The sequence below is a fragment of the Agromyces sp. 3263 genome (assembly GCF_031456545.1).
GTDB lineage: Bacteria > Actinomycetota > Actinomycetes > Actinomycetales > Microbacteriaceae > Agromyces.
In genome coordinates this window covers 2,618,695-2,673,268 of record NZ_JAVDUV010000001.1, presented here as the reverse complement: position 1 = coordinate 2,673,268, position 54,574 = coordinate 2,618,695, and the positions used below count along the sequence as shown (strand labels likewise).

Genomic DNA, 54,574 nt, shown 5'->3' with positions numbered 1-54,574 from the left:
GAACGGCCAGGCTCGCGACGCTGGGCAGCACGTCGCGCGCGACGCGGGTGACGACGGCCGAGTAGGCGTCGAGGGGGTCCTCTTCGTGGTCCACACCGGAATCATCGCCCCGCGGCGGCGACGCGGACCCCGAGTTCGCCGCTGGCGGAACGGTCAGTCGCTGGTGTCGCCGCCGGCGGGCCCGGCGCCCGCTGCGGCCCCGGGTTCGCCGCTGCGGGCCGCCTCCGCGGCGTCGGTGGCCTCCTCGGCCTCTGCCGCCTCGTCGCGCTCGCGCTCCACCGCGTCGCGGACCAGGCGGTACCAGAGGAAGATCGCGAACCCCGCGAACACCGCCCACTCGACGGCATAAAAGATGTTGAGCCAGTTGAGCTCGACCGACTCCTCGGGCGGCGGCGACGAGATGGCATCGAGCCCGGCGATGGGCTCGGCCGCCGTGACGTAGGCGAAGTACACGGGCCGGTCGTCGTAGTCGGTCCAGACATTGATGAGCTGCGCCACCGCGACGCTGCGGATCGCCAGCGGATCCTGGTCGTCCTCGGGCGCGATCGGGGCCTCGCTCGGGAGGAAGCGTCCGACCACCGTCACCTCATCGCCGGCGGCGACGTCCGCGTCGAAGCGCGCGGCCGCCTCGCGGGCGGTGTCGAGGTCGTCGGTCCAGCCGAGGGCGACGGGAAGGCCGCCCGGCGTGGCATCCGTCACCTCGAGGTGCGCCACCGGCCAGTACCCCATGACGCCGTCGTTCAGGCGCCCCTCTACGACCACGGTGTCGCCGGGAACGAACGTGCCCGACACCTCGACGCGCTGGCCGGTCGACGCCTGCAGGGTGGGGCCGTCGGGCTGGGCCACGTCGGCGAGGGGCCGCACTTCCTCGGTCGGCCGCTCCACCACCACGGCCTGCTCGACGGCGCGCTCGAGCTGCCACTGGCCGAGCAGCGCGAACGCCGCGGCGATGCCGAGGGCGAGCAGGAGCGCGAGCACCCAACGCGGGCGCAACATCATCTGGAGCATCAGGCCTCGGTGTCTCCGCCCGCGCCCTCACGGACGGCCCGGAAGACGACCTCGATGCCGTCGGTCGGCCCGACCGCGACGAGGGTGTCCCCGGCGAGCAGGACGAAGTCCGCCGGGGGCGACGGGTGCGCGTGGTCGTCGCGCACCACCGCCACGAGGACGACTCCGGATGCCGCGGGCAGGTCGCCGATGGTGCGCCCGGCGATCGCGTCGTCGGCCTCGATCGTGACCCAGTCGATCGGCACTCCGGGCAGCTCGTCGAGCTCGGCGATGGACTCCACGATGCGCGTGCCGCCGAGCAACTCGGCCACGGTGCGCGCCTCGTCCTCGTCGAGCCGCACGGTGATCGCCTCATCGTCGTCGCGTGCGCCGGCGGGCCTGCTCACGAGGTCGCTGGAACCGGTGCGGTGCGCCACGACCGCGATCTCGGCCCCTTCGGTCGTGGTGATGGAGTGCAGCACGCCGACCCCGGGGAGCGTGACCCGGCGGACATCAACCATGGCGCGGACTCTCCTCGGTCGGGGGTGGTTCGCGCCCAGTCTAATCTCGCCCGCTCAGTCGACCTTCACGATGTCGGGCGCCTCGAGCCGCACCCGGTCAGCCGACTCGTCGTCGGGCTGCAGCTGCGACTCGCGCTCGGCGGCGACGCGCTGCAGGTAGCGCTCGACCTCGAGCGCTTCGCGCGCCTCGTCCCAGCCGAGCACGCCGCCCATGAGCCGCGCGGCGACCGGCGCGGCCGACACCCCGCGGTCCCACGCCTCGATCGAGATGCGCGTGCGGCGCGCGAGCACGTCGTCGAGGTGCAGGGCGCCCTCGTGCGAGGCCGCGTACACGACCTCGGCGCCGAGGTAGTCGTCGGCTCCCGGCAGCGGCTCGCCCAGCGACGCATCCGCCCGGATCAGGTCGAGCAGCTCGTCGGTCATCGTGCCGTAGCGGTTCAGCAGGTGCTCGATGCGCACCTTGTGCACCCCGAACGCGCGGGCGATCTTGCCGCGCTTGTTCCACGCGGCCTGGTAGCCCTCCGCCCCGAGCAGCGGGATCTCCTGGGTGGTCGACGGCGGCACGCGGCCGTCCATCGCGTCGGCCGCGGCGTCGATGGCGTCCTTCGCCATCACGCGGTAGGTCGTCCACTTGCCGCCGGCCACGACGACGAGGCCCGGCACGGTGTGCGCGACGATGTGCTCGCGGGACAGCTTCGAGGTCTGGTCGCTCTCGCCTGCCAGCAGCGGCCGCAGCCCGGCGTAGACGCCTTCGACATCCTCACGGGTGAGCGGCACCGCGAGCAGGGCATTCACGTGCTCGAGCAGGTAGTCGATGTCGGCGGCGGTCGCGGCGGGGTGCGCCTTGTCGAGGTTCCAGTCGGTGTCGGTCGTGCCGATGAGCCAGTGCCGGCCCCACGGGATCACGAACAGCACGCTCTTCTCGGTGCGGAAGATCATGCCCATGGCCGACTGGATGCGATCGCGCGGCACCACGAGGTGGATGCCCTTCGATGCGCGCACCTTGAACGTGCCGCGCTCCCCGACCATGCGCTGCGTGTCGTCGGTCCACACTCCGGTGGCGTTGACGACCTGCTTCGCGCGGATCTCGAAGTGCTCGTCGGTCTGCAGGTCGTGCGCCTTGACGCCGACGACTCGCTCGCCGACCTTGACGAAGCCCTCGACCTTGACGCGGCTCGCGACGTGCGCGCCGTAGAACGAGGCCGTGCGGGCGAGGCTGGCGACGTAGCGGGCGTCGTCGACCTGTGCGTCGTAGTACGTGAGGCCGCCGACCAGCGCGTCGTTCGACAGCGACGGGATGGCGCGCATGACCTGCCGCTTCGACAGGTGGCGGTGGTGGGGCACGCCCGGCGGGCGCCCTCCGGTGTAGCTGAAGACGTCGTAGAGCAGCATGCCGGCGCCCACGTAGATGCGCTCGAACACCCGCCGCTTCAGCGGGTAGAGGAAGCGCACCGGCTTCACGAGGTGCGGCGCGATGCGCTGCAGCAGCAGCCCGCGCTCGATGAGCGCCTCGCGGACGAGGCGGAAGTCGAGCTGCTCGAGATACCGGATGCCGCCGTGCACGAGCTTCGACGAACGGCTCGAGGTGCCCGACGCCCAGTCACGGGCCTCGAGCAGGCCGGTGGAGAGCCCGCGCGTCACCGCGTCGAGCGCCGCGCCCGTGCCGACGATGCCGCCGCCGACGACGACGATGTCGAGTTCCTTCTCCTTCAGCCGTCGGATCGCGGCCTCGCGCTCCTCTGGCCCGAGCTTGGTCGAACGCGTCACCGACTTCTGCGTCGTCAGCCTCTGTGTCGCCATCGTCGCTCTCCGTCCCCGCGGCCGCACGACGCCGCCGCGTGATCCCGTTCCACGCTACCCGTTGGGTACGACGGATGCCACGGACGCGCAGGGGCTTGCGGCGAGGACTCAGGCGCCCTGGTAGGGCGCGACGACGACCTCGACGCGCTGGAACTCCTTGAGGTCGGAGTAGCCCGTGGTCGCCATGGAGCGGCGGAGCGCCCCGACGAGGTTCGCGGTGCCGTCGGCGGCGGGGGCCGGCCCGTAGAGGATCTCCTCGAGCGCGGCGACCTGGCCGACGTGCACGCGCTGGCCGCGCGGGAGCTTGGAGTGGTGAGCCTCGGCGCCCCAGTGGTACCCGCCTCCGGGGGCATCGGTCGCCCGCGCCAGGGCCGCGCCGAGCATCACGGCGTCGGCGCCGCAGGCGATGGCCTTCACGATGTCGCCCGACTTGCCGACACCGCCGTCGGCGATGACGTGCACGTAGCGGCCGCCCGACTCGTCGAGGTAGTCGCGACGCGCGCCCGCGACATCCGCCACCGCCGTGGCCATGGGCGCGTGGATGCCGAGCGTGGCCCGCGTGGTCGACGCCGCACCGCCGCCGAAGCCGACGAGGACGCCGGCCGCGCCCGTGCGCATGAGGTGGAGCGCCGCGGTGTACGTCGCGGCGCCGCCCACGATGACCGGCACGTCGAGCTCGTAGATGAACTTCTTGAGGTTCAGCGGCTCCTGGTTCTTCGAGACATGCTCGGCCGAGACGGTGGTGCCCCGGATCACGAACAGGTCGACGCCCGCCGCCACGACGGTCTCGTAGAGCTCCTGCGTGCGCTGCGGGGAGAGCGCTCCCGCGACCGTGACCCCCGCCGCGCGGATCTCCGCGAGCCGGGCGGTGACGAGGTCGGGCTTGATGGGCTCGGCGTAGAGCTGCTGCATCCGCTCGGTCGCCTGCTCGGGCGTGAGGTTGCGGATCTCGGCGAGCACGGGCTCGGGGTCCTCGTAGCGGGTCCAGAGGCCCTCGAGGTCGAGCACGCCCAGTCCGCCGAGCTCTCCCATCATGATCGCCGTGCGGGGCGACACGACCGAGTCCATCGGCGCGGCCAGGAACGGGAGGTCGAACTGGTACGCGTCGATCGACCAACCCACCGAGACATCCTCGGGGTCGCGCGTGCGGCGGCTGGGAACGATGGCGATGTCGTCGAACGCGTAGACGCGGCGGCCCCGCTTTGAGCGGCCGATCTCGATCTCCTGGGTCACCCCTCAACCCTAGCGAACGGGTCCGGCGCGGCCCGCAGGCGGCTCAGCGCTCGCGCACCACGCGCCCCTCGTCCCACACCGGGACATCCGCCTCGACGACCTCGCCGTCGGAGCGGAACACCACGAACCGGTCGAAGCTGCGCGTGAACCACCGATCGTGGGTCACCGCGAGCACCGTGCCGTCGAATCGCGACAGCGCGTCCTCGAGCGCCTGCGCCGAGACGAGGTCGAGGTTGTCGGTGGGCTCGTCGAGCAGCAGCAGGGTGGCGCCCGAAAGCTCGAGCAGCAGGATCTGCAGGCGCGCCTGCTGCCCGCCCGAGAGCGACTCGAAGCGCTGCTGGGCGGATGCCGCGAGCCCGTACCGGTCGAGCGCCGAGCTCGCCGCCTCCCTCGCCATGCCGTCGCGGTTCGCGTCGCCGCGATGCAGGATGTCGAGGAGGGTGCGCCCGCGGAACTCGGGGTGCTCGTGGTTCTGCGCGAACCACCCGGGCACCACGCGAGCGCCGAGCACCGCCCGGCCGGCGTGCGGCACCCGCGCGAGCGTCTCCCCCACGGTCGTGACGTGGCCGAGCGTGCGGTCGGGTTCCGTGCCGCCGCCGGCGAGCAGCCGCAGGAAGTGCGACTTGCCCGACCCGTTCGAGCCGAGCACCGCGACGCGGTCGCCGTACCAGACCTCGAGGTCGAACGGCCGCATGAGGCCGGACAGCTCGAGCGCTTCGCACACGACGGCCCGCTTGCCGGTGCGGGCGCCCCGCAGCCGCATCGACACCTCGTGCGCCGGCGGCCGCTCCTCGGGCGGCCCGGCCTCCTCGAACTTCCGCAGGCGGGTCACGGCAGCCTGGTACCGCGACGCCATCCCGTCGTTGTACGTCGCCTTCACCTTGAGCGTCGCCACGAGCTGCCTCAGCGCCGCGTGCTGCTCGTCCCACCGTCGTCGCAGCTCGTCGAGCCGTTCGAAGCGCTCCTCACGGGCGCGGTGGTACCCCTCGAAGCTCCCGCCGTGCACCCACGCGGTGTTGCCCGCCGCGCCGAGCTCGAGCGTCACGATGCGGTCGGCGGCGCGGGCCAGCAGCTCCCGGTCGTGCGAGACGAGCAGCACCGTCTTCTGCGTCGCGCGCAGCTCGCCCTCGAGCCAGCGCTTGCCGGGCACGTCGAGCGAGTTGTCGGGCTCGTCGAGCAGCAGCACCCGCTCCGGCCCGCGCAGCAGCGCCTCCAGGGCGAGACGCTTCTGCTCCCCGCCCGACAGGGTCGAGAGGTCGCGCCACTTCGCCCGCTCGAACGGCAGGCCGAGTGCGGCGCTCGTGCAGTGGTCCCACACGACCTCCTGCTCGTACCCGCCGGCCTCCGCGTACTCGGCGAGCGCGGTGGCGTAACGCATCTGCGCGGCGGTGTCGTCACGTTCGATGAGGGCGTCCTCGGATGCCTCGAGCTCGAGCGCCGCGTCGCGCACCCGCTTCGGGGCCACCGAGACGAGCAGCCCCGCGACCGTGTGCGCGGCGCCCGGCGCCGTCCGGCCGGTGCCGACGAACTGGTCCATCACGCCGAGGCCGCCGTCGACCTGCACGCTGCCCTCGTCGGGTCGCAGTTCACCGCGGATGATGCGCAGCAGGGTCGACTTGCCCGCGCCGTTGGCCCCGATGAGCGCGGTCGTGCGCCCCTCGGTGACGCGGAAGGCGAGGTCGGCAAGGAGCGGCCGGCCGTCGGGCAGCGAGAAGGAGACGCCGTTGACGTCGATGAAGCCCATGTGAGTGATCCGTTCGGTTCGCGGCATCCGCCACGGCGCCCGAGGGCAGCCGATCAGACTATCGCCACGCGGCATCCGTCGCCACCTCGCCCGTGTCGTGCGGCAAGCTGGACGCATGCAACGCGTCGCCGCCGAACCCCTCGATGTCCTTCGCACCCGCACGAGCGCGAAGTGGCGCTCCTACCCCGACGACGTGCTGCCGCTGCCGGTCGCCGAGATGGACTACCCGCTCGCCGAGCCGATCGCCAGGGCCCTGCACGCCGCCGTCGATCGGTCGGACACGGGGTACGTCGCGAGCAGTCGCCCCGTCGCCGAGGCCTTCCAGGGCTTCGCCGCCGCACGGCTCGGCTGGGACGTCGACCCCGCCCGCGTGACCTGCACCGCCGACGTGAGCCTCGGCAACGTCGAGGTGCTCCGCCGCGTCACGCGACCCGGCGACGGCGTCATCATCACGCCGCCGGTCTACCACCCGTTCTTCGACCTGCTGCCCGAAGCCGGGGCCGCCGTGGTCGAGGTGCCGCTCCTCGGCGGCATCGACGAGGGCTGGTCGCTCGACCTCGACGGGATCGACGCGGCGTTCGCGGCCGGCGCGCGGGCGATGCTGCTCTGCAATCCGCACAATCCGACGGGCACGATTCCGGATGCCGCCGAGCTGGCCGCACTGGCCGAGATCGCCGCCCACCACGACGCGACCATCGTGTCCGACGAGGTGCATGGTCCGCTCGCCCAGCCGGGCACGCCCTACACGCCGTTCCTCACGGTGTCGGATGCCGCCCGCGAGCACGGGATCGCGGTCACCGCCGCCACGAAGGCCTTCAACCTCGCCGGCCTCAAGACTGCACTCATCGTCACGGCGAGCGAGCGGGGCGACCGCGTGCGGGGTTCGCTGCCGTACGAAGTGGAGTGGCGCACGAGCCAGTTCGGCGCGATCGCGACGATCGCGGCATTCCGCGAGGGCGGGCCGTGGCTGGACGGGGTGCTCGCGAGCCTCGACGACAACCGCAGGCTGCTCGCCGACCTCGTCGCCGACGAGCTGCCCGGCGTGCGCTACCGGATGCCGGACGCCACGTACCTCGCCTGGCTCGACCTCACGGCGCTCGGCTGGGGCGACGACCCGGCCGCGTACGCGCTCGAGCACGCCCGGGTCGCTCTCGCGAACGGACCGATGTTCGGTGCCGTCGCCGGTCGCGGGTATGCCCGCCTCAACTTCGCGTGCACGCCCGAGGTGCTCGACGAGGCGGTGCAGCGGCTCGCCGAGGCCCGGCGCTGACCGTCAGCGCGTGTAGTTCGGCGCCTCCACGACGATCTGCACGTCGTGGGGGTGCGACTCCTTGAGCCCGGCGGGCGTGATGCGGACGAAGCGGCCCTTCGCCTTGAGCTCCTCGACCGTGCGCGCCCCGACGTAGAACATCGACTGGCGGAGCCCGCCGATGAGCTGGTAGGCCACGGCGGAGAGCGGACCACGGAACGGCACCTGGCCCTCGATCCCCTCGGGGATGAGCTTGTCGTCGGAGGGGACATCCGCTTGGAAGTAGCGGTCCTTGGAGTACGAGGTCTTCTTGCCGCGGGTCTGCAGCGCGCCGAGCGAGCCCATGCCGCGGTACGTCTTGAACTGCTTGCCGTTCTGGAAGACGAGCTCACCGGGGCTCTCGGCGGTGCCCGCGAGGAGCGAACCGAGCATGACGGTGTCGGCGCCGGCGACGAGGGCCTTCGCGATGTCGCCCGAGTACTGCAGCCCGCCGTCGGCGATGAGCGGCACGCCCGCGGGCCTCGTGGCCTTGGAGGCCTCGTACACGGCGGTCACCTGCGGCACGCCGACCCCCGCGACGACGCGCGTCGTGCAGATCGAACCGGGGCCGACCCCGACCTTGACCGCGTCGGCGCCCGCGTCGACGAGCGCCTGCGCGCCCTCGCGGGTCGCGACGTTGCCGCCGATCACGTCGATGTGCGCGAACGACGGGTCGGACTTGAGGCGCCGGATGATGTCGAGCACGCCCGCGCTCTCGCCGTTGGCCGTGTCGACGACGAGCACGTCGACGCCCGCGTCGCGGAGCGCCTCGGCACGCTCCCACGCGTCGCCGAAGAAGCCCATGGCCGCGCCGACCCGGAGACGGCCCTCTGCGTCCTTCGTGGCGTCGGGGTACTGCTCCGACTTGTCGAAGTCCTTCACCGTGATGAGGCCGGTGAGCCGTCCGGCGCCGTCGACGAGCGGCAGCTTCTCCACCTTGTGCTGCGCGAAGATCGCGATCGCCTCGTCGGGGTCCATGCCCACGCGACCGGTGATCAGCGGCATCTTCGTCATGACGTCGCGCACGAGCGTCGACGGCTTCTCGAAGTCGGAGACGAAGCGCATGTCGCGGTTCGTGATGATGCCGACGAGCACGCCGTCGCCGTCGATGACCGGCAGGCCGCTCACCCGGTAGGTCGCGCACAGGTGGTCGACCTCGGCGACGGTGGCATCGGGGGTGGTGGTCACCGGGTTGGAGACCATGCCCGACTCGCTGCGCTTGACCCGGTCGACCATGTCGGCCTGCTCGGCGATCGAGAGATTGCGATGCAGGATGCCGATGCCGCCCTGTCGCGCCATGGCGATCGCCATGCGCGCCTCGGTGACGGTGTCCATCGCGGCCGACAGCAGGGGGGTCGAGACCTGGATGCGACGGGTGAGCCGCGACGTGGTGTCGGCCTCGCTGGGGATCACGTCGGTGTGACCTGGCAGGAGCAGGACGTCGTCGTAGGTCAGCCCTGTGAATCCGAACGGATCTGCCTGATCCATGTCTCCCCTTCGTTCCGAGTCTGGGTGCGCGCCCGCACGGCGAGGGTCGCGCGACGGGATGCATCAATGTTAAGCGAGTTTGCACGGCGGGCATTCCCCGGATAACAATCGAGGGCCATTGTCTCCGTGCATGAAACACATGGGACATAATCGGCACGTACTGTCGACGACGACGTCGACGGGGAAGACCCGGACCCGAGACGGCCAACAGCCGGCCGGGACCCTTGGAGGTGCAGTGGAACCCACGCAAACAGTCGCACGACGTTCACGCGGGAGGTGGCTCATCCTCCTCGGAATCCTTCTTTCCGCACTCACTCTGTCCGGCATCGCAGCGTCCCCTGCGATGGCGGAGGCCGGGAGTGCGGCGACGACGGAAGCCGAGGAGTTCGAGTACTTCTTCGTGGGCAACGTCACGTTCGACGACAAGCCGCTGCGCGGCGTGCAGATCAGCGTCGAAGGCAACGGCTACGACGCTGAGACGAAGACCGACGCCGACGGCAAGTGGCGCCTCGGCGTGCCCGAGAAGGGCGAGTACAAGCTGACCCTCGACGAGGAGACCCTGCCCAAGGGCGTCGTCGTCAAGGCGGGCCAGAACACGGTCACCGCCGAGTTCGGGCTCACGAAGCTGAAGGCGGTGAACTTCTTCCTCGGCGAAGGCCAGCGCACCACGACCGACCTCGGCGCCCAGGTGCTGATCCGCGTGATCAACGGCCTGAACTTCGGGCTCCTCCTGGCGCTCGCGGCGATCGGCCTGTCGCTGATCTTCGGCACCACCGGCCTCTCGAACTTCGCGCACGCGGAGATGATCACGTTCGGCGGCCTCATGGTGCTCACCTTCGGCGTCGACCTGGCGCTCCCGATCTGGCTTGCCATCATCATCGCCATCGTGCTGAGCGCCGCGCTCGGCTGGACGCTCGACGCCACGATCTGGAAACCGCTCCGGCGGCGCGGGGTGGGCCTCATCCCGCTCATGATCGTGAGCATCGGCCTCTCGCTCGCGCTGCGGTACACCTACCAGTTCTTCTACGGCGGAGCGACGAGGCAGTTGCCCGGTGCGACCATCCCGTCCGACATCCACCTCGGACCGGTGACGCTGTCGTGGATCGACGTCGCGAGCATGGCGACCTCGATCGTGGTGCTGCTGGCCTTCGCGTTCTTCCTGCTGCGCACGCGCATCGGCAAGGCGACACGGGCGGTCTCCGACAACCCGAGCCTCGCCGCGGCGAGCGGCATCGACGTCGACCGGGTCATCCGCATCGTGTGGATCGCGGGCGGCGCGCTGGCGGGCCTCTCCGGCATCCTGTGGGCCTACTTCCGGCCCGGCGTCAGCTGGGACATGGGCTTCCAGATCCTGCTGCTCGTGTTCGCCGCGGTCACCCTCGGTGGCCTGGGCACCGCGTTCGGCGCGCTCGTCGGGTCGATCATCGTCGGCCTCTTCATCGAGCTGTCGACGCTGTGGCTGCCTTCCGACATGAAGTACGTGGGCGCACTGATCGTGCTGATCCTCGTGCTGCTGTTCCGACCGCAGGGGATCCTCGGTCGCCGCGAGAGAATCGGCTAAGGAGGACCGACCATGATCGACTGGATTGCGATCTTCTCCAACGCGGCGCAGGAGCTCATCAGCCCCACGACCGCCGCCTACGCCCTCGCCGCCCTCGGCCTGGCGATCCACTTCGGGTACACGGGCCTCCTGAACTTCGGTCAGGCGGGCTTCATGGCCCTCGGTGCCTACGGGTTCGCCATCTCGACGCTGTCGTTCGGATTCCCCGTGTGGGCGTCCGTGCTCGTCGGCGTCGGGGCATCCGTGATCTTCGCGCTGATCCTCGGCATCCCGACCCTTCGGCTCCGCGCCGACTACCTCGCGATCGTCACGATCGCGGCGGCCGAGATCCTGCGGCTCATCTTCACGACGAACACGTTCGACTCGCTCACCGGCTCGGCGAGCGGCCTGCAGGGCTACAAGGGCGGCTTCGCCGACCTGAACCCGATCCCCCCGGGCACCTACGGCTTCGGTCCATTCACGTACAACGCGTACGACTGGTGGATCCGGATCGTGGGGTGGACGCTCGTGATCGTGTTCGCGCTGCTCACCTGGCTGATCATCCGCAGCCCGTGGGGTCGCGTCATCAAGGGCATCCGCGAGGACGAGGACGCCGTGCGCGCGCTCGGCAAGAACGTCTACTCCTACAAGATGCAGAGCCTCATCCTCGGTGGCGTCTACGGCACCCTGGCGGGCATGGTCTTCGTCCTGCCGCGCGCGGTCGTGCCGGCGAACTACCAGACGTCGCTCACGTTCTTCATCTACGCGATCCTGCTCCTCGGCGGGGCCGCCACGATCCTCGGGCCGATCGTCGGCTCGATGATCTTCTGGGTGCTGCTCTCCTTCTTCTCGGGCTTCATGGCCCGGGCGGTGGAGGCGGGCTGGTTCCCGTTCATGACGCAGGTGCAGGCCGGGCAGCTCCGGTTCATCCTCGTCGGCATCGCGATCATGCTGATCGTGGTCTTCAGGCCTCAGGGCATCTTCGGAAACAAGAAGGAGCTGGCCTTTGTCAAGTGATGTCACTCCCACGTCCAAGCCGGTGAAGACCACCGGCCTCCACGTCGGCGAGGCCGGACCGGGTGTCCGCAAGGTCGACCCGATCCTCATCGCCGACGGCGTCAAGCGCACCTTCGGCGGCCTGACGGCCGTCGACGTGGGCCACGTCGAGATCCCGCGCGGCGCGATCACCGCGCTCATCGGGCCCAACGGCGCCGGCAAGACCACGTTCTTCAACCTGCTCACGGGCTTCGACAAGCCCGACGAGGGCACGTGGGAGTTCGACGGCCGCTCGCTCGCGCACGTCCCCGCCTACCGGGTGGCGCGCATGGGCCTCATCCGCACGTTCCAGCTCACCAAGGCGCTCGGCCTCCTCACCGTCATGGACAACATGAAGCTCGGGGCCAAGGGCCAGGGCGGCGAGAACCTCTTCCGCTCGGTGCTCCCGTTCCTGTGGCGCAAGCAGGAGGACGACATCGAGGAGAAGGCGGTCGAGCTCCTCACCCGGTTCAAGCTCGACACCAAGCGGGAGGACTACGCGGCGAGCCTCTCGGGCGGCCAGCGCAAGCTCCTCGAGATGGCGCGGGCGCTCATGAGCGATCCCACGCTCGTGATGCTCGACGAGCCGATGGCGGGCGTCAACCCGGCGCTCACCCAATCGCTGCTCGAGCACATCCTCGACCTGAAGTCCCAGGGCATGACCGTGCTCTTCGTCGAGCACGACATGCACATGGTGCGGCACATCGCCGACTGGGTGATCGTGATGGCCGAGGGCAAGATCGTGGCCGAGGGCGACCCGCACACCGTCATGCAGGACCAGGCCGTGATCGACGCCTACCTCGGCGCCCACCACGACACGGACATCGGCATCGACATCGACGCGGAGCATGTCGACGTACTGAAGGAGCTCATCGATGACGAACAGTGAACCCGCCGCCGGCGCGGTCCTCGACCCCGTGGCCGAGACCGTCGTCGAGGTCGACGCCATCACGGCCGGCTACCTTCCCGGCGTGAACATCCTGAACGCGTGCTCCCTGGTCGCCCGGCAGGGCGAGCTCATCGGCATCATCGGACCGAACGGCGCCGGCAAGTCGACGCTGCTCAAGTCGATCTTCGGGCTCGTGAAGGTCCGCCAGGGCACGATCAAGCTCAACGGCGAGGAGATCACCAACCTCAAGGCGAACAGGCTCGTGGCCAAGGGCGTCGGGTTCGTGCCGCAGACGAACAACGTGTTCCCGTCGCTCACCATCCAGGAGAACCTGGAGATGGGCATGTTCCAGAAGCCCAAGGGCCTCAAGGAGCGGCTCGAGTTCGTCACGGAGATCTTCCCCGAGCTCGGCAAGCGACTCGGCCAGCGCGCCGGCTCGCTGTCGGGCGGTGAACGGCAGATGGTCGCCATGTCGCGTGCCCTGATGATGGGCCCGCACGTGATGCTCCTCGACGAGCCGTCGGCCGGCCTCTCCCCCGTACGCCAGGACGAGGCCTTCCTGCGCGTCAAGGAGATCAACCGCGCGGGCGTCACGACCATCATGGTCGAGCAGAACGCGCGTCGCTGCCTGCAGATCTGCGACCGCGGCTACGTGCTCGACCAGGGCCACGACGCCTACACCGGCACCGGCCGCGACCTGCTGAACGACCCGAAGGTCATCGGCCTCTACCTGGGCACGCTCGGGCAGGACTGAGTCACCACTCCACGAAGGGGCGGATGCTGCGGCATCCGCCCCTTCGTCGTTCGTGGGCGCTGCGCCGCGCGGCGGAAGGACCCTCAGACGTCGAGGTCGAAGCCGAGGTCCACATCCGTCGCGGGAACGCCGTGGAGGCCCCAGTCCTCGAGCGGCGGCTCGTTGAGGACGACGATCAGGTCATCGGGCGAGACGCCGAGGGCGGCGAAGCGCCGCGCGATCGACGCGAAGAGCGATCGCTTCGCGTCGGCCGAGCGTCCGGGGAAGATCGTGATCTCCACGAGCACCGTGGAGGCGCCGGGATCTGCGACCGAGAAGTGCTCCGCCGGGTACTCGAGATACCGGATGTGCCGGTCGTCGACGGGCACTCGGAGCGCCTCGCGTTGCGCCTCGTACACCGCCTCGATGAGCCCGTCTCGGACCTCGACGGAGAACGCGCCGCGGACCTCGATCTTCGCCAACGGCATCGGACGCTCCTTTCGCTCGGGGAGAGAGGGCGAGCCCCACGGGCGTGCAGGACCGCCCGCGCCTCCGCGGTCAGGCTACGGGCGCCGGCGGGCACGCGAAAGGGCCCCAGCCGAAGCCGGGGCCCTTCCGTGCGACACGCGTACTAGTTGATGCGCTCGTACTTGTTGTCGTCGCCGTACTGGTAGACGCCGATGGTCGCCTCGGTGGGGTCACCGTGCTCATCGAGCGTGATCGGGCCGGAGGGGCCGTCGTAGTTGATCTGGTTGCCCTCCTGCAGCTGGGTCGCGCCGGCCGTGAAGTCGGTCACGACCTCGCCGTCACCCGTGCCGCCCGACACCTGGCGGAGGTACTTGGCGATGTCGGCACCCTCGGTGCTGTTCGCCGCGTACGCCGCAAGGGCGATGAGCATGGTGGCGTCGTACGACTCGGGGCCGTAGCTGAAGTCGGCGAGGTCGGGGTTGACCGCGAGCATGCGGTCCCGGAAGTCGTCTTCAAGCTTCGGGCCGGGCAGCGTGCCCTTCGAGCCGGCGATGAGGCCGGGTGCGAAGTCCGCGCTGTAGTCCGACAGGTTGCCGTCGACGAAGTACAGCTGGTCGCCGGGGTAACCCGAACCGACGAGCGCGGGGACGACGACCTTGGCCTCGTCGAAGGTGATGACGGCGACGGCGTCGGGGTTCGCGGCCTTGATGGCCGAGAGCTGCGCGTCGAAGTTCGAGTCACCCGTGTTGAAGAGCTCCTCGGCGACGACCTCGCCGCCGGCTGCCTCGAACGACTCCTTGGTCGCAGCCGCGAGGCCGGTGCCGTAGGGGTCGTTCAGGACGAGCAGGCCGAGCGTGGATGCGCCGTCCTCGGCGATCTGGTTGCCGAGCACCTCACCCTGGAGCAGGTCGGACGGCGCGGTACGGAAGTACAGGCCGTTGTCCTCGTAGTCGGTGAAGTCGGGCGACGTGTTCGCCGGCGAGAACTGCACGACACCGGCCGAGGTGATCTGGTCGATGACCGTGAACGAGACACCCGACGAGGCGGCACCGACGATGGCCGAGACATCCTGCGAGAGCAGGTCGGTCACCGAGACGGTCGCGATGTCCGTCGTGGTGTCGCCGGAGTCGCGGTAGACGACCTCGATGTTGAGCCCCATGTCGGCCTCGTTGATCTCCTTGGCGGCGAGCGCGACGCCGGCCTCCTCGGGCGGGCCGAGGAACGCGAGCGTTCCACTCTGCGGAAGGATGGTGCCGATCTTGAGGGTCAGGTCGCGGTCGCCTGCCTCGATGGGCAGGGCGTCGCCGGCGGCGGCCTCGGTCGGTTCATCCGACTCGGCGGGGGCCGGGGCACCCGAACTGCACGCCGTGAGGAGGAGGGCACTGACGCCGGCGAGGGCGACCCCCGTCCATGCTGCGCGAGCCGAGCGCGAGGCCGTGGCCTTCGCGAATACGCTCATGTTGCTCCTTGGGACTGAAGGATTGGTACACAAAAGCAGCGTCTGGTGACGCCGTGTTTTGACACTATGGTGCCTCCAAGGCCGAAACAAGTCGCCGCGGTCACAACCGTGTAACACCGCAGGAATCGTTACCTCGCCGACACCTTCCCCGGCCCACGCGCAGCAAATCGTCGTGTCCGCTGGAGTTCACGCGCGGATCGCGCGTGACCCCCACCCGGGAGCGATCGGGCCGGCGGACCTTCAGATGGGCTCCTCGAGCACCTCGTCGGCGGTTCGCCGGGATGACCGGGCCCCCCGCACGAGGTCGACGGTGAGCACGATGAGGGCCACCCACACGAGCGCGAACCCGACCCATCGTTCGGGGGGCATGGGCTCCTGGAGCACGACCACGCCGACGAGGAACTGGATGAACGGGGCGAAGTACTGGATGAAGCCCATGTAGATGAGCGGGAGCCGACGGGAGGCCGCCGCGAAGAGCAGGAGCGGCACCGCGGTGACCGCGCCGAGCCCGATGAGCAGCGCGGTGTGCCACGGGCTCACCGTGCCGATGGTGAGCCCGGTGGTCAGCGCCACGAACACGAGCTGCACGATGGCGAGCGGCGCGAGCCAGACGGTCTCGAGCGTGAGGCCCGACACCGCGTCGACCTTCGGTCCCACGCGCTTCTTGATGAGGCCGTAGAACCCGAAGGAGAAGGCCAGCACGAGGGCGATCCACGGCAGTTGTCCGTACCCCACCGCGAGCACCACGACCGCGAGGATCGAGATGCCGACCGCGACCCACTGCGTGACGTTCAGTCGCTCGCGCTGCACGAGCACGCCGAGGAAGACCGTGACGATCGGATTGATGAAGTAGCCGAGGGCAGCCTCGACGACCTGGTTCGTCGTCGCGGCGAAGACGTAGGTCTGCCAGTTGATGAAGATGAGGAGCCCCGCCAGGCCCATCGTGAGCAGGATGCGCCGATCGCGGAACAGCACGCCGAGCGCACGCCAGGCCCGCGTCACCGTGATGAGCAGGGCGCAGAAGACGAGGGAGAAGAGCACTCGCCACGCCACGATCTCGACCGGCCCCGAGGGCGCCAGCGCGATGAAGTAGATCGGGAGGAAGCCCCACAGCACATAGGCGCTGACCGCGAACGCCAGCCCCGACCGGCTCACCGGAGCGTGATCGGGGGGCGTGGTGGGCGTGAGCGATCCCGAGCGTGACACTCGACCCACCCTACGCCGGGGGCGTCGCCGGGAGCTCTCGGCCGGCTGCCATCGGGCGACGACATGCCGTCAGGACGACGACCGGCGCTGCGGCATCCGGAGACGGCAGAAGCCCGGATGCCGCATGGCATCCGGGCTTCCGAGCGTGCGTGTCGACTAGCGGACGACGACGGCGAGCACGTCGCGCGCCGAGAGCACGAGGAGCTCCTCGCCGCCGAACTTGACCTCGGTGCCGCCGTACTTCGAGTAGATGACCTTGTCGCCGACGGCCACGTCGAGCGGGACGCGGTTGCCGTTGTCGTCGATGCGGCCGGGACCCACTGCCACGACCTCGCCCTCCTGGGGCTTCTCCTTGGCGGTGTCGGGGATCACGAGACCCGACGCGGTGGTCTGCTCTGCCTCGACCTGCTTGATGACGATGCGATCCTCGAGCGGCTTGATGGAAACCGACACGGTTGACCTCTTTCTTGACGGAAGACTGGTTAGCAGCCTCACAGCGAGAGTGCTAAACCGAGTCTAGGGCCGATTTGGCACTCGTGCAACGTGAGTGCCAGCGCCCGGGAACGGGGTGCTAGCGTGGCCGGGTGGAACGCGCCGAGCTCGTCGAACTGCTCTCGCCCGAGGGCCTCCGGCTGCTCGACTCGCTTCCCGATTGGGACGCCAAGGCCGACATCGTGCGCGTCGTCGCCGAGCTGCGCCGCGCTGGCCACTCCCCGGGGCTCGTGGCCACCGTGCTCAGCCAGTCGAGGCTGAGGTCACGCGCGCACGCCAAGTTCGGGGAGTTCGCCTCGCGCATGCTCTTCACCGAGCCGGGCCTCGAGCAGGCGACCCGGCTCAGGGTGGCCGCACTCCACGCCGGCAGGTTCGCCCGCGCCGGCGTCGGCCACGTCGCCGACCTCGGGTGCGGCATCGGCGGCGACGCGCTCGCCCTCGCCGCGGTCGACCTCGAGGTGACGGCCGCCGAGGCCGACGAGGTCACTGCAGCGATCGCCGCCTACAACCTCACCCCGTTCCCCAGGGCCCGCGTGCTCCACGCGCGGGCCGAGGAGGTGCCGCTCGGCGGCATCGGCGGCGCCTGGCTCGACCCCGCCCGCCGTTCGTCGGCCGGCGGCACCACCCGTCGACTCTCGGATGCCGCTGACTACTCGCCCTCGCTGGAGTTCGCCTTCGGGCTGGCCGCCCGCATGCCGGTCGGCGTCAAGCTCGGGCCCGGCACCGACCGCGACGTCATCCCCGCCGGCTCCGAGGCGCAGTGGGTCTCGGTCGACGGCGACGTGGTGGAGCTGGCGGTGTGGCAGGGAGCGGTGGCTCGGCCCGGGATCGGGCGCGCTGCGCTGGTGATCCGCGGTGACGCGGCCGCCGAGCTCACCTCCCAAGCCGACAGCGAGGACGCGCCGAGCGGCCCGCTCGGCGACTACCTCTACGAACCCGACGGCGCGGTGATCCGTGCCCGCCTCATCGGCGACCTGGCCAGGGCGAACGGGGCGTGGATGCTCAGCCCCGGCATCGCCTACCTGACCTCGGACACCGCCTTCGACTCGCCCTTCGCCCGAGGGTTCCGCGTGCTCGAACGGCTCCCGTCGGACGAGCGCCAGCTGCGCCAGGCCCTCGCGGCGCGTGGCATCGGCACGCTCGAGATCAAGAAGCGGGGTGCCGACGTCGATCCGGCGGTCCTGCGCACCAGGCTGAAGCTCCGCGGCGACCGGAGCGCCACCATCGTGCTGACGCGCGAGGAGGGACGTCGCGTCGTGCTCCTCGTGGAACGCCTCTGAGACCCTCCCACGGAGGTCCTTCCGACGGGAGACCCGACGGGTCCTCAGCGCGGCAGCGCGCCGAAGACGATCGCGTAGTAGCCGATCCACACCGACGAGAAGACCAGCCCCGCGATCCCGGTGCCGATGCCGACGAAGGCGAGCGTGCGACCCTCCTCCTCGCGCCGGAGGCCGAGCACCCCGAAGACGATCGCCGCGATGGAGAGCGGCAGCAGCCATCCGAGGAAGAGCGACGCCGCGGCGCCGATGACGCCGAGGATCGCCGAGATCCAGCTGTAGACGCGGCGCTGCTCCTCGTCCTCCTCGGCGTCGGCGACGCGGGCGAGCTCGGCGCGGTGCACGACGAGCAGCTGGCCGGTCGGCAGCGACTGCAGCTCGCCGGTGTCGAACGGCACGTCGTACTCGCGCACCGTCGGGTCCGCGCGCAGCGTGGGCTCGGCCGGCGCGACGACCGTCAGCTCGTCGTCGACCGCCGGCTGCGCGCCATCACGGTCGACTGCGGACGCGGACGCGGGACCGGACGGCGATGGATCGGGATGCTCCGGCACGGGTGCCGGCTCGGGTGAACGCGAGGGGGCCCCGCCCTCGGGCGGGACCCCTTCGCGGTCGGACATCTCCGGCCTCAGTAGCTGTAGTACGGAACGCTGGCGAACGCGACGCTCCACAGGATGATGGAGAGCAGGCCGATCGCGATGCCGACGAAGCCGAGGATCATGCCGGTGAGCCACATGCCCTTCGCCGCGGGCTCCTTCTTGCGGCCGAGGAAGCCGAGCACCACGGCCGCCGCCGGGATGAGCAGCTGCATGATGCCGCCCACGATCGGGATGAACACCACGAAGAAACCGACGAGGCCCACGATGCCGGCGATCAGCGAGATGAGGCTGAGCACGGGCGTCGACTTGGCGGGCGCCGTCGTACCGTATGCCGGGGCTGCGTAGCCGGGCTGGCCGTACGCGGTCTGCTGGGCGCTGCCGTACGGCGAGCCGCCGTCGACCGCGGCCGCCGCTGCGGCGGGAGCGCCGTACGCACCCGCGGGCGGCGGAGGCGGCGGTGTCGCCGATCCGTACACGGGCGGGACCGGGGGCGCCGGCGGGGCCGGGGGTTCCGGTGCCGAGGGCGCCGACGGCGCGCCGGGCGCCACGGGCGGCGCCTCGGGCGCGGACGGCATGCCCGGGGCGGTCGGCTCCTCGGGCGCCGGGAAGGTGGGCTCGGGCTCCGACGGAGCCGTGGGCTCCACCGGCGCCGGGGGCACCACGGGTTCGGCCGGCTCGACGGGCACCGCCGGCTCCGCCGGCACGGTCGGCTCGTCGGGGTTCCTGGGGTCACTCATGAGTACGTCCTTCTCGATCGGTGGTGCGGATGCCGCGACTGCTCAGTACTGAAGGTCGCCTGTCGTGCCGTAGTAGGTGACGAGCCACGCGCTGAGCGCGACCGCGACGATCACGCCGATGATGGCCAGGACGATGCCGGCGTAGCCGATGATGAGTCCGGCGAGCGCCATGCCGCGCCCTTGCTCGCCGGTCTTCTTGATCTGGCTCAACGAGATGTGCCCGCAGATGACTGCGGCGATCGAGCCGATGCCCCACAGGATCACGATGCCGGCGATCGACGCGACGAGCGAGACGATCGCCAGCGTGTTCGTCTTGGTGGCCGGCGGCTGGCCGTACGCCGTGGCGGGCTGCGGGTACGACGCGGCGGGCTGCGGGTACGACGCGGCGGGCGTCGCCGGCGGGACCGCACCGTAGGCCGGGGCGGGCCCCGGCGGGGGCGGCGGCGGGGGCACCGGAGCGCCCGGCTGCTCGGGAAGGTTCGGATCGGTCACGGTCGGTGTTCCCCTCGATGCTGCGGATCGGATGTTCCACACGCCGCTGCAGCGGCGCGGCGGCGCTCGCCTCCACGGCACCGCGGTCTCCGTTTCACACACTAGCGCGGTGGGCACGCGGAGCGCAGCCTTCGAAGCCGCCCGGTCAGACCTGGATGTCGGTGACCGGCAGCGTCGAGTCGGCACCGAAGCCCAGCTGCGACGGAGCATGGCCCGCCATGATGAGCTGCGCGCCCAGGGCGGCGATCATGGCGCCGTTGTCGGTGCAGAGCGACAGCGGCGGGACCCGCAGCGCGATGCCCGCCGCATCCGCCCGCTGCTCGGCCACCTCGCGGAGTCGCGCGTTCGCCACGACCCCGCCCCCGAGGAGCAGGCGCGGCACGCCCAGGTCGGTGCACGCGGCGACGGCCTTGCCGACCAGCACGTCGACGACGGCCTCCCGGAAGCTCGCGGCCACGTCGGCAACGGGCACGGGCTCACCGGCCGCCTCGCGTTGCTCGACCCAGCGGGCCACCGCCGTCTTCAGCCCCGAGAAGCTGAAGTCGTAGCGATGCGCCACGAGGTCCTTGGGCAGGGTGAGCCCACGGGGGAAGCGGATCGCCGTGGGATCGCCTCCGAGCGCCGCGCGGTCGATCTCGGGTCCGCCGGGGTACGGCAGGCCGAGCAGGCGCGCGACCTTGTCGAAGGCCTCGCCCGCGGCGTCGTCGATGGTCTCGCCGAGCAGCTCGACATCGGCGACCAGGTCGCGCACGAGGAGGAGCGACGTGTGGCCTCCCGAGACGAGCAGCGCCACGGTCGGGGTCTCGAGCGGCGCGTCGTCGTCGAGGAGGTCGGCGCCGACGTGGCCGACGAGATGGTTCACGGCGTAGATCGGCTTCTCGAGCGCCAGCGAGAGCGCCTTGGCCGCGCCGACGCCCACCATGAGCGCGCCGGCGAGCCCCGGACCGCTCGTGACCGCCACCGCGTCCATGTCGGCGAGCTCGACCTCGGCCTCGGCGAGCGCCGCCGCGATCGTCGGCCCCAGCGCCTCGAGGTGCGCGCGTGCCGCGACCTCGGGAACCACGCCGCCGTAGCGCGCGTGCTCCTCCATCGAGGAGGCGATGACATTGGCGAGGAGCGTGGTGCCCCGCACGATGCCGATGCCGGTCTCGTCGCAGGACGTCTCGATGCCGAGCACGAGCGGCGCCTCGCGGTTCACGCGACACCCCCATCGGCGGTGGCCGATGACGTTCCGGATGCCGCAGGCCCGGTCACCGCGGCCGGGACCTGCAGGCGCATGGAGATCGCGTCGACGTTGTCGGGCTGGTAGTAGCCCCGGCGCAGGCCGATCTCGACGAATCCGAGCGACTCGTAGAGCGAACGGGCGATCGGGTTGTCGGCACGCACCTCGAGGAAGAGCTCCGCGACGTGGCGGCGCCGAGCCTGCGTGATGAGGGCGTGCATCAGGCCACGGCCGAGGCCGATGCCCCGCGCGAACGGCGCGACCGCGATGGTCTGGATGTCGCCCTGGCCGCTGCCCGACGGCGCGAGCAGTCCCGCGTAGCCCAGCAGGCGGCGCTCCGGATCCTCCTCGTCCTCGTCGACCGCGACGAGGTAGTAGCCGTGCGGCCCCTCGAGCTCGCGGCGCATGGCGGCCTCGGGCCACGCGTCGTTCACGAAGGTCTCGCGCTCGAGCCGCATGATCGCGTCGAGATCGTGGAGCTTCGCACGGCGCATGAACACGCTCACTGCAGGACCCGCTTGCCGGCCGAGGGCGTCACGTCGGGCGCACGGAGGTAGAGCGGCACGTCATCGGCCAGCGGCAGGCGCCGGGCCGCGAACGCCAGCTCGGCCAGCATGCCGATCCCGCCGGCGGGAACGAGGTGCGCGTCGAGGCGGGTGCCGGCCGTCTCGGGAACGGCATCGCGCGGGCTCAGCGCCGGGCCACCGGCGCGGCGCGGCAGTCCCTCGGCGTCGAGCCCGTCGTAGTCGGAGACGGCGAACTCCCGGCGCCGAGCATCGGTCACGACCTGCAGCCGCCCGGCTCCGCCGGCGACGTACCAGGCCCAGGCCAGGGCATCGTGGCTCGGCACCGGCACGAACGGCCGGCCGATCCCGACCGCGAACGCGTGGGCGGCCGCGATGCCGACCCGCAGGCCCGTGAACGGCCCCGGGCCCATGCCTCCGGCGACGCCGGAGAGGTCGCGCGGGCGCACGCCCGCGGCATCCATCGCCTCGCGGATGAACCCGCCGACGACCTCGGCATGCCGCATCGTGTCGTCGGTGCCCGTCTCGGCGATCACCCCGCGATCGCGGTCGACGACGGCGACACTCGTGCCCGTCGACGTGTCGATCGCGAGCAGCATGGTTCCAGCCTACCGGCCGACCGCGAACCGGGTTCCGGCCCAGCGGGGCCCGTATCCGCGGACGTCCAGCACGCGCGGCTCATCGGCACCGAGGAGCTCCGCGTCGGCGGCATCCGTGGCGTCACCGACACCGGTGCCATCGCCCGCCGCACCCGTGGGTCGCTCGATGACGACCTCGAGCCACGACTCGCTGGCATCGTCGAGGAGCCCGGCACCCCACTCGACCACGACGACCGCGTGGTCGAAGTCGAGGTCGAGGTCGTCGAGCAGGGCGGCACTGCCGAGCCGGTAGGCGTCGACGTGCACGAGCGACGGACCGCCGGCCAGGTTCGGGTGGGTGCGTGCCAGCACGAACGTCGGGCTCTGCACCGGGCCCCGGACGCCGATGCCATCGCCGATGCCCCGCGTGAGGGTCGTCTTGCCCGCGCCGAGCGGGCCGGTCAGGAGCACGAGGTCGCCCGCGCGGAGGTCGGCGGCGAGCTCGCGGCCGAACGCCTCCATCGCGTCGGCGTCCGGGGCGTGCACCTCCATCACGCGGCCCCGCCCGACACCGTGCCCAGGTAGGTGCGACCGACGCGCGGACCGATGCGGGTGACGATCTCGTAGCCGATGGTGCCGGATGCCGCGGCCCACTCGTCGGCGGTGGGCGCGCCCGTCGCGGGGTCGCCGAAGACGACGACCTCGTCGCCGACCGAGATCGCATCGTCGCCGACGTCGACGACGAACTGGTCCATGGCGATCCGGCCGACCACCGGTCGACGCGTGCCGCCGATCAGCACCTCGGCGCCGCCGCCCGAGGCATGGCGTGGGATGCCGTCCGCGTAGCCGAGCGGCACGAGCGCGAGGGTCGTCGGACGCTCGGCGTGCCAGATGTGCGCGTACGAGGCGCCGGCACCCTCCTCGACGCGGCGGACCGCCGCCACGCGCGTGCGCAGCGTCATGGCCGGAGTGAGTCCGAGGTCCGCGGCGGTCGTGCCGTCGCCGAACGGCGTGAGCCCGTACGTGCCGATGCCGATGCGCACGAGCTCGTAGCGCGACCGCGGGTCGCGGATGGCCTGCTCGGACGACGCGATGTGCCGCACGTCCGGTCGCAGGCCGGCTCGTTCGGCCTCGGCGAGCGCCCGCTCGAAGACGGCGAGCTGTGCGGCATCCACGTCGCGAGAGGTGTTCGCGAAGTGGCTGAAGATGCCCACGACGCTGATCACGCCCGCGTGCTCGAGCTCGGCGGCACGAGCGACGACGTCGTGCCACTCGGACTCGGGCACGCCGTTGCGGCTGAGCCCGGTGTCGATCTTCAGGTGCACGCGGGCGGGACCCACGGCGGCGGCGCGCTCGAGCTGCCCGGCGCTCGAGACGCCGATCTCGATGCCCGAGGCGACCGCGCGCCCGAAGTCCGCGTCGGGGTCGTGGAGCCAGGCGAGGACCGGCGCCTCGATGCCCGCCTCCCGGAGTTCGAGCGCCTCATCGAGGTCGGCGACGCCGAGGCGCGTCGCCCCTCCGGCCAGCGCGGCCCGCGCACAGGCGACGGCACCGTGGCCGTATGCGTTCGCCTTGACCACCGCCATCACCTCGGCGGGTGCCACCCGGTCGGCCAGCACGCGTACGTTGTGCTCGACCGCGCCGAGGTCGACGACGGCCTCGCGGAAGGGCCGCGCCGCGGCATCCGGCGCCGGCTCGGCGACTGACGTCATCGCGAACCGCCGCCCGCTGACTCGAGCACCACGAACGCACTGGCGATGCCCGCGTCGTGGCTCATCGAGAGGTGCACGTGGTCGATGCCGAGGCGACGGACGTGCTCGGCGAGGCCGCCCGACAGGGCGAAGTCGGGGTTGCCGTCCGCGTCCTGCACCACCCGCATCTCGTGCCACCGGATGACGGCGTGGCCGCCGAGCGCCTTGATGAGCGACTCCTTCGCCGCGAACCGCGCGGCGAGCGACCGCGCGGGCCGGCCGCGTTCGCTCTGGGCGAACAGTCGCTCGACGAGCGCCGGCGTGCGCGTGATCGAGCGCTCGAACCGAGCGATGTCGACCACGTCGATGCCGATGCCGACGATCACGGCGCCTCCTGCTCCCGGGTCATTCCACCGTCACGGACTTGGCCAGGTTGCGGGGCTGGTCGACGTCGAGGCCCTTCGCCTGTGCGAGCTCCATCGCGAAGACCTGCAGCGGCACCACCGCGAGGAGCGGTTCGAAGAGGGGAGCGGCGAGCGGGATCCGGATGACCTCGTCGGCGAAGGGCAGCACCGCGGCGTCTCCGGCCTCGGCGATGGCGATCACGCGTGCGCCACGGGCACGGATCTCCTGGATGTTCGACACGACCTTCGGGTGCAGGTTCGCCGAGCCGCGCGGGCTCGGCACCACCACGAACACCGGCTGGCCGGGCTCGATGAGGGCGATGGGGCCGTGCTTCAGCTCGCCGGCGGCGAAGCCCTCGGCGTGGATGTACGCGAGCTCCTTGAGCTTCAGCGCACCCTCGAGCGCGATGGGGTAGCCGACGTGCCGGCCGAGGAACAGGACGGACCGGGTGTCGGCCATCCAATGCGCCAGCTGGCCGACCCGCTCGGACTGGCCGAGCACGGTCTCGAGCTTCTCGGGCACCGCCAGCAGCTCGGCGAGCTGCACACCGAGCTCCTCGTCGGACAACGTGCCGCGCACGCGCGCCAGGTGCAGGCCGAACAGGTAGAGCGCGGCGATCTGCGCGACGAAGGCCTTCGTCGACGCGACGGCGACCTCGGGGCCGGCGTGCGTGTAGACGACGGCGTCGGACTCGCGCGGGATCGTCGCGCCCTGGGTGTTGCAGATCGAGATCGTGCGCGCCCCCATCTCGCGGGCGTACTTCACCGCCATGAGCGTGTCCATGGTCTCGCCCGACTGGCTGATGGAGACCACCAGCGTGCCCTCGTCGAGCACCGGCTCCCGGTAGCGGAACTCGTGACTGAGCTCGACCTCCACGGGAACCCTGGCCCACTGCTCGATGGCGTACTTCGCGACCATGCCGGCGTAGGCCGCCGTGCCGCACGCTATCACGGTGATGCGACGGATGGCGCGAAGCTCCTCGTCTCCGAAGGACTCGAGCTCGGGGATGTGCACCCGCCCCTCGCTGATGCGACCTCGCAGCGTGTTGGCGACCGCGTCGGGTTGCTCCGACACCTCCTTGCGCATGAACGAGGACCACCCGCCCTTCTCGGCGGCGGACGCGTCCCACGCCACGTCGAACGGCTCCACCTCGACGGGCTCGCCCGCGAAGTCGGTGACCGTGACGCCGTCGGCGGTGATGGTGACGATCTGGTCCTGGCCGATGGCCACGGCGCGCTTGGTGAACTCGACGAAGGCGGCGACATCCGAGCCCAGGAAGTTCTCGCCGTCGCCGAGGCCGATGACGAGTGGCGAGTTGCGTCGGGCGCCGACCACGACACCCGGCTGGTCGCGGTGCACGGCCAGCAGCGTGAACGCCCCGTCGAGGCGCGACACGGTCGCGCGGAACGCCTCGGTGAGCTCGCCGACACGGCGGTACTCACGGCCGAGCAGCACGGCGGCGACCTCGGTGTCGGTCTCGCTCTCGAACACGTAGCCCTCGGCCATGAGCTCGTCCTTCAGCTCGGAGAAGTTCTCGATGATGCCGTTGTGGATAAGGGCGAGGCGGCCGTCGTCGCCCAGGTGCGGGTGCGCGTTCCGATCGGTCGGCCCGCCGTGCGTGGCCCAGCGGGTGTGGCCGATTCCGGTGCCGCCGCGGTGCAGCGGCGACGCCACGAGATCGTCGGCGAGCACCTGCAGCTTGCCCGCGCGCTTCGCCGTCTCGATGACGCCGTCGTCGTCGACGATCGCGACTCCCGCCGAGTCGTATCCGCGATATTCGAGGCGGCGAAGGCCGCCCATGAGCACGTCGAGGCTGTTGCGCTCGCCGACGTAACCGACAATTCCACACATGGGCTCGATCCTACCCGCGGTCGCCTGCGCGCCATCCGGGCGCCGGATGCCACGGGCCGCTCACTAGACTGACACGGTGCTGGATCCGCAGAGCCCGTCGTCGCACGTCGCGCAGATCTCGCCCTTCATCGAACTCGGCCGGGCGGACTGGGCCGCGCTCGCCCCCTCGATCCCCTCGCCGCTGCGCGAGACCGAGATCGTCCAGCTGCGCGGACTCGGCGAGCCGCTGGACCTCCGCGAGGTCGCCGAGGTCTACCTGCCGCTGAGCCGCCTGCTCAACCTGTACGTCGGCGGTACGAAGTCGCTCCACGACGTGACGAGCGAGTTCCTTCGCGAACGCGTCGAGGCGACGCCCTTCGTGATCGGCGTGGCGGGGTCCGTCGCGGTGGGCAAGTCGACGATCGCGCGGCTCCTTCGCGAACTGCTCGCCCGTTGGGAGCACACGCCGCGCGTCGAGCTCGTGACCACCGACGGCTTCCTGTTCCCCAACGCCGAGCTCGAGCGTCGCGGCCTCATGGCACGCAAGGGCTTCCCCGAGTCGTACGACCGACGGGCGCTCCTGCGGTTCGTCAGCGAGGTCAAGGCCGGCGCAGCGGAGGTGCGAGCGCCGTTCTACTCCCACCTCGCCTACGACATCGTCCCCGACGCGCAGGTCACCGTGCGCCGTCCCGACGTGCTCATCATCGAGGGCCTCAACGTGCTGCAGCCGCCCGGGCCGGAGCACCGCCTCGCCGTCAGCGACCTCTTCGACTTCAGCATCTACGTCGACGCGCGCACGAGCGACATCGCGCGCTGGTACGAGGAGCGCTTCCTCAAGCTGCAGCGCGGCGCGTTCTCGAACCCGCGCTCCTACTTCCACCGGTACGCGAGCCTGACCGAGGCCGAGGCGCGCCAGCGGGCGGCCGAGATCTGGCGATCGATCAACGAACCGAACCTGCTGCAGAACATCCGGCCGACCCGCTCGCGGGCGTCGCTCGTGCTCCGCAAGAGCGCCGACCACACCGTGTCGAGCGTGCTGCTCCGCAAGCTCTGACCGGGCCGGGCGATGCCCGCCCAGCCGGCCGCGTGAACGACCGCGGCGTCAGGCCGTGAGTCGCTCGCGCACGACCTCGGCCAGTGCGGCGGCGTGACGCTCGGCCGTGTCCTGGTCAGCGGCCTCGACCATGACCCGGACCATCGGCTCGGTGCCCGACGGGCGCAGCAGCACGCGACCCGTGTCGCCGAGCTCGGCCTCCGCGTCCGCGACCGCCGCCGCGACCTGCGCGTCGTCGTGGAGCCCGTGGTGGTCGACCCCGCGCACGTTCACGAGCACCTGCGGGTACACGGTCATGACCGACGCCAGCTCGGCGAGGGTACGCCCCGTGCGAGCCATCTCGGCGGCGAGGTGCAGGCCGGTCAGCACGCCGTCGCCCGTCGTCGCGAACTCGGTCATGATGACGTGGCCCGACTGCTCGCCGCCGAGGGCGAGCTTCTCGGCTCCGAGCGCTTCGAGCACGTAGCGATCGCCGACCTTGGTCTCGATGACCCGGATGCCGCGTTCGGCCATCGCGCGCCGCAGACCGAGGTTCGACATCACCGTGACGACGAGCGTGTCGTCGGTGAGGGTGCCGCGTTCGTGCATCGACACGGCCAGGATCGCCATGATCTGGTCGCCGTCGACCACGTTGCCGTCGGCATCGACGGCGAGACAGCGATCGGCGTCGCCGTCGTGGGCGATGCCGAGGTCCGCGCCGTGCTCTCGCACCGCGGCCTGCAGCAGGCCGAGATGCGTGGAGCCGACACCGTCGTTGATGTTCATGCCGTCAGGATCGGCACCGATCACGGTCACGGTCGCGCCCGCATCACGGAAGGTCTCGGGCGAGACGCCGGCGGCAGCGCCGTGGGCGCAGTCGAGCACCACGTGCAGGCCGTCGAGACGGTTGGGGAGGGTGCCGAGCAGGTGGACCACGTAGCGGTCCTCGGCGTCGGAGAACCGGCGGATGCGGCCGACGCCGTCGCCGATCGGGGCCAGCTTCGGCTTGCCGAGGTGGGACTCGATGCGGTCCTCGACCTCATCGGGGAGCTTCGTGCCGCCGAACGAGAAGAACTTGATCCCGTTGTCGGGGGCCGGATTGTGCGAGGCGGAGATCATCACGCCGAAGTCCGCGCCGATCGAGTCGATCAGGAAGGCGGTCGCCGGCGTCGGGATGACCCCGGCGTCGAGCACGTCGACCCCGGAGCTGGCGAGTCCGGCCGCGACCGCGGCGATGAGGAACTCGCCCGAGACGCGCGGGTCGCGCGCCACCACGGCGACCGGCCGTCGACCGGTGGCGCGCAGTTCGTCGGCGTGCCGCCCCTGCGTGAGGACGGCGGCCGCCGCCTGGGCGAGGCCCAGGGCCAGGTCAGCCGTGAGATCACGGTTGGCGAGGCCCCGGACCCCGTCGGTTCCGAAGAGCCGGGGCATACGGAGAACCGGAGGCCCGGATCAGCGCTTCGAGAACTGAGGCGCCTTGCGGGCCTTCTTGAGACCGGCCTTCTTGCGCTCGATGACGCGGGCGTCACGAGTGAGGAAGCCGGCCTTCTTCAGGGTCGCGCGGTTGTTCTCGCGGTCGATCTCGTTGAGCGCACGGGCGATCGCGAGGCGCAGCGCACCGGCCTGGCCCGAGGGGCCGCCGCCGGTGATGCGGGCGATCACGTCGTACGAGCCGGAGAGCTCGAGCACGGTGAACGGGTCGGTGATGAGCTGCTGGTGCAGCTTGTTCGGGAAGTAGTCCGCGAACTCGCGGCCGTTGACCGTGATGCCGCCGGCGCCGGGGGCGATGCGCACGCGGGCGATGGCCTGCTTGCGACGACCGACGGCCGCGCCCGACACGTTGAGCACGGGGCGGGGGGTGGTGGGTGCGGCCGAGGGGGTGCTCTCGGTCGTGTAGCTCTCGGGAGCCGCTTCGATCTGGTCTGCGATCTTCGCCATTTTGGTGTGAATCCTTATTTCGAGAACGTCGAGGGTGCCGGGAGTTACTGGGCGACCTGGGTGAGGGTGTACGGCTTGGGCTGCTGCGCCGCGTGGGGGTGCTCGGGGCCGGCGTAGACCTTGAGCTTCTTGAGCTGGGCGCGACCGAGGGAGTTCTTCGGGAGCATGCCGCGGATCGCCTTCTCGACGGCCCGGACGGGGTTCTTCTCGAGGAGCTCGGCGTAGCTGACGGCCTTCAGGCCGCCCGGGTAGCCCGAGTGGCGGTAGGCCTTCTTCTGCTCGAGCTTCTGGCCGGTGAGGGCCACCTTGTCGGCGTTCACGATGATGACGAAGTCACCGGTGTCGACGTGGTTCGCGAAGATCGCCTTGTGCTTGCCGCGCAGGAGCGCAGCCGAGTGGCTGGCGAGGCGGCCGAGCACGATGTCGGTGGCGTCGATGACGACCCAGTCACGCTGGATCTCGTTCGACTTGGGAGTGTAGGTGCGCGTCACGGAAGTGCTGCTTTCTGGTCGAGAGAGGGGTTCGTGAATCCCACTCCGGGGGGAGTTCGCCCGCGATGCGAGCGAACGCCCTGGTGGAGGGCTCATCTTCGGGTGCCGGCGCAGATGGCGGCACCAAAGAGGTAGCTTAGCCGACGATGCCCTCGGTATGCAATTCGCGACGTCGCCGCGTCTGCGCGGCCCGCGCTTCGAGCTCCGCGTCGTCGGGATAGCCGACCTCGGTCAGCACCAGGCCCTTGGCCGGCATGACCGTGAACGCGCTCGTGCGCTCGGCCGCGTGCAGCAGCGCCTCGGGTTGTGCCTCGTCGAGCCGCCCCTCCCCCACGGCGACGCACGCGCCGACGAGCGCGCGAACCATCGAGTGGCAGAAGGCGTCGGCCTGCAGCGTGGCCACGAGCACGCCGTCGGACGCACGGCTCCACCGGTAGGACTGCAGGGTGCGGATGGTCGTCGCGCCCTCGCGCGGGCGGCAGAACGCCGCGAAGTCGTGCAGGCCCACGAGCGAGCCGGCCGCGGCATCCATCGCCCGCTCGTCGAGGCGCTTCGGACGGCCGGCGGTGCGTCGCCGTTCGAGGGGATCCCGCTGGGAGGCTGCGTCGGCGACGCGGTACTCGTAGCGCCGCCAGATCGCGGAGAAGCGCGCGTCGAACCCGGCCGGAGCGCGCTCGGCGTGCGTGACCACGACGTCGGCGTCGGCACCCAGGATGCCGGTGAGGCGTCGGGCCAGGGTCTGCTCGGGCGTGGCGTCCCCGTCGTGGCCTCGTCGCGGTCGCGCGACCGCGGCGAGCACCGCCTCCGGCACGTCGAGGTGGGCGACCTGGCCGAGGGCGTGCACGCCCGCGTCGGTGCGTCCGGCGACCGTGAGCCGCGGCACGGCGCCCGTGCGTCGGAAGAGCGTCGCGAGCGCCTCCTCGAGGACGCCCTGCACGGTGCGGAGGCCCGGCTGCCGGCTCCAGCCGTTGAAGTCGGTGCCGTCGTAGGCGATGCCGAGGCGTACGCGCACGACGGATGCCGCGGCATCCGTCTCATCGACGACGGTCTCGTACTCGGGCATACGACCAGCCTAGAGCGACGCTCGGCCGGCACGACGAACGGCCCCGGTGCAGTGCACCGGGGCCGTTCTCGAGCGTTGCGAAGCTACTTGACCTCGGCGGGCTCCTCGGTCGACTCCTCGGAGGCCTCGGCGCCGGCGGCCTCGTCGACGGCGGCCTCGGCCTCGGTCACGACCTCGTCGGTCGACTCGACCTCGGGCTCTGCGGCGGGAGCCTCGTCGGCGGCCGGGGCGGCGGCCGGCTTGGCGGCGCGCTGCTTCGGGCTCACGGGCTCGAGCACGAGCTCGATGACCGCCATGGGCGCGTTGTCGCCCTTGCGGTTGCCGATCTTCGTGATGCGGGTGTAGCCGCCCTGGCGGTCGGCGACCTGCGGCGCGATGATCGCGAACAGCTCGTGGACGACGGCCTTGTCGCCGATCACGCCGAGGACGCGACGGCGGGCGTGCAGGTCACCGCGCTTCGCGAACGTCACGAGACGCTCGGCGAGGGGACGCAGGCGCTTGGCCTTCGTCTCGGTGGTGGTGATGCGCTTGTGCGTGAAGAGCGCTGCGGCGAGGTTCGCGAGCAGGAGCCGCTCGTGCGCGGGTCCGCCTCCGAGGCGGGGGCCCTTGGTGGGCTTCGGCATGGTTCGTTATCTCCAGTGGTGGGGTGTCAGTACGGCGGGCGGTCGACTAGTTCTCGTCGTCGAAGCCCGTGTAGAAGTGGGCGCCGTCGAATCCGGGCACGGAGTCCTTCAGGGAAAGACCCATCTCGGTGAGCTTGTCCTTGACCTCATCCACCGACTTCTGGCCGAAGTTGCGGATGTTCATGAGCTGCGACTCCGACAGGGCGACGAGCTCCGACACCGTGTTGATGCCCTCGCGCTTCAGGCAGTTGTAGCTGCGCACCGACAGGTCGAGGTCCTCGATGGGGATCGAGAGCTCGCTGGAGAGCACGGCGTCGACCGGCGCGGGGCCGATCTCGATGCCCTCGGCCGCGACGTTCAGCTCGCGGGCGAGGCCGAACAGCTCGGTGAGCGTGCGACCCGCCGAGGCGATGGCGTCGCGCGGGGTGATGGCCGGCTTCGACTCGACGTCGACCACGAGGCGGTCGAAGTCGGTGCGCTCGCCGGCACGGGTGGCCTCGACGCGGTAGGTGACCTTGAGCACCGGCGAGTAGATCGAGTCGACCGGGATCTGGCCCGCCTCGGAGTACTCGTTGCGGTTCTGGCTGGCCGACACGTAGCCGCGGCCGCGCTCGATCGTGAGCTCGAGCTCGAACTTCGCCGAGTCGTTGAGCGTGGCGATCACGAGCTCGGGGTTGTGCACCTCGACACCGGCCGGAGCGGAGATGTCAGCGGCCGTGACCTCACCGGCGCCCTGCTTGCGCAGGTAGGCGGTGATGGGCTCGTCGTGCTCGCTCGAGACGACGAGGTTCTTGATGTTGAGGATGATCTCGGTGACATCCTCCTTCACGCCCGGAACGGTCGAGAACTCGTGGAGCACGCCGTCGATGCGGATGCTCGTCACGGCTGCGCCGGGGATCGAGGAGAGGAGGGTGCGACGGAGCGAGTTGCCCAGGGTGTAACCGAAGCCCGGCTCGAGGGGCTCGATCACGAAACGCGAACGGAACTCCGAGATGTTCTCTTCGGTGAGCGTCGGGCGCTGTGCGATCAGCACTGTGGATTCCTTTCGGCAGGGTGTCCGCTATATGACACCTGCGAGTACGAGGATCTTGAGTTGTTGAGAGAACGGATGCTGCGGGCCGGGGAGCACCCGGTGAACCGGGCGCGTCGCGGGATCCGATCGGATCCCGCGACGGCCTGGCTCCCCGGTCCGCAGGACGGAAGGGTCAGACGCGGCGGCGCTTGGGCGGGCGGCATCCGTTGTGCGCCTGGGGCGTCACGTCGTTGATGCTGCCGACCTCGAGGCCCGCGGCCTGGAGCGAGCGGATTGCGGTCTCACGGCCCGAGCCGGGGCCCTTGACGAAGACGTCGACCTTCTTCATGCCGTGCTCCTGCGCCTGGCGGGCGGCCGACTCGGCTGCCAGCTGCGCGGCGAACGGGGTCGACTTGCGCGAGCCCTTGAAGCCCACGCCGCCGGAGGAGGCCCAGCTGATCACGGCACCGTTGGTGTCGGTGATCGAGACGATGGTGTTGTTGAAGGTCGACTTGATGTGGGCCTGGCCCACGGCGACGTTCTTCTTTTCCTTCTTGCGCGGCTTGCGAGTAGCCGCCTTGGGTGCTGCCATGTGTGAAATCTCCTGTATCTGGCGAACGAGCGGTTACTTGCGGCCGGGCTTCTTCTTGCCGGCAACGGTGCGCTTCGGGCCCTTGCGGGTACGAGCGTTGGTCTTGGTGCGCTGGCCGCGGACCGGGAGGCCGCGACGGTGGCGCAGGCCCTCGTAGGATCCGATCTCGACCTTGCGGCGGATGTCGGCGGCCACTTCACGGCGGAGGTCACCCTCGACCTTGAAGTTGCCCTCGATGTAGTCGCGGAGCGCGACGAGCTGGTCGTCGCTGAGGTCCTTCACGCGGATGTCTCCGCTGATGCCGGTCTCCGCGAGCGTCTGCAGCGCACGGGTGCGCCCGACGCCGTAGATGTAGGTCAGTGCGATCTCCACGCGCTTCTCGCGCGGGATGTCGACTCCTGCCAGACGTGCCATGTTGGCTTCTCCTGTTTCGAAGTGGAGGTGTGGAGCAACGCCGGTGCCCGGGCCTCCGACCCGAGGTGTCCCCGCGACATCCGTGATGCCGTGGTTCTGGCGCTGCCGTTGCGGTGTTCAGTTGTGGGAGCGGGGCGCACACGAGGTGCGCCCCGAAGCCTTCGCGACTAGCCCTGGCGCTGCTTGTGGCGCGGGTTCTCGCAGATCACCATGACGTTGCCGTGGCGACGGATGACCTTGCACTTGTCGCAGATGCGCTTGACGGAGGGGTTGACCTTCATTGTTGTTCCTTGGAATTCGCTGTCTTCGTACCCGCGGGATGCCGCGGGCCGTTACTTTCCAGCTGCCCTTACTTGTAGCGGTAGACGATTCGCCCGCGCGTCAGGTCGTATGGGCTCAGCTCGACGATCACGCGGTCCTCGGGGAGGATGCGGATGTAGTGCTGGCGCATCTTTCCGGAGATGTGCGCAAGGACCTTGTGCCCGTTCGTGAGTTCCACCCGGAACATCGCGTTGGGGAGTGCCTCGATGACCGAGCCTTCGATCTCGATGACGCCGTCTTTCTTGGCCATAGCCTCACTATCGCTTTAAGGTTGGGATGCTGGTCGTGCGATGTGTTCGCGACCGACGATCACTCGTCGGGCATGCCGAAGCAGGCGTGCAGAACACCAAGGGTCAACTATAGGTGATTCCGGGGTGTTTCGCCAGTCGAGGCCGCGGACGCCGTCTCAGGCGCCGCTCCGTCGGCGGCGACGCGCCGAAACGCCCATGACGGCGAGCCCGCCGGCGAGGAGCATCGCCGCGACCGTGGCCGGAACGGCGGGGTCCGCACCGGTCGCAGCGATCGACCCCGCACCGGTCGACGGGACCCCTCCGGTCGTGTCGCGCGCCAGCGTGTTCGTCACCGTCACGGCCACGAGCGTCGCCTCGTCGTCGATCGTGAACTCGGCCGGTGCGATCACCGGGGCCGACCAGCTGCCGCCGGGCGGGTGGGAGGCGACGTCCTCGGCGACGCGGCACGTCGAGCCGACCGGCACGGCGATCGGCGCCGTCGTCCCGCCGGAACCCACCGACCACGTGCCCGTCGCGACGGTCGCGCTCCCCGAGGTGCAGGTGAACGACCCGGTGAACGGACCGTCGAACCCGACGCCGTCGGGGTTCGCGACGACCTTCCCGATCGTGAACGCACCGAGCAGGCGGAGGTAGGCGTTCGTCACCGTCACCGCGACCAGTGGATCGTTCCCCGCTCCGACCGTCACGGGAGTCGGGTCGATGATCACGTCGCCCCACTGGAAGGACGGGTCGGAGAAGTCACCCGACTCCTCGCCTCCTGGCTCAGTGAGCGCGCACACGGTGGTGATCGGGAAGTACGGCGACGTGACCGGAGCATCGACCACGGCGTCGAGCGTGCCCGTGCCGCTTCCGGGGCCGAGCGGCACGCCGAGTTGGCTGTACGCCTCGACCGGCGCGCCGTCGAGGGTGCAGGCGTAGTCGACCGGGAAGGCCCGATCGCCGATGTAGCCTCCATCGGGCCCATCGACCGCCTTCACCACCGCGAAGCGACTGAGCACGGTGTTCTCGACGGCGAGCGCGAGCTGGACGGGATCGTCTGGCGCGGGGATCGTCACCGTCACCGGCGCATCGACCGGCACGCCGTTCACGCTCCATTCGGGCACCGCGAAGATGAAGCCCGGCGGCACGGCCGCCCTGGGGATCGGCGGGTCCGTGAACCGGAGGTCCTCCGAGATCGCACACTCGGCGCCGACCGGCAGTCCCGCGATCGTCACGGGGCCGGCACCCGCCACGGCCGTCCAGGCGGTGACCGCGCGAGTGGACTGGTCGGTGCACGAGACGAGTCCGCCGAAGGTCCGCTCCTCCTCGGGGATGGGCCCCGGCTCGTCGAGGACCTTCTCGATCGTGAGCGACCCGGTCACGTCTTCGGGCGCCTGCTCCTCGTCGCAGGCGAAGTCGCCGGTCCCGATCCACGGGTAGTTGTGCAGTTCGTTCCCCACCCCGTCCACGACGAGGTCGCCGCCCGAGTAGACCCGGCCGTTCGTGCTGGCCGAGATCGAGACGGTCGCTGCGGGGTCGGCCACGAGGATGCTCCCGAGCACCTGGCTCGAACCGCCGATCGTCACGTCGCTCGCCCCTGCGAAGTTCCAGAGCGTGCGGGCGGCCACGTTCCCGAAGTCGGGGTTCGCGAAGTCGTCGACGCGACTGCCGTCGTTGGAGAAGAAGTTGGGCGAGAACACGGCCGACGTCCCGGTGACGTTGATCACGACGGGGGTCGTGAGGCCGATGCCGACGAAGCGGATCTCGGGGCTCGCCTGCAGGTCGGTCGCCGTGATCGAGAACACCTGCGGCGCGGCGGTGCCGTCGCCCGTGAAGGTCACGGATGGCGCCGCCACCGCCGTGGTGCCGGTCACGGCCATCGCGGCGAGCGTCGCTGCCGAATCGGAGATCACGGTGCCGAACCCCGCGTACGGCGCCACGGCGTCCGCGCCGAGGCCGTCGGTGAAGACGCCGCCGTTCAGCTCGATCTGGGCGAGGGGGTCGGTGACCGTCGCGGTGCCGCCGACGTCGACCGAGCCGCCATCGGGTGACAGGCCGGCGCCGACGTCCAGCACGGTGCCGTCGCCGATCGTGACCCCGCCGCCCACGGCCAGCATGACCGACCCGGGCGTCGGCACGATGCCCGATCCGACGCCGACGGATCCGACGTTGAACCGGCCACCGGCATCCTTCGCGAACACGGCGTCGCCCAACGCCACGAGCAGGCCCTCGGCCTCGGCGGCCCCACCGGTCGCCGTGAACGAACCGCCCGCGAAGATGGCGATGGTGTTGTCGGTGAACTCGGGAGGCAGGTTGTCGATGCCTGGCATCCCGCCGTCGGGCGGGCATTCGCCGATGGCGGCGCGAGCGGCCGGCGCCTGGCCGACGGTGACGGAACCGGCCACGAGCGCGACGGCGGCGATCCCGCAGGCGAGCACGATCGCAGTGGCTCGCGAGACGACGCGCTTCGGCATGGGCCCCCGCCTTCCGTAACCCCGAGACGACGCGCAGGGTGTCGCGATTCTAGCCCCGTCCGCCTTCGGCCGCCCGGGTCTCCGTCAACTCATCCGGTCCGCTGCACGCCCGCGACGACCTCGACGAGTCCCGCCTCGAGCGGATGCCCCGACCCGATCCCCGTGACCTCGTGCACGAAGGCGACCGGCTCGGTGCGGCCGAGCAGCTCGCGCAGCTCGACGCTCTCGGGGTCGGTCGGCACGTCGAACCGCAGCGCCGCCCCGACGGCCGCGAGCAGCCCGTCGACGGGTCGGCCCAGCGCGGCGAGTTCGGCCGCGGGCCCGACGAACCGCTCGTGGCGCCCGAGCTTGCGGAGGGGCTGGCGTCCGACGCGCTCCACGGTGTCGGGCAGCTCGGGGTTGCGGAAGCGCTCGAGGATGGTCGCGCGGTACGCCGCCTGTTCCTCGTCGGAGAAGTCGTGCTTGGCCATGATGAGGGCCGAGGTCTCCCCCAGCACGCGCTCCACGGCCGCGGCGACGTCGGGATCGGCGAGTGCGTCGCTGATCCGGGCGTGCCCGGCGAGGAAGCCGAAGTACGCCGTCGCCGCGTGGCCGGTGTTCACGGTGAAGAGCTTGCGCTCGATGTAGGGCGCGAGGTCGTCGACGAAGTGCGCCCCGGGGATCTCGGGCGCCTGGTCGCCGAACGGCGGGCGCTCGATCGCCCACTCGAAGAAGGTCTCGACGGTGACGTCGAGGCCGGCGTCGGGCGCCTGGCCCGGCACGATCCGATCCACCGCGGTGTTCGCGAACACGGCCTTGGCGCTGAGCGACGGCCACTCCTCGGGGCTCGACAGCGACGCGATCTCGTCGCGGAGGAGATCGGTGGCGTTGATCGCGTTCTCGCACGCCATGATCGCCAGCGGCGCGGCATCCGCCGATCGGGCGCGCAGCGCCATGACGAGGTGCGGGGCGATGAACCGGAGGATGCTCGGCCCGACGGCGGTCGTCGCCAGGTCGGCCGACGTGAGCTCGTCGAGGAGCGCCGCGGCATCCGTCTGGCTGTTGATCGCGCGATAGCCGTCGACGACGAGGTCGCGAGCCCCGGCGCCCACCTCGTGCACCGTGTAGTGATCGGATGCCGCGAGTGCGTCGATGAGCTCGGCGTTCACGTCGGCGAACACGACCTCGTAGCCGGCGTCGTGGAGCAGGAGGCCGACGAACCCGCGGCCGATGTTGCCGGCGCCGAAGTGCACGGCCTTCACGAGTCGTTGACCTCGGAGAGCAGGGCGTGCAGCTCCTGCGCGGTCGACGCCGCGATGAGGCCCTGCACGGCGTCCTCGTCGGAGAAGATGATCGCGATCTTCGACAGGATCTCGAGATGCTCGTTCTCGATGCCCGCGATGCCGACCACGAACCTGGCCTCCTCGCCGTTCCAGTCGACGGGCTCGTCGTAGCGCACGACCGAGAGCGCCGAACGACGGATGCGATCCTTGGCCTCGTTCGTGCCGTGAGGGATCGCGAGGAAGTTGCCCATGTAGGTGGACACGGAGCCCTCGCGCTCGAGCATCGAGTCGACGTAGCCGGGGTCGACGGCGCCGCTCTCGACGAGCACGGCGCCCGCCTCGCGGATCGCGTCGTCTCGGCTCGCGGCGCGAACGGCGAGCCGGACATTGCCGGGGGGCAGGATCTCTTCGGTCATCGGATGCTCCTTCTGCTCGTGCTCGTTCGTTCAGGTGGTTCGTGCGGGTCCCGCGGTACGCGTGGTCGCATTGCTCCGTCGACTCCGGCCGGGCCGGAGCCGCGGTGGACTCGTCGTGAGTCCTCCCGCGGCCCCGGGTTGTTCCCCCGTCCTGATCGCCGCCGGTCGCTCAGCGAACGCCCTCCGACTCCAGCAGGTTCACGATCTCCTCGTACTTCGGGGAGTTCATGAAGTTGTCCACCGAGATGTGCAGCGCGCTCGGCGACTGCAGCCGGGCTCGATCGGTGAGGTCCTGGTGGGTGATCACGAGATCGACGTCGTCGGTGAGGTTCGCGATCGACTTGTTGGTCACGGACACACTGTCGATACCGGCCTTCTTGATCTTGTTCCGCAGGACCGTGGCACCCATGGCGCTGGAGCCCATGCCGGCGTCGCACGCGAAGATGATCGTGTGGATCGGCTTGCGCTCGAAGGCCGCCTCCTCGCCCTCGGCGATGAGTCCGCCGCCAGCGGCCACGCCGTCGGCCTGGAGGTTCTGCAGGACGCCGCTCTCCTTGCCCTTGTTGGCCTCGGTCTGCGCGATCGCCGCCGACAGGTCGCCGGCGTTCTCCTTCGCGAGATCGCGCTTGCGACTCGCACGGAGGATGATCGCCGCGACGAGGAAGGAGACCGTAGCGGCAAGCACGACCGAGAGGATCACGCCGACGTAACTGTCGGGTGCGGTCTGTGCGACCACCGCGATGATGCTGCCGGGCGCCGCCGGCGCCCTGAGTCCGCTGTTGAACAACACGTTGGTCGCGACGCCCGTCATGCCGCCGGCGATGGCGGCGATGATCAGCATCGGCTTCATGAGCACGTACGGGAAGTAGATCTCGTGGATGCCGCCGAAGAACTGGATGATGATCGCCGCGGGAGCGGTCGCCCGGGCCATGCCGATGCCGAAGAACGTGAAGGCGAGCAGGATCCCGAGGCCGGGACCGGGGTTGGCCTCGACCAGGAAGAGGATCGACTTGCCGGTCTCGCTCGCCTGCTGGGTTCCGATGGGGGTGAACACGCCGTGGTTGATGGCGTTGTTCAGGAACAGCACCTTTCCGGGTTCGACGAGGATCGAGAGCAGCGGCAGCAGCGACAGCTTCACGAGCCAGTCGACAGCGGCCTCGAGGCCGTTGCTGAGCCATTCGACCACCGGCCCGAAGGCGACGTAGCCGGCGATCGCCAGGGCGAAGCCGAGGATGCCGGCGGAGAAGTTGTTCACCAGCATCTCGAAGCCGGCCTTGATCTTGCCCTCCCAGATGCGGTCGACCTGCTTCATGAGCCAGGCCGCCAGCGGCCCCATGATCATGGCGCCGAGGAACATCGGGATGTCGGTACCGACGATCACGCCGACCGTCGCGATCGACGCCACGACGCCGCCACGGGTGTCGTAGACGAGCCGGCCGCCCTGGTTGGCGATGAGCAGCGGCAGCAGGTAGGTGATCATCGGGCCCACGAGTTCGGCGAGCGACTCGTTCGGGGTGAATCCGGCGGGGATGAAGAACATCGTCACGATGCCCCAGGCGATGAACGCGGCGATGTTCGGCAGGATCATGCTCGACAGGAAGGTGCCGAACCTCTGGACTGCGACGCGTGCTCCCGCCGGCCGCTTCGTGTCCGCAGACGTCGTTGTCATGGTGGTGCCCCTCTCGTGGTCACGACGCGGCGGTGCGCGCCGAGGTGATGTCGGATGCGGCGGACACGGCCGCCTGCTTGGCTTCGGCCGCTCCCTCAGCGGCCAGGGCTGCCCGGGCGAGCGCCTTGGCGTCGTCGGGGCTGTACCGCGCGAGGGAGGCGCGGACATCTGCGAGTGCCGATGGGGACATCGACAGGCTGGTGGCGCCGAGGCCAACGAGGACCACGGCGAGCAGTGGGTCGGCGGCGGCCTCGCCGCAGATGCCGACGGGCTTGCCGAGCTCTGCGCCGGCCGCGCCCACGTCGGCGATGAGGCGGAGCACCGCCGGATGCCACGGGCTCTGCAGGTTGGCCACGGTGCCGAGCAGCCGATCGGCCGCCATCGTGTACTGGGTGAGATCGTTCGTGCCGATGGAGGCGAAGTCGCAGGCGGCGAGCACGCGGTCGGCCACGAGGGCGGCTGACGGGGTCTCGACCATGACTCCGGCGACCCTGATGCCGAGCTCCTTCGCGAGGCCGTTGAAGTAGCGCGTCTCCTCGACGGTGGCGATCATGGGAGCCATGACCCAGAGCTCGGCGTCGGTCGCGGCATCCGCTTCGGCGAGGGCGGTGAGCTGTTCGCGCAGGATGACCTCGGAGTGCCGCAGGGCACGGATGCCGCGGAGGCCGAGCGCCGGGTTCTCCTCGTGCGAATCGTTCAGGAACGCCAGCGGCTTGTCGGCGCCCGCATCGAGCACCCGGACCACGACCTTCTTCCCGGCGAACGCGGTGAGCAGGCGCGTGTAGTGCTCCTGCTGCTCGCGCACGCTCGGTGCGGACTCGGCGTCGAGGAAGAGGAACTCGGTGCGGAACAGGCCCACGCCCTCGGCCCCCAGTTGCAGCGCCTCAGCGGCGCCGTCGGCGGAGCCGAGGTTGGCGAGCAGCGGCACGGGCGTGCCGTCGGCGAGCGCGCCCGGCGTGACCGGGGCCGTTTCCAGGGCGGCGCGTTCCGCGATGCGGGCCCGGGCATCGGTCACCTGGTCGGGCGTGGGGTCGGCGATGACGAGGTCGTTCGCCGCATCGACGACGACGGTGTCGCCGTCGGCCAGGCTCGCGGCATCCGTCGCGCCGACGATCGCGACGATCGACTTCTCACGCGCGAGGATCGCCGTGTGCGAGGTCGGGCCGCCGTCGACGGTGACGAGCCCGAGCACCTGGTCGAGGTCGAGGGTCGCGGTGTCGGCCGGCGCGAGGTCGCGGGCGACGAGCACGAACGGATGGCCCGGGTTGGGCACGCCCGGCGCCGGAAGCTTGAGGAGGTGCGCGATGACCCGCTGCGAGATGTCGTCGAGGTCGGCGGCACGCTCCCCCATGTAGCCGCCCATGCCGGCGAGCAGGTCGCGGTAGGCGGCGAACGACTCGTACACTGCGCGCTCGGCGGTCTTGCCGGTGGCGAGGAGCTTCGTGACCTCGTCGATCAGGCTCGGGTCCTCGGCCATCATGGCCTGCGCCTCGAGCACGTCCTTTGCGGCACCGCCGGCCTTCGCGCCGCGGTTCGCGAGCTCCGCCGCGACGACCGAGAGCGACGCCCTCGCCCGCTCGCCCTCACGCTCGGGGTCGAGGTGGCTGGGTCGATCGACGGGCTCCGGGAACGCCTCGGCCATCCGCACCACCGGTCCGACCGCGACACCCTGTCCGATGCCCGTGCCCTTGATCTCCATCATTCGCCCTCCCCGTTCGGATGCCCGGGCGACGGATGCCGCGCGCTATTCGTCGTGGTCGGTGCTGAGCAACTCCACGAGCTGGTCGAGCACGGCCGGCTCGTCGCCGCCGTCGACGACGATCGTGACGTCGTCGCCGTGGTCGATGCCCTGCGCGATGACGGCGAGGATGCTCGCCGCATTGACGGGTGCGCCGCCGGCCTTCTGGATGGTGACCGACGCGCCGGATGCGGCAGCGGCCTGCGTGAAGAGCTTCGCAGGCCGGGCGTGCAGGCCGTGGGTCGATCCGATTCGAACAGTGCGTTCCACCATGACTCCGGTCTCCGTCGCTGGCTTCCGTTCCCTCGTTCACCATAGCCCGGGGCCACTGCGGTGGGAACCGCGGCGCGCACCGTGCTCGGGTTCATGACGCCGCCCCAGCGAACTCGAGGGCGAGGTCGAGGGCGTCCTCCCCGTCGGGGGCGGCGGCCGCCTCCGAGGTGAGGATGGCGAACGGCACGGATGCCGCGGCCGCGCGTTCGCGCAGCTGGCCGATGCGGTCGACGAGGTGGGCGCCGACGAGGAGCACGTCCGCGTCGGCGAGCGCCGCGTCGAGCTGTGATTCGCTCGTCGCGTTCGCACGCACCTCGATTCCCCGGTTCGAGGCGGCCCGCCGGATGCGATGGGCGATGAAGGTGCTGGATGCGCCAGCGCCACAGACCACGATGATGCGCACCACCAAGCCTCCTCGCCCGGTTCTCGCCCGGTCCTCGTCGATCGTTCGGCCACGGCATCCCGCCGCGATGGAACGAGTCTGCCGACCGGTTCCGGTTGCGAGCCACCCGATTCGCTTCCGCACCCCCGGAAACCGATCGCTGATCGGGCCACGGGACGGCGCGTCGGTGGTTGACTGGCTGCACCGCACGGCGTCGCGTGGCGCCGGTGACACCCGGGAGCTGCAGTGGCCGAGAAGTGGGAGCGCCTCGTCGACACGCTCGCGCACGCCGGCGGCTGGACGACCGCCGCCGAACTCGCCGCTCGCCTCGACGTCACCCCGCGCACCATCCGCAGCTATGCCGCGCAGGCGAACGAGGGCGGCACGGTCGTCGAGTCGGGTCCGGCGGGCTACCGGCTCGATCGCGCGGCCTGGGCCGGCAAGCGCACCCCGCCGCGACGCGACTCGACGCCGGCGATGCGCGTGGCGCGCGTCATCCGCTCGCTCATCGACGCGACCGACGGCCTCGACGTGTACGAGACCGCCGCCGCGGCGCACGTCAGCGACTCGACGTTCGAGAGCGACCTCGGCCGGGTGCGCGCCCGACTCGAGGGCACGGGCCTCACCCTCGTGCGGCGCGGGCCGCGCATCGTCCTCGAGGGGCCCGAGTCGGCGCGCCGACGCCTGCTCGGTGCGCTCTTCCGCGAGGAGTCGTCGCGCGGCATGCTGGAGCTCGACGCGCTGCGGGCCGCTTTCCCCGAGGTGTCCGACTTCCGAACCGCACTGGTCGCCGGCCTCGCCGACGCGGGCTACGCGCCGAACGAGTACGGCCTCAACGATGTGCTGCTGCACGCCGCCATCGCGCTCGACCGGGTCGCCGCCGACCATCCGCTGGAGACGCAGGAGCCGCAGGACCCGGGCGACCGGGGCGCTGGGACCGCCGCGGACGGCCGCAGTCGCGCCGAGTCCGCGGACCCGACGACCACGGGCCCCCTCGCCGAGCTCGTCACGCGGCTCGTCGGCGAGCACTTCGGCACCGACATCGGCCCGGCCGACCTCCAGCACCTCACCCGGCTCCTCGAGACCCGTGCCGCGACGCGCACCACCGCGACGGCGCGGGCGGATGCCGCGGGCCGGCCCCTCTCACCACGGGTGCCCCTCGTCCGCCGCATCGTCGCGAGCGCCTCATCCGCCTACCTCATCGACCTCGACGACGAGGAGTTCATCGACCGGCTGGCGCTGCACGTCGACAACCTGGTGGCGCGGGCGACGGACGCGAGGTTCTCGCGCAACCCGCTCACCGCCTCGATCAAGGCGGCCTACCCGCTCATCTACGAGCTCGCGGTGTACATCGCGAGCGAGCTGGCACGCACCGAGGGCATCGGCGTCACCGACGACGAGATCGCGTACATCGCGATGCACGTCGGCGCGCACCTGGACCAGCGACGGTCGCGCGGCGGCACGGTGCGCCTGGCGGTCGCGGCGCCCGCGTACCACGACGTGCACCGAGCGCTCGAGGCGCGCATCCGATCGGCGGTCGACGACGACGTGGAGGTCGTGGCCGACGGCGACGGAGCCGAGTCGGCCGACGTGCTCGTGGCCGTGCTGGAGCCGTCCGCCCCGACGGAGCACCTGGTCCTGGTCTCGCCGTTCCCCAGCGAGGCCGACCTCGAACGCGTTCGCGCTGAGGTGTCGCGGGTGCGGCGGGCGCGCCGACGGGCGCGATTGGCGGCCAGCCTGTCGGGGTACATCGCGCCCGAGCTGTTCGTGCGCGGCCTGCGCGGGCTCGATCGGGACGGCGCGATCCGGATGCTCGGCGACCGCATGATCGGTGCCGACGTCATCGACCAGGCCTACGTCGAGGGGGCCCTTGCGCGGGAGCGCCTGTCGTCGACGGCCTTCACCGAGCACCTCGCCGTTCCGCACGCGATGACCATGTCCGCACGGCGCACGGCGATCGCCATCGCCGTCGACGACGTGCCGATCGACTGGGGTGGCGTGAACGTCAACGTGGTCGCCCTGATCGCGTTCTCCGAGAGCGGCCGCGCGGAGTTCCAGGAGGTGTTCGACCAGTTCGTCGAGGCGTTCTCGGAGCGCGAGAACGTGCAACGGCTGGTGCGCGGCGCGACGGACTATCCCGGGCTGCTCGTCGAGCTCGCCCGACTGATGGAACCGCACGGCGCCTGATGGCGCCGGCCTCCCGGCTCCCGCTAGGCGAACGGGACCGGGACGACGCCGAAGGGGGCGAGGCCCGCCGCTCCGCCATCCTCGGCGGTGAGCACCCAGATGCCGCCCTCGTGCACGGCGACCGAGTGCTCCCAATGCGCGGAGTCGGCCCCGTCGGCGGTGGTGACCGTCCACTCGTCGTCGCGGACGAAGGTCTCGAGGTCACCGGCGACCACCATGGGCTCGATCGCGACGACCAGGCCGGGCTTCACGGTCGGGCCCTTGCGGTCGACCCGGTAGTTGAAGACCGGGGGTTCCTCGTGCATGGTGCGGCCGATGCCGTGACCGACGTAGTCGGTGAGGATGCCGTAGTCGCCGGCATCGTGGACGTGCTCCTCGATGGCGGCCCCGACCTCGTTCAGATGCCGCGCGTGCGCGAGCGTCGCGATGCCGCGCCAGAGCGCCGCCTCGGTCACCGAGGAGAGGAGCTCCCGCGCCGCCACCACGTCCGGCCGCGAGGGGTCGGGCAGCACCACGGTGAACGCGGCGTCGCCGTTCCAGCCGTCCACCTCCGCGCCGCCGTCGACGGAGACGATGTCCCCGGGGCGGAACGCGCGGTCTCCGGGGATGCCGTGCACGACGTCGTCGTCCACCGAGACGCACAGCGTGTGCCGGTATCCGGGCACCAGCTGGAAGTTCGGGATCCCCCCGAGGCCCCGGATCACCCGCTCGGCGGCCGCATCGAGCTCGAGCGGTGTCACGCCGGGGGCGAGCAGGCGACGTGCCTCGTCGAGCGCCGCCGCGGTGGCCGCACCGGCGGCCACCATCGAGCGGAGTTCGGCCGGGGACTTGTAGATCGAGCGACGGAACACGCCGGCTCAGGCAGCCGCGCCGTTGCCGCCGTCGCCCGTGGCGCGAAGGCCGCGGTCGGCGAGCGCGTCGAAGATGCGCTCGGTGACCTCGTCGAGGGTGCCGACGCCGTCCACCTGGACGACGAGGCCCTTACCGCGGTACTCCTCGAGGATCGGGGCGGTCTCGCGCTCGTAGATCGCAAGGCGATTCGCGATCACCTGTTCGGTGTCGTCCGTGCGGCCCTGGTCGATCGCCCGCTGGCGCAGCCGGGAGATGCTCTCGTCACGCGGCACGCTGAGCTCGATGACCGCGTCGAGCGCCTCGTCGCGACCGGCGAGGAACTCCTCCAGGTCGGCGACCTGGGCGCGGTTGCGGGGGAACCCGTCGAGCAGGAAGCCGCGCGCGGCGTCAGGCTGCGCGAGCCGGTCGCGCACGAGCTCGCACGTGAGCTCGTCGGGCACGAGATCCCCGGCCTCGACGATCGCCTGTACGCGCGAACCGAGCTCGGTGCCGCCCGAGATGTTCTCGCGGAAGACATCGCCCGTGGAGATCGCGGGAACGCCGAAGGCCTCGGCGACGAGGACGCCCTGGGTGCCCTTGCCCGACCCCTGGGGGCCGACGATCAGGAACCGCGCGGAGCCGGTGGCCGACCCCGTCATCGGAGGAGCCCCTCGTAGTGACGCTGCTGGAGCTGGGCGTCGATCTGCTTGACCGTCTCGAGGCCGACGCCGACGATGATCAGGATCGAGGCGCCGCCGAACGGGAAGTTCGAGTTCGCCCCCACGAGGCTGAACGCGATGAGCGGCAGCAGCGCGATCGCGCCGAGGTAGAACGAGCCGGGCAGCGTGATGCGGGTGAGCACGTAATCGAGGTACTCGGCCGTCGGGCGCCCGGCACGGATGCCGGGGATGAAGCCGCCGTACTTCTTCATGTTCTCGGAGACCTCGTCGGGGTTGAACGTGATCGCCACGTAGAAGTACGTGAACCCGACGATGAGCAGGAAGTAGAGGAGCATGTAGAGCGGGTGGTCGCCCTTGGTGAGGTAGTTCGTGATCCACACGACCCAGGGCTGCGGCTCTTCACCGGCGGCCGGCTGGTTGAACTGGGCGATGAGCGCCGGCAGGTAGAGCAGCGACGAGGCGAAGATGACGGGCACGACGCCGGCCATGTTGACCTTGATCGGGATGTAGGTGTTGTTGCCGCCGTACGTTCGCCGGCCGACCATCCGCTTCGCGTACTGCACCGGGATGCGGCGTTGCGACTGCTCGACGAACACGACGCCGACGACCACCGCGAGGCCGACCAGGAGGACGATCCCGAAGACGTCCCAGCCGCGGGCGATGCCGATGGCCCAGAGCGAGCCGGGGAACTGCGCCGCGATGGACGTGAAGATGAGCAGCGACATGCCGTTGCCGATGCCGCGCTCGGTGATGAGCTCACCCATCCACATGATGAGGCCGGTGCCCGCGGTCATCGTGATGACCATCAGGAGCATGGCGTACCAGGCGTCGTTCGTGATGAGCTGCGAGCACTCCGGGGCGCCGGTCGGGAACAGTGCGCCCGAGCGAGCCACGGTGATGAGGGTCGTCGACTGGAGCACGCCGAGGGCGATGGTCAGGTAGCGGGTGTACTGCGTGAGCTTGCCCTGGCCGGCCTGGCCCTCCTTGTAGAGGGTCTCGAAGTGAGGGATGACCACGCGCAGCAGCTGCACGATGATCGACGCCGTGATGTACGGCATGATGCCGAGCGCGAAGATCGACAGCTGCAGCAGCGCGCCGCCCGAGAAGAGGTTGACGAGGTCGTAGAGACCGGATGCCCCTTGGCTCGCCGCGAGACACGCCTGCACGTTGCTGAAGTCCACGAACGGCGCCGGGATGAAGGAGCCGAGCCGGAACAGGGCGACGATGCCCAGCGTGAACCCGAGCTTGCGGCGAAGATCCGGCGTGCGGAAGATCCGCCCGATGGCGTTGAACACTCGTCCTCCTGTGGCTCCGTCTTGGAGCTGATGTCATGCCGCCCCGGACTCAGTCCGTATGCGGCTCGAGCCTGTCGAGACCCCCGTGAATCATACGCGAGGTCCCGACAGGCTCGAACAATCGGTGATGCTGCGGCCTACTTGACCGAGCCGCCTGCGGCGACGATCTTCTGCTCGGCGGAGCCGGAGACCTTGTCGACCGCCACGTTGAGCTTCACCTGGATGTCGCCGTTGCCGAGCACCTTGACGCGCTCGTTCTTGCGGACGGCACCCTTCTCGACGAGATCGGCGACGGTGACGTCGCCGCCCTTCGGGTAGAGCTCGGCGAGCTTCTCCAGATTGACCACCTGGTACTCGACGCGGAACGGGTTCTTGAAGCCGCGCAGCTTCGGCGCACGCATGTGGTACGGAAGCTGGCCACCCTCGAACCCGGGGCGGATGTTGTTGCGGGCCTTGGAGCCCTTGGTGCCGCGACCGGCGGTCTTGCCCTTCGAACCCTCACCGCGTCCGACGCGGGTCTTGTCCTTCTTGGCGCCGGGCGCCGGGCGAAGGTGGTGCACCTTCAGCACGGGCTCGCGCTTGGCGTCGACGGCGTCCTTGTCGGCAGCCTTCTTCGCCGGGGCCTTCTTCGCGGGGGCCTTCTCGGCCTTCGCGTCGTCGGTCTTCGCGGCGGCGGCCTTGGCCGGCGCCTTCTTCGCGGGAGCCTTCTCCGACTTCTCGGCGGCGGGCTTCGCGGCGGCCTTCTTCGCCGGAGCCTTCTTGGGCTCGGCGACCTCGGTCGTCTTCTCGTTGTCTGCCATTAGTCGATCTCCTCAACCTTCACGAGGTGCGCGACGGTGTTCACGTAGCCGCGGTTCTGCGGGGTGTCCTCGCGAACGACCGACTGGCCGATGCGCTTGAGCCCGAGGCTGCGGAGCGTGTCCCGCTGGTACTGCTTCTCGCTCACCTTGGACTTGATCTGGGTCACCTTGAGCTGCTTGGCCATCAGGCACCTGCCTTCGCTGCTGCGGCGGCCTCGGCCGCCTGGGCCTCGGCACGCAGCAGACGGGCGGGGGCGACCTCGTCGTAGTCGAGACCACGACGGGCGGCCACTGCACGCGGCTCTTCGAGCTGCTGCAGCGCCTCGACCGTGGCGTGCACGATGTTGATGGTGTTCGACGAGCCGAGCGACTTGCTCAGGACGTCGTGGATGCCGGCGCACTCGAGCACGGCACGCACCGGACCACCGGCGATGACACCGGTACCGGGCGATGCGGGGCGCAGCAGGACGACACCGGCAGCGGCTTCACCCTGCACGGGGTGCGGGATGGTCGCGCCGACGCGGGGGACGCGGAAGAAGTTCTTCTTCGCCTCCTCGACGCCCTTCGAGATCGCGGTCGGCACCTCGCGGGCCTTGCCGTAGCCGACGCCGACGAGGCCGTTGCCGTCGCCCACGACGACGAGCGCCGTGAAGCTGAAGCGACGGCCGCCCTTGACGACCTTCGAGACGCGGTTGATGGTCACGACGCGCTCGAGGAACTGGCTCTTCTCGGCGTCACGGCCGCCGCGGTCACGGCTCGGGCCACGGTCGCGGCTGCCACGACGGGCCTCGCGGGGCTCGTTCTGGGGAGCGCTCGCCGCGGCGGTCTCCACGGGTGCCTCTGCCACTGCAGCCACCTCGTTCTCCTTCTTGTTGTCGGTCACAGGCTCAGCCCCGCCTCTCGCGCACCATCGGCGATGGCGGCGACTCGGCCTGCGTACTTGTTGCCGCCGCGGTCGAAGACGACGGACTCGACGCCCGCCTCCTTCGCGCGCTCGGCCACGAGCTCGCCGACCCGCTTCGCCTTCGCGGTCTTGTCACCGTCGAATGCGCGGAGGTCGGCCTCCATGGTGGATGCCGATGCCAGGGTGCGGCCGGCGGCGTCGTCGACGACCTGCACGAAGACGTGGCGGGCCGATCGGGTCACGACGAGGCGCGGACGCTCGACGGTGCCGACGATCTTCTTGCGAAGGCGGGTGTGGCGGCGCGAACGCGCAGCCGTCTTGGTCTTCACAGCCATGATTACTTACCTGACTTTCCGGCCTTGCGACGCACGACCTCGCCGGCGTAGCGGATGCCCTTGCCCTTGTACGGCTCGGGCTTCTTGATCTTGCGGATGTTGGCGGCGGTCTCGCCGACGGCCTGCTTGTCGATGCCGGCGACCGTGAGCTTGTTGTTGCCCTCGACGGTCAGCGTGATGCCGGCCGGCGGTTCGACGGTGACGGGGTGCGAGAAGCCGAGCGCGAACTCGACGGCCGCGCCCTTCTGGGCGACGCGGTATCCGGTGCCGACGATCTCGAGGCCCTTGGAGTAGCCCTCGGTGACGCCGAGGATCTGGTTCGCGATGAGCGAGCGGGTCAGGCCGTGGCGCGAACGCGAGTCGCGCTCGTCGTCGGGACGGGTGACGAGCACCTGGTTGTCCTCGATCTTGACCTCGATGGGCGTGGGCACGTCGAGCGTGAGCTCGCCCTTGGGGCCCTTGACGGTGACGGCCGCGCCGTCGACCGTGACGTCGACACCGGCGGGGATGTCGATGGGGAGTCGTCCGATTCGTGACATGGAACTACCACACGTAGGCGAGGACTTCCCCACCCACGCCCTTCTTCTCGGCCTGGCGGTCGGTCAGCAGACCGCTGGAGGTGGACAGGATCGCGACGCCGAGGCCGCCGAGCACCTTGGGGATCTCGGTCGACTTCGCGTAGACGCGGAGGCCGGGCTTCGAGACGCGCTTGATGCCGGCGATCGAGCGCTCGCGGTTCGGGCCGAACTTGAGCTGCAGCGTGAGCGTCGTGCCCACGCGAGCGTCGGTGACCTCGAAGCCGGCGATGTAGCCCTCGTTCTTGAGGATCTCGGCGATGTGTGCCTTGAGCTTCGAGTTCGGCATCGACACGGAGTCGTGGTGCGCCGAGTTCGCGTTGCGAAGGCGGGTCAGCATGTCAGCGACCGGGTCGGTCATCGTCATGACGGATGTTTCCTAACGTTCACCAGGTTTCAGCACCCGTTACACGAGTGGTGACCTGTGGTGTGAGGCCCGGGCGGATGCCCCGGCCTGGTCGGATGCCGCGAGCGCGAGCCCGCGGCATCCGTGGATCAGTTGGCGGCCGTGGCCGACCGGAAGGGGAAGCCGAGCTGCTTGAGCAGCGCGCGGCCCTCTTCGTCGGTCTTGGCGGTGGTCACCACGGTGATGTCCATGCCGCGGACGCGGTCGATCTTGTCCTGGTCGATCTCGTGGAACACGGACTGCTCCGTGAGACCGAAGGTGTAGTTGCCGTTGCCGTCGAACTGGGCGTCCGACAGGCCGCGGAAGTCGCGGATGCGGGGCAGCGCGAGCGAGAGCAGGCGGTCGAGGAACTCCCACATGCGGTCGCCGCGGAGCGTCACGTGGGCGCCGATCGGCTGGCCCTCGCGGAGCTTGAACTGCGCGATGGACTTGCGGGCCTTGGTGACCTGCGGCTTCTGCCCGGTGATCTTCGTGAGGTCGGCGATCGCGCCGTCGATGATCTTGCCATCGCGGGCCGCCTCGCCGACGCCCATGTTCACCACGATCTTCACGAGACCCGGCACCTGGTGCACGTTGGTGTAGCCGTGCTCCTCGGTGAGGGTCTTCGAGATCTCGGTCCGGTACTTGGTCTTCAGTCGCGGCTGGATTTTGCCAGCCTGCGTAGCCGTATCGGTCATTACAGGTCCTTACCTGACTTCTTGGCGTAGCGGACGCGGACGGTCTTCTGCACGCCGTCCTTCGTCACCGTCTCGTTGCGGAAGCCGACGCGGGTCGGCTTCTTGGACTCGGGGTCGACCAGGGCGACGTTCGACACGTGGATCGGCGCCTCCTGGGTCTCGATGCCGCCGGTCTTCGAACCGCGCTGCGTCTGGCCGACGCGGACGTGCTTCGTGACGAAGTTCACGCCCTCGACCACGACGCGGTTCTCGGCGACGAGCACCTCGAGGACCTTGCCCTGCTTGCCGCGGTCTCCGCCGCGGGCCTGGCTGCGGCCCGAGATGACCTGCACGAGGTCACCCTTCTTGATGTTGGCCATGACTTAGATAACCTCCGGTGCCAGCGAGATGATCTTCATGAACTTCTTGTCGCGAAGCTCGCGACCGACCGGTCCGAAGATACGGGTGCCACGGGGGTCACCGTCGTTCTTCAGGATCACCGCGGCGTTCTCGTCGAACTTGATGTACGAGCCGTCGGGGCGACGGGTCTCCTTGACGGTGCGGACGATGACCGCCTTGACGACGTCGCCCTTCTTGACGTTGCCGCCGGGGATCGCGTCCTTGACGGTCGCGACGATGGTGTCGCCGAGGCCGGCGTACCGGCGCTTGGACCCACCGAGGACGCGGATCGTGAGCAGCTCCTTGGCGCCGGTGTTATCGGCGACCTTGAGTCGTGATTCCTGCTGAAGCACTTTGAACTCCTTCTTTCAAGCAAGCCCGAGGCTTACTTGGCCTTCTCGACGATCTCGACGAGGCGCCAGCGCTTGGTGGCGCTGAGGGGCCGGGTCTCGGTGATCACGACGAGGTCGCCGATGCCGGCGGTGTTCTGCTCGTCGTGCGCCTTGATCTTCGAGGTGCGGCGGATGACCTTGCCGTACAGCGGGTGCTTCACGCGGTCCTCGACCTCGACGACGATGGTCTTCTGCATCTTGTCGCTGACGACGTAGCCGCGTCGCACCTTGCGGTAGCCACGTGCGTCGACGTCCTTGACGTCGCGCTCGGCCGACTCGTGGCCAGTCGTCTCCTTGGCGGTTGCCATGACTAGGCCTCCTTCGTCTCTTCGGTCGCAGCTGCCTCGTCGGCGGCCTTGGCCTTCTTGGTCTTCTTCTCGGCCTTGGCCGGAGCCTCGACCGGCGCGGGCGTGGCCCGGATGCCGAGTTCGCGCTCGCGGATGACCGTGTAGATGCGCGCGATGTCGCGCTTGACCGCCCGGAGGCGGCCGTGGCTCTCGAGCTGGCCGGTGGCCGACTGGAAGCGCAGGTTGAACAGCTCTTCCTTGGCCTTCTTCAGCTCGTCGACGAGTCGCTCGTCTTCAAAGGTGTCGAGCTCGGTGGGGCTGAGCTCCTTGGTGCCGACGGCCATTATGCGTCGCCCTCCTCGCGCTTGATGATGCGTGCCTTGAGGGGCAGCTTGTGGATGGCACGGGTCATGGCCTCACGAGCGAGTTCCTCGGAGACGCCGGAGACCTCGAAGAGGACTCGACCCGGCTTGACGTTCGCGACCCACCACTCGGGCGAGCCCTTGCCGGAACCCATGCGGGTCTCGGCGGGCTTCTTCGTGAGCGGACGGTCGGGGTAGATGTTGATCCACACCTTGCCGCCGCGCTTGATGTGACGCGTCATGGCGATACGAGCGGACTCGATCTGACGGTTCGTCACGTACGCGGGGGTCAGCGCCTGGATGCCGAACTCACCGAAGGTGACCTTCGTGCCGCCGGTGGCGTGGCCCGAACGGCCGGGGTGGTGCTGCTTGCGGTACTTGACTCGACGGGGAATCAACATGGTTATGCCTCAACTCCTGCTGCCACCGGCTCCTGCGCCTTGGGCGCACGACGGGGACGGTCATTGCGGTCACCGCGCGAGGGCTTCTGCGAAGCCTGCTCGCGGGCGAGCTCCTTGTTGGTGATGTCGCCCTTGTAGATCCAGACCTTCACGCCGATGCGACCGAAGGTGGTCTTGGCCTCGTAGAAGCCGTAGTCGATGTTCGCGCGGAGCGTGTGCAGGGGCACGCGGCCCTCGCGGTAGAACTCCGAGCGGCTCATCTCGGCGCCGCCGAGACGGCCCGACACCTGGATCCGGACGCCCTTGGCGCCGGCGCGCTGCGCACCCTGCAGGCCCTTGCGCATCGCGCGGCGGAACGCCACACGTGCGGAGAGCTGCTCGGCGATGCCCTGCGCGACGAGCTGTGCGTCGGCCTCGGGGTTCTTCACCTCGAGGATGTTGAGCTGGATCTGCTTGCCGGTGAGCTTCTCGAGGTCGGCGCGGATGCGCTCGGCCTCGGCGCCGCGGCGGCCGATCACGATGCCGGGACGCGCCGTGTGGATGTCCACGCGGACGCGGTCGCGGGTGCGCTCGATCTCGATGCGCGAGACTCCCGCGCGGTCGAGCGACGTCTGCAGCAGGCGGCGGATCTTGATGTCCTCCGCCAGGTAGTCGGCGTAGCGCTGTCCGGGCTTCGTCGAGTCGGAGAACCACCGCGACACGTGGTCGGTGGTGATGCCGAGACGGAAGCCGTACGGGTTGACCTTCTGACCCATTACTTCGTACCCTCCTCGGGCGTGGCGAGCACGACGGTGATGTGGCTCGTTCGCTTGTTGATGCGGAAGGCACGACCCTGCGCGCGCGGCTGGAATCGCTTGAGGGTGGTGCCCTCATCGACGAATGCGCGGCTGATGTAGAGGTCCTGCTCGTCCAGGTAGGTGTTCGTGGCATCGGCCTTGACGCGAGCGTTCGCGATGGCCGAGGCGACGAGCTTGTACACGGGCTCGCTCGCACCCTGGGGGGCGAACTTCAGGATGGCCAGGGCCTCCTGAGCCTGCTTGCCGCGGATCATGTTGACGACGCGGCGGGCCTTCATGGGGGTCACGCGGATGTGACGCACGCGTGCGATCGACTCCACCATTTCTTTCCTCCTTCACGCCACCGCGTCAGCGGCGGCGGCCCTTCTTGTCGTCCTTCACGTGTCCACGGAAGGTGCGGGTGGGCGCGAACTCGCCGAGCTTGTGGCCCACCATGGTCTCGGTGACGAACACCGGGATGTGCTTGCGGCCGTCGTGCACGGCGATCGTGTGCCCCAGCATGGCGGGGATGATCATCGAGCGACGCGACCAGGTCTTGATGACGTTCTTCGAACCGGCTTCGTTCTGGTTGACGACCTTGCGAAGCAGGTGGTCGTCGACGAAGGGGCCCTTCTTGAGACTGCGCGGCATCTTCTTCTACTCCTACTTGCGCTTCTTGCCGACGGTGCGACGACGGACGATGAGCTTGTCGCTCTCCTTGTTGGGGCGACGGGTGCGTCCCTCGGACTTGCCCCAGGGGCTGACCGGGTGGCGACCACCGGAGGTCTTGCCCTCACCACCACCGTGCGGGTGGTCGATCGGGTTCATCGCGACACCGCGGACGGTCGGGCGGACGCCCTTCCAGCGCTTGCGGCCGGCCTTGCCCCAGTTGATGTTCGACTGCTCGGCGTTGCCGACCTCGCCGACGGTCGCGCGGCAGCGCGCGTCGACGTTGCGGATCTCGCCCGAGGGGAGGCGCAGCTGGGCGTAGGGGCCGTCCTTCGCGACGAGACGCACCGAGGCGCCGGCCGAGCGGGCCAGCTTGGCGCCGCCGCCGGGGCGGAGCTCGATGGCGTGCACGACGGTACCGGTGGGGATGTTGCGCAGCGGCAGGTTGTTGCC

At 70.3% G+C, this 54,574-nt stretch carries 65 protein-coding genes (2 of these 65 running past the window's edge); 8 read left to right on the top strand and 57 right to left on the bottom strand.

The window, feature by feature from the left end:
- From J2X63_RS12215 to J2X63_RS12190, 6 genes are all read right to left on the bottom strand, one after another.
- On the bottom strand, positions 1–94 hold the start of the coding sequence (locus J2X63_RS12215) for a trypsin-like peptidase domain-containing protein (protein WP_309977405.1). 836 nt of this gene lie to the left of the window's left edge; only the first 94 of its 930 coding nucleotides appear in the window; its start codon is at positions 92–94; its stop codon lies beyond the left edge, outside the window.
- A 59-nt stretch (positions 95–153) separates the two neighbouring features.
- Complete coding sequence (locus tag J2X63_RS12210; protein ID WP_309977403.1) at positions 154–996, bottom strand: SURF1 family protein; 843 nt, start codon at positions 994–996, stop codon at positions 154–156.
- A gap of 11 nt (positions 997–1,007) precedes the next feature.
- Positions 1,008–1,508: a TrkA C-terminal domain-containing protein gene (locus J2X63_RS12205; RefSeq protein WP_309977401.1), complete on the bottom strand. Its 501-nt coding sequence runs from the start codon at positions 1,506–1,508 to the stop codon at positions 1,008–1,010.
- A gap of 54 nt (positions 1,509–1,562) precedes the next feature.
- Positions 1,563–3,308, bottom strand: a complete 1,746-nt coding sequence (locus J2X63_RS12200; RefSeq protein ID WP_309977399.1) for a glycerol-3-phosphate dehydrogenase/oxidase — start codon at positions 3,306–3,308, stop codon at positions 1,563–1,565.
- Between the two features lie 108 nt (positions 3,309–3,416).
- The gene (locus tag J2X63_RS12195) at positions 3,417–4,541 is read right to left on the bottom strand and encodes a GuaB3 family IMP dehydrogenase-related protein (protein ID WP_309977398.1); all 1,125 of its coding nucleotides are present in this window, start codon (positions 4,539–4,541) and stop codon (positions 3,417–3,419) included.
- Between the two features lie 43 nt (positions 4,542–4,584).
- Positions 4,585–6,285 carry an ATP-binding cassette domain-containing protein gene (locus J2X63_RS12190; RefSeq protein WP_309977396.1) on the bottom strand — a complete coding sequence of 567 codons (1,701 nt, stop codon included), beginning with the start codon at positions 6,283–6,285 and terminating at the stop codon, positions 4,585–4,587.
- A gap of 115 nt (positions 6,286–6,400) precedes the next feature.
- On the opposite strand from J2X63_RS12190, the gene J2X63_RS12185 reads away from it, so the two are divergent.
- Positions 6,401–7,555, top strand: a complete 1,155-nt coding sequence (locus J2X63_RS12185) for an aminotransferase class I/II-fold pyridoxal phosphate-dependent enzyme (protein WP_309977395.1) — start codon at positions 6,401–6,403, stop codon at positions 7,553–7,555.
- A gap of 3 nt (positions 7,556–7,558) precedes the next feature.
- Here J2X63_RS12185 and guaB read toward each other — a convergent pair whose 3' ends face one another.
- Positions 7,559–9,061, bottom strand: a complete 1,503-nt coding sequence (gene guaB / locus J2X63_RS12180; RefSeq protein WP_309977393.1) for an IMP dehydrogenase — start codon at positions 9,059–9,061, stop codon at positions 7,559–7,561.
- 343 nt (positions 9,062–9,404) lie between these two features.
- Here guaB and J2X63_RS12175 point away from each other — a divergent pair, with 343 nt between their 5' ends.
- Genes J2X63_RS12175 through J2X63_RS12160 form a run of 4 tightly spaced genes read left to right on the top strand, consistent with a single transcriptional unit; the run spans position 9,405 to position 13,279 of the window.
- On the top strand, positions 9,405–10,622 hold the full coding sequence (locus J2X63_RS12175) for an ABC transporter permease subunit (RefSeq protein WP_309977390.1): 1,218 nt from the start codon (positions 9,405–9,407) through the stop codon (positions 10,620–10,622).
- 15 nt (positions 10,623–10,637) lie between these two features.
- Positions 10,638–11,618 (top strand): branched-chain amino acid ABC transporter permease, encoded by a 981-nt coding sequence (locus J2X63_RS12170; protein WP_309977917.1) that lies wholly within the window; start codon positions 10,638–10,640, stop codon positions 11,616–11,618.
- On the top strand, positions 11,608–12,525 hold the full coding sequence (locus tag J2X63_RS12165; protein ID WP_309977388.1) for an ABC transporter ATP-binding protein: 918 nt from the start codon (positions 11,608–11,610) through the stop codon (positions 12,523–12,525). Before J2X63_RS12170 ends, J2X63_RS12165 begins: the two co-directional genes overlap by 11 nt.
- Positions 12,512–13,279: an ABC transporter ATP-binding protein gene (locus tag J2X63_RS12160; protein ID WP_309977386.1), complete on the top strand. Its 768-nt coding sequence runs from the start codon at positions 12,512–12,514 to the stop codon at positions 13,277–13,279. The genes J2X63_RS12165 and J2X63_RS12160 overlap by 14 nt, the downstream gene beginning before the upstream one ends.
- An 83-nt stretch (positions 13,280–13,362) precedes the next feature.
- Here J2X63_RS12160 and J2X63_RS12155 read toward each other — a convergent pair whose 3' ends face one another.
- From J2X63_RS12155 to groES, 4 genes are all read right to left on the bottom strand, one after another.
- On the bottom strand, positions 13,363–13,746 hold the full coding sequence (locus tag J2X63_RS12155; protein WP_309977384.1) for a tautomerase family protein: 384 nt from the start codon (positions 13,744–13,746) through the stop codon (positions 13,363–13,365).
- 143 nt (positions 13,747–13,889) lie between these two features.
- Positions 13,890–15,185: an ABC transporter substrate-binding protein gene (locus J2X63_RS12150; protein ID WP_309977382.1), complete on the bottom strand. Its 1,296-nt coding sequence runs from the start codon at positions 15,183–15,185 to the stop codon at positions 13,890–13,892.
- Positions 15,186–15,425: 240 nt separating this feature from the next.
- On the bottom strand, positions 15,426–16,391 hold the full coding sequence (gene rarD, locus J2X63_RS12145; RefSeq protein ID WP_396133133.1) for an EamA family transporter RarD: 966 nt from the start codon (positions 16,389–16,391) through the stop codon (positions 15,426–15,428).
- Between the two features lie 156 nt (positions 16,392–16,547).
- Positions 16,548–16,844 (bottom strand): co-chaperone GroES, encoded by a 297-nt coding sequence (gene groES, locus J2X63_RS12140; RefSeq protein ID WP_309977380.1) that lies wholly within the window; start codon positions 16,842–16,844, stop codon positions 16,548–16,550.
- Between the two features lie 131 nt (positions 16,845–16,975).
- Between groES and J2X63_RS12135 the strand changes: the two genes are divergently transcribed.
- A complete protein-coding gene (locus J2X63_RS12135; RefSeq protein WP_309977378.1) occupies positions 16,976–18,163 on the top strand; it encodes a class I SAM-dependent methyltransferase in 1,188 nt (395 codons plus the stop codon).
- A 44-nt stretch (positions 18,164–18,207) separates the two neighbouring features.
- Here the strand turns inward: J2X63_RS12135 and J2X63_RS12130 are convergent, their stop codons facing one another.
- The 10 genes from J2X63_RS12130 to glmS form a co-directional block, all read right to left on the bottom strand.
- Positions 18,208–18,711 (bottom strand): DUF4190 domain-containing protein, encoded by a 504-nt coding sequence (locus J2X63_RS12130; protein ID WP_309977376.1) that lies wholly within the window; start codon positions 18,709–18,711, stop codon positions 18,208–18,210.
- A gap of 74 nt (positions 18,712–18,785) precedes the next feature.
- The gene (locus tag J2X63_RS12125) at positions 18,786–19,493 is read right to left on the bottom strand and encodes a DUF4190 domain-containing protein (protein WP_309977374.1); all 708 of its coding nucleotides are present in this window, start codon (positions 19,491–19,493) and stop codon (positions 18,786–18,788) included.
- Positions 19,494–19,535: 42 nt separating this feature from the next.
- Entirely contained in the window at positions 19,536–19,985 is a 450-nt protein-coding gene (locus J2X63_RS12120; protein ID WP_309977372.1) for a DUF4190 domain-containing protein, read from the bottom strand.
- A gap of 145 nt (positions 19,986–20,130) precedes the next feature.
- Positions 20,131–21,183 (bottom strand): tRNA (adenosine(37)-N6)-threonylcarbamoyltransferase complex transferase subunit TsaD, encoded by a 1,053-nt coding sequence (gene tsaD, locus J2X63_RS12115; protein ID WP_309977371.1) that lies wholly within the window; start codon positions 21,181–21,183, stop codon positions 20,131–20,133.
- Positions 21,180–21,701, bottom strand: coding sequence for a ribosomal protein S18-alanine N-acetyltransferase (gene rimI / locus J2X63_RS12110; RefSeq protein WP_396133154.1), 522 nt, complete (start codon positions 21,699–21,701; stop codon positions 21,180–21,182). The genes tsaD and rimI overlap by 4 nt, the downstream gene beginning before the upstream one ends.
- 8 nt (positions 21,702–21,709) lie before the next feature.
- Positions 21,710–22,330: a tRNA (adenosine(37)-N6)-threonylcarbamoyltransferase complex dimerization subunit type 1 TsaB gene (gene tsaB / locus J2X63_RS12105; RefSeq protein ID WP_309977366.1), complete on the bottom strand. Its 621-nt coding sequence runs from the start codon at positions 22,328–22,330 to the stop codon at positions 21,710–21,712.
- 9 nt (positions 22,331–22,339) lie between these two features.
- Positions 22,340–22,861, bottom strand: coding sequence for a tRNA (adenosine(37)-N6)-threonylcarbamoyltransferase complex ATPase subunit type 1 TsaE (gene tsaE, locus J2X63_RS12100; RefSeq protein ID WP_309977365.1), 522 nt, complete (start codon positions 22,859–22,861; stop codon positions 22,340–22,342).
- Positions 22,861–24,021, bottom strand: coding sequence for an alanine racemase (alr, locus tag J2X63_RS12095; RefSeq protein WP_309977363.1), 1,161 nt, complete (start codon positions 24,019–24,021; stop codon positions 22,861–22,863). Before alr ends, tsaE begins: the two co-directional genes overlap by 1 nt.
- Positions 24,018–24,386, bottom strand: a complete 369-nt coding sequence (locus J2X63_RS12090) for a holo-ACP synthase (protein ID WP_309977361.1) — start codon at positions 24,384–24,386, stop codon at positions 24,018–24,020. Before J2X63_RS12090 ends, alr begins: the two co-directional genes overlap by 4 nt.
- A gap of 19 nt (positions 24,387–24,405) precedes the next feature.
- Positions 24,406–26,256: a glutamine--fructose-6-phosphate transaminase (isomerizing) gene (glmS, locus tag J2X63_RS12085; RefSeq protein WP_309977359.1), complete on the bottom strand. Its 1,851-nt coding sequence runs from the start codon at positions 26,254–26,256 to the stop codon at positions 24,406–24,408.
- 76 nt (positions 26,257–26,332) lie between these two features.
- Here glmS and coaA point away from each other — a divergent pair, with 76 nt between their 5' ends.
- Positions 26,333–27,289, top strand: coding sequence for a type I pantothenate kinase (coaA, locus tag J2X63_RS12080; protein ID WP_309977358.1), 957 nt, complete (start codon positions 26,333–26,335; stop codon positions 27,287–27,289).
- Between the two features lie 48 nt (positions 27,290–27,337).
- On the opposite strand, the gene glmM is transcribed toward coaA, so the two are convergent.
- From glmM to J2X63_RS11995, 17 genes are all read right to left on the bottom strand, one after another.
- Entirely contained in the window at positions 27,338–28,699 is a 1,362-nt protein-coding gene (gene glmM, locus J2X63_RS12075) for a phosphoglucosamine mutase (protein ID WP_309977356.1), read from the bottom strand.
- A gap of 21 nt (positions 28,700–28,720) precedes the next feature.
- A complete protein-coding gene (gene rpsI / locus J2X63_RS12070) occupies positions 28,721–29,206 on the bottom strand; it encodes a 30S ribosomal protein S9 (RefSeq protein ID WP_159606543.1) in 486 nt (161 codons plus the stop codon).
- Positions 29,207–29,250: 44 nt separating this feature from the next.
- Complete coding sequence (rplM, locus tag J2X63_RS12065; RefSeq protein ID WP_309977353.1) at positions 29,251–29,697, bottom strand: 50S ribosomal protein L13; 447 nt, start codon at positions 29,695–29,697, stop codon at positions 29,251–29,253.
- 136 nt (positions 29,698–29,833) lie between these two features.
- On the bottom strand, positions 29,834–30,760 hold the full coding sequence (truA, locus tag J2X63_RS12060) for a tRNA pseudouridine(38-40) synthase TruA (protein WP_309977351.1): 927 nt from the start codon (positions 30,758–30,760) through the stop codon (positions 29,834–29,836).
- 83 nt (positions 30,761–30,843) lie between these two features.
- On the bottom strand, positions 30,844–31,383 hold the full coding sequence (gene rplQ, locus J2X63_RS12055) for a 50S ribosomal protein L17 (RefSeq protein WP_309977349.1): 540 nt from the start codon (positions 31,381–31,383) through the stop codon (positions 30,844–30,846).
- A 46-nt stretch (positions 31,384–31,429) separates the two neighbouring features.
- A complete protein-coding gene (locus J2X63_RS12050) occupies positions 31,430–32,416 on the bottom strand; it encodes a DNA-directed RNA polymerase subunit alpha (RefSeq protein WP_130353495.1) in 987 nt (328 codons plus the stop codon).
- Positions 32,417–32,588: 172 nt separating this feature from the next.
- Positions 32,589–32,987, bottom strand: coding sequence for a 30S ribosomal protein S11 (rpsK, locus tag J2X63_RS12045; protein WP_159605229.1), 399 nt, complete (start codon positions 32,985–32,987; stop codon positions 32,589–32,591).
- Between the two features lie 33 nt (positions 32,988–33,020).
- Positions 33,021–33,401 carry a 30S ribosomal protein S13 gene (gene rpsM, locus J2X63_RS12040; protein WP_159605227.1) on the bottom strand — a complete coding sequence of 127 codons (381 nt, stop codon included), beginning with the start codon at positions 33,399–33,401 and terminating at the stop codon, positions 33,021–33,023.
- A gap of 167 nt (positions 33,402–33,568) precedes the next feature.
- A complete protein-coding gene (gene rpmJ, locus J2X63_RS12035) occupies positions 33,569–33,682 on the bottom strand; it encodes a 50S ribosomal protein L36 (RefSeq protein WP_129520984.1) in 114 nt (37 codons plus the stop codon).
- A gap of 68 nt (positions 33,683–33,750) precedes the next feature.
- Positions 33,751–33,972, bottom strand: a complete 222-nt coding sequence (gene infA, locus J2X63_RS12030) for a translation initiation factor IF-1 (protein WP_011186713.1) — start codon at positions 33,970–33,972, stop codon at positions 33,751–33,753.
- A 156-nt stretch (positions 33,973–34,128) separates the two neighbouring features.
- Positions 34,129–36,426 (bottom strand): choice-of-anchor A family protein, encoded by a 2,298-nt coding sequence (locus tag J2X63_RS12025; RefSeq protein ID WP_309977345.1) that lies wholly within the window; start codon positions 36,424–36,426, stop codon positions 34,129–34,131.
- Between the two features lie 89 nt (positions 36,427–36,515).
- Positions 36,516–37,667, bottom strand: a complete 1,152-nt coding sequence (locus J2X63_RS12020; RefSeq protein WP_309977343.1) for a mannitol-1-phosphate 5-dehydrogenase — start codon at positions 37,665–37,667, stop codon at positions 36,516–36,518.
- Positions 37,664–38,104 carry a PTS sugar transporter subunit IIA gene (locus J2X63_RS12015; RefSeq protein WP_309977341.1) on the bottom strand — a complete coding sequence of 147 codons (441 nt, stop codon included), beginning with the start codon at positions 38,102–38,104 and terminating at the stop codon, positions 37,664–37,666. Before J2X63_RS12015 ends, J2X63_RS12020 begins: the two co-directional genes overlap by 4 nt.
- Before the next feature lie 169 nt (positions 38,105–38,273).
- A complete protein-coding gene (locus J2X63_RS12010; protein ID WP_309977339.1) occupies positions 38,274–39,773 on the bottom strand; it encodes a PTS mannitol transporter subunit IICB in 1,500 nt (499 codons plus the stop codon).
- Between the two features lie 19 nt (positions 39,774–39,792).
- Positions 39,793–41,475 carry a phosphoenolpyruvate--protein phosphotransferase gene (gene ptsP, locus J2X63_RS12005; RefSeq protein WP_309977337.1) on the bottom strand — a complete coding sequence of 561 codons (1,683 nt, stop codon included), beginning with the start codon at positions 41,473–41,475 and terminating at the stop codon, positions 39,793–39,795.
- 42 nt (positions 41,476–41,517) lie between these two features.
- The gene (locus J2X63_RS12000; protein WP_309977335.1) at positions 41,518–41,784 is read right to left on the bottom strand and encodes an HPr family phosphocarrier protein; all 267 of its coding nucleotides are present in this window, start codon (positions 41,782–41,784) and stop codon (positions 41,518–41,520) included.
- A 91-nt stretch (positions 41,785–41,875) separates the two neighbouring features.
- A complete protein-coding gene (locus J2X63_RS11995; protein ID WP_309977333.1) occupies positions 41,876–42,190 on the bottom strand; it encodes a PTS IIB subunit in 315 nt (104 codons plus the stop codon).
- Between the two features lie 222 nt (positions 42,191–42,412).
- Here J2X63_RS11995 and J2X63_RS11990 point away from each other — a divergent pair, with 222 nt between their 5' ends.
- Positions 42,413–44,353: a PTS sugar transporter subunit IIA gene (locus J2X63_RS11990; protein WP_309977331.1), complete on the top strand. Its 1,941-nt coding sequence runs from the start codon at positions 42,413–42,415 to the stop codon at positions 44,351–44,353.
- Between the two features lie 23 nt (positions 44,354–44,376).
- On the opposite strand, the gene map is transcribed toward J2X63_RS11990, so the two are convergent.
- From map to rplB, 19 genes are all read right to left on the bottom strand, one after another.
- Positions 44,377–45,204 (bottom strand): type I methionyl aminopeptidase, encoded by an 828-nt coding sequence (gene map / locus J2X63_RS11985; RefSeq protein ID WP_309977329.1) that lies wholly within the window; start codon positions 45,202–45,204, stop codon positions 44,377–44,379.
- Between the two features lie 6 nt (positions 45,205–45,210).
- Positions 45,211–45,843: an adenylate kinase gene (locus tag J2X63_RS11980; RefSeq protein WP_309977327.1), complete on the bottom strand. Its 633-nt coding sequence runs from the start codon at positions 45,841–45,843 to the stop codon at positions 45,211–45,213.
- Positions 45,840–47,159, bottom strand: a complete 1,320-nt coding sequence (gene secY, locus J2X63_RS11975) for a preprotein translocase subunit SecY (protein ID WP_309977325.1) — start codon at positions 47,157–47,159, stop codon at positions 45,840–45,842. The genes J2X63_RS11980 and secY overlap by 4 nt, the downstream gene beginning before the upstream one ends.
- A gap of 137 nt (positions 47,160–47,296) precedes the next feature.
- Positions 47,297–47,959 (bottom strand): 50S ribosomal protein L15, encoded by a 663-nt coding sequence (gene rplO, locus J2X63_RS11970; protein ID WP_309977323.1) that lies wholly within the window; start codon positions 47,957–47,959, stop codon positions 47,297–47,299.
- Entirely contained in the window at positions 47,959–48,144 is a 186-nt protein-coding gene (gene rpmD, locus J2X63_RS11965) for a 50S ribosomal protein L30 (RefSeq protein WP_022889741.1), read from the bottom strand. Before rpmD ends, rplO begins: the two co-directional genes overlap by 1 nt.
- Positions 48,144–48,842: a 30S ribosomal protein S5 gene (rpsE, locus tag J2X63_RS11960; RefSeq protein WP_203230643.1), complete on the bottom strand. Its 699-nt coding sequence runs from the start codon at positions 48,840–48,842 to the stop codon at positions 48,144–48,146. Before rpsE ends, rpmD begins: the two co-directional genes overlap by 1 nt.
- Positions 48,839–49,198: a 50S ribosomal protein L18 gene (gene rplR, locus J2X63_RS11955; protein WP_159600487.1), complete on the bottom strand. Its 360-nt coding sequence runs from the start codon at positions 49,196–49,198 to the stop codon at positions 48,839–48,841. The genes rpsE and rplR overlap by 4 nt, the downstream gene beginning before the upstream one ends.
- Positions 49,199–49,200: 2 nt before the next feature.
- On the bottom strand, positions 49,201–49,737 hold the full coding sequence (gene rplF / locus J2X63_RS11950; RefSeq protein WP_309977318.1) for a 50S ribosomal protein L6: 537 nt from the start codon (positions 49,735–49,737) through the stop codon (positions 49,201–49,203).
- Positions 49,738–49,741: 4 nt separating this feature from the next.
- On the bottom strand, positions 49,742–50,140 hold the full coding sequence (gene rpsH / locus J2X63_RS11945) for a 30S ribosomal protein S8 (protein ID WP_309977316.1): 399 nt from the start codon (positions 50,138–50,140) through the stop codon (positions 49,742–49,744).
- Positions 50,141–50,268: 128 nt separating this feature from the next.
- Positions 50,269–50,856: a 50S ribosomal protein L5 gene (gene rplE / locus J2X63_RS11940; RefSeq protein ID WP_309977314.1), complete on the bottom strand. Its 588-nt coding sequence runs from the start codon at positions 50,854–50,856 to the stop codon at positions 50,269–50,271.
- Positions 50,856–51,215, bottom strand: a complete 360-nt coding sequence (rplX, locus tag J2X63_RS11935) for a 50S ribosomal protein L24 (RefSeq protein WP_309977312.1) — start codon at positions 51,213–51,215, stop codon at positions 50,856–50,858. The genes rplE and rplX overlap by 1 nt, the downstream gene beginning before the upstream one ends.
- A gap of 3 nt (positions 51,216–51,218) precedes the next feature.
- Entirely contained in the window at positions 51,219–51,587 is a 369-nt protein-coding gene (gene rplN, locus J2X63_RS11930; protein WP_122937450.1) for a 50S ribosomal protein L14, read from the bottom strand.
- 32 nt (positions 51,588–51,619) lie between these two features.
- Positions 51,620–51,934: a 30S ribosomal protein S17 gene (gene rpsQ / locus J2X63_RS11925; RefSeq protein ID WP_159600497.1), complete on the bottom strand. Its 315-nt coding sequence runs from the start codon at positions 51,932–51,934 to the stop codon at positions 51,620–51,622.
- Positions 51,935–51,936: 2 nt separating this feature from the next.
- On the bottom strand, positions 51,937–52,257 hold the full coding sequence (gene rpmC, locus J2X63_RS11920) for a 50S ribosomal protein L29 (RefSeq protein WP_309977309.1): 321 nt from the start codon (positions 52,255–52,257) through the stop codon (positions 51,937–51,939).
- The gene (gene rplP, locus J2X63_RS11915; protein WP_056010870.1) at positions 52,257–52,676 is read right to left on the bottom strand and encodes a 50S ribosomal protein L16; all 420 of its coding nucleotides are present in this window, start codon (positions 52,674–52,676) and stop codon (positions 52,257–52,259) included. Before rplP ends, rpmC begins: the two co-directional genes overlap by 1 nt.
- Positions 52,677–52,678: 2 nt before the next feature.
- Positions 52,679–53,431 carry a 30S ribosomal protein S3 gene (rpsC, locus tag J2X63_RS11910; protein ID WP_159600501.1) on the bottom strand — a complete coding sequence of 251 codons (753 nt, stop codon included), beginning with the start codon at positions 53,429–53,431 and terminating at the stop codon, positions 52,679–52,681.
- Positions 53,431–53,796, bottom strand: a complete 366-nt coding sequence (gene rplV / locus J2X63_RS11905) for a 50S ribosomal protein L22 (protein ID WP_026378675.1) — start codon at positions 53,794–53,796, stop codon at positions 53,431–53,433. Before rplV ends, rpsC begins: the two co-directional genes overlap by 1 nt.
- 25 nt (positions 53,797–53,821) lie before the next feature.
- The gene (gene rpsS, locus J2X63_RS11900) at positions 53,822–54,103 is read right to left on the bottom strand and encodes a 30S ribosomal protein S19 (RefSeq protein WP_307039500.1); all 282 of its coding nucleotides are present in this window, start codon (positions 54,101–54,103) and stop codon (positions 53,822–53,824) included.
- 12 nt (positions 54,104–54,115) lie between these two features.
- A protein-coding gene (gene rplB / locus J2X63_RS11895) for a 50S ribosomal protein L2 (RefSeq protein WP_309977302.1) crosses the window boundary here: on the bottom strand, positions 54,116–54,574 show its 3' portion. The gene runs 381 nt beyond the window's last position; 459 of the gene's 840 nt are visible here — the last part of the coding sequence; its start codon lies off the right edge, out of view; it ends in the stop codon at positions 54,116–54,118.

What these genes read in the sequence shown, in the direction of transcription:
- J2X63_RS12210 (WP_309977403.1), bottom strand. Translation starts at nt 996, where the DNA reads ATGTTGCGCCCGCGTTGGGTGCTCGCGCTCCTGCTCGCCCTCGGCATC.
- J2X63_RS12205 (WP_309977401.1), bottom strand. Translation starts at nt 1,508, where the DNA reads ATGGTTGATGTCCGCCGGGTCACGCTCCCCGGGGTCGGCGTGCTGCAC.
- J2X63_RS12200 (WP_309977399.1), bottom strand. Translation starts at nt 3,308, where the DNA reads ATGGCGACACAGAGGCTGACGACGCAGAAGTCGGTGACGCGTTCGACC.
- J2X63_RS12190 (WP_309977396.1), bottom strand. Translation starts at nt 6,285, where the DNA reads ATGGGCTTCATCGACGTCAACGGCGTCTCCTTCTCGCTGCCCGACGGC.
- J2X63_RS12185 (WP_309977395.1), top strand. Translation starts at nt 6,401, where the DNA reads ATGCAACGCGTCGCCGCCGAACCCCTCGATGTCCTTCGCACCCGCACG.
- guaB (WP_309977393.1), bottom strand. Translation starts at nt 9,061, where the DNA reads ATGGATCAGGCAGATCCGTTCGGATTCACAGGGCTGACCTACGACGAC.
- J2X63_RS12175 (WP_309977390.1), top strand. Translation starts at nt 9,405, where the DNA reads ATGGCGGAGGCCGGGAGTGCGGCGACGACGGAAGCCGAGGAGTTCGAG.
- J2X63_RS12160 (WP_309977386.1), top strand. Translation starts at nt 12,512, where the DNA reads ATGACGAACAGTGAACCCGCCGCCGGCGCGGTCCTCGACCCCGTGGCC.
- J2X63_RS12155 (WP_309977384.1), bottom strand. Translation starts at nt 13,746, where the DNA reads ATGCCGTTGGCGAAGATCGAGGTCCGCGGCGCGTTCTCCGTCGAGGTC.
- J2X63_RS12150 (WP_309977382.1), bottom strand. Translation starts at nt 15,185, where the DNA reads ATGAGCGTATTCGCGAAGGCCACGGCCTCGCGCTCGGCTCGCGCAGCA.
- J2X63_RS12125 (WP_309977374.1), bottom strand. Translation starts at nt 19,493, where the DNA reads ATGAGTGACCCCAGGAACCCCGACGAGCCGACCGTGCCGGCGGAGCCG.
- rimI (WP_396133154.1), bottom strand. Translation starts at nt 21,701, where the DNA reads ATGCGCCGTGCGAAGCTCCACGATCTCGACGCGATCATGCGGCTCGAG.
- tsaB (WP_309977366.1), bottom strand. Translation starts at nt 22,330, where the DNA reads ATGCTGCTCGCGATCGACACGTCGACGGGCACGAGTGTCGCCGTCGTC.
- tsaE (WP_309977365.1), bottom strand. Translation starts at nt 22,861, where the DNA reads ATGGAGGTGCACGCCCCGGACGCCGACGCGATGGAGGCGTTCGGCCGC.
- alr (WP_309977363.1), bottom strand. Translation starts at nt 24,021, where the DNA reads ATGACGTCAGTCGCCGAGCCGGCGCCGGATGCCGCGGCGCGGCCCTTC.
- glmS (WP_309977359.1), bottom strand. Translation starts at nt 26,256, where the DNA reads ATGTGTGGAATTGTCGGTTACGTCGGCGAGCGCAACAGCCTCGACGTG.
- glmM (WP_309977356.1), bottom strand. Translation starts at nt 28,699, where the DNA reads ATGCCCCGGCTCTTCGGAACCGACGGGGTCCGGGGCCTCGCCAACCGT.
- rpsI (WP_159606543.1), bottom strand. Translation starts at nt 29,206, where the DNA reads ATGGCGAAGATCGCAGACCAGATCGAAGCGGCTCCCGAGAGCTACACG.
- truA (WP_309977351.1), bottom strand. Translation starts at nt 30,760, where the DNA reads ATGCCCGAGTACGAGACCGTCGTCGATGAGACGGATGCCGCGGCATCC.
- rplQ (WP_309977349.1), bottom strand. Translation starts at nt 31,383, where the DNA reads ATGCCGAAGCCCACCAAGGGCCCCCGCCTCGGAGGCGGACCCGCGCAC.
- rpsK (WP_159605229.1), bottom strand. Translation starts at nt 32,987, where the DNA reads ATGGCAGCACCCAAGGCGGCTACTCGCAAGCCGCGCAAGAAGGAAAAG.
- rpsM (WP_159605227.1), bottom strand. Translation starts at nt 33,401, where the DNA reads ATGGCACGTCTGGCAGGAGTCGACATCCCGCGCGAGAAGCGCGTGGAG.
- rpmJ (WP_129520984.1), bottom strand. Translation starts at nt 33,682, where the DNA reads ATGAAGGTCAACCCCTCCGTCAAGCGCATCTGCGACAAGTGCAAGGTC.
- infA (WP_011186713.1), bottom strand. Translation starts at nt 33,972, where the DNA reads ATGGCCAAGAAAGACGGCGTCATCGAGATCGAAGGCTCGGTCATCGAG.
- J2X63_RS12025 (WP_309977345.1), bottom strand. Translation starts at nt 36,426, where the DNA reads ATGCCGAAGCGCGTCGTCTCGCGAGCCACTGCGATCGTGCTCGCCTGC.
- J2X63_RS12015 (WP_309977341.1), bottom strand. Translation starts at nt 38,104, where the DNA reads ATGACCGAAGAGATCCTGCCCCCCGGCAATGTCCGGCTCGCCGTTCGC.
- J2X63_RS12010 (WP_309977339.1), bottom strand. Translation starts at nt 39,773, where the DNA reads ATGACAACGACGTCTGCGGACACGAAGCGGCCGGCGGGAGCACGCGTC.
- ptsP (WP_309977337.1), bottom strand. Translation starts at nt 41,475, where the DNA reads ATGATGGAGATCAAGGGCACGGGCATCGGACAGGGTGTCGCGGTCGGA.
- J2X63_RS12000 (WP_309977335.1), bottom strand. Translation starts at nt 41,784, where the DNA reads ATGGTGGAACGCACTGTTCGAATCGGATCGACCCACGGCCTGCACGCC.
- J2X63_RS11980 (WP_309977327.1), bottom strand. Translation starts at nt 45,843, where the DNA reads ATGACGGGGTCGGCCACCGGCTCCGCGCGGTTCCTGATCGTCGGCCCC.
- rplO (WP_309977323.1), bottom strand. Translation starts at nt 47,959, where the DNA reads ATGGCAGACAACGAGAAGACGACCGAGGTCGCCGAGCCCAAGAAGGCT.
- rpmD (WP_022889741.1), bottom strand. Translation starts at nt 48,144, where the DNA reads ATGGCCAAGCAGCTCAAGGTGACCCAGATCAAGTCCAAGGTGAGCGAG.
- rplR (WP_159600487.1), bottom strand. Translation starts at nt 49,198, where the DNA reads ATGGCTGTGAAGACCAAGACGGCTGCGCGTTCGCGCCGCCACACCCGC.
- rplF (WP_309977318.1), bottom strand. Translation starts at nt 49,737, where the DNA reads ATGTCACGAATCGGACGACTCCCCATCGACATCCCCGCCGGTGTCGAC.
- rpsH (WP_309977316.1), bottom strand. Translation starts at nt 50,140, where the DNA reads ATGACGATGACCGACCCGGTCGCTGACATGCTGACCCGCCTTCGCAAC.
- rplE (WP_309977314.1), bottom strand. Translation starts at nt 50,856, where the DNA reads ATGACCGATACGGCTACGCAGGCTGGCAAAATCCAGCCGCGACTGAAG.
- rplX (WP_309977312.1), bottom strand. Translation starts at nt 51,215, where the DNA reads ATGGCCAACATCAAGAAGGGTGACCTCGTGCAGGTCATCTCGGGCCGC.
- rpsQ (WP_159600497.1), bottom strand. Translation starts at nt 51,934, where the DNA reads ATGGCAACCGCCAAGGAGACGACTGGCCACGAGTCGGCCGAGCGCGAC.
- rpmC (WP_309977309.1), bottom strand. Translation starts at nt 52,257, where the DNA reads ATGGCCGTCGGCACCAAGGAGCTCAGCCCCACCGAGCTCGACACCTTT.
- rplP (WP_056010870.1), bottom strand. Translation starts at nt 52,676, where the DNA reads ATGTTGATTCCCCGTCGAGTCAAGTACCGCAAGCAGCACCACCCCGGC.
- rpsC (WP_159600501.1), bottom strand. Translation starts at nt 53,431, where the DNA reads ATGGGTCAGAAGGTCAACCCGTACGGCTTCCGTCTCGGCATCACCACC.
- rplV (WP_026378675.1), bottom strand. Translation starts at nt 53,796, where the DNA reads ATGGTGGAGTCGATCGCACGCGTGCGTCACATCCGCGTGACCCCCATG.
- rpsS (WP_307039500.1), bottom strand. Translation starts at nt 54,103, where the DNA reads ATGCCGCGCAGTCTCAAGAAGGGCCCCTTCGTCGACGACCACCTGCTT.